The organism is Cernens ardua, assembly GCF_051251085.1.
In the GTDB taxonomy this organism is placed as follows: Bacteria; Pseudomonadota; Gammaproteobacteria; order Pseudomonadales; family Halomonadaceae; genus Cernens; species Cernens ardua.
The window spans coordinates 173,015-230,685 of sequence record NZ_JBPCZH010000002.1; the positions used below are offsets into that span (position 1 = coordinate 173,015).

Here is a 57,671-nt window from a genome sequence, read left to right on the forward strand (position 1 = left end):
AGGGCAGCTTTATGTTTTATCGTAGTGAGGAGTAAAGACGTTATCTGATCGCGTAAAATCAAAAGGTTAACTGCATTAGCCAAATACCGCTTGAATGGAGGAGGGATTGTGAAAATTGTTATTTACTATTGTACACAGTGTCGTTGGCTACTTCGTGCAGGCTGGTATGCACAAGAGTTGTTGCAAACGTTTGGTGAAAGCCTTGACGAGGTCGCACTGGCACCCTCACATGGAGGACGTTTTGAGATTACCCTGGAGGGAGACGTCTTGTGGGAACGCGTCCGCGATGGGGGATTTCCCGAGATAAAAGTACTTAAGCGCAAAGTGCGTGACCGTATCGATCCGGAACGTAGTCTAGGGCACGTGGATCGTTGACACGTCGTTAAATTTGGTCCGAGCTGTTCCACCGACGTGGGTAAACGTGGATGGAACACCTCTTTTCCTGCCTAAGGCGGTGCTATTTATCTGCCTAAGGCGGTGCTATGGCGATAGTGAAGGCTTTAACGGCTGTTTCCCCTCTATTCATGCGGTGTTAGCTTTCAACGTTTGCCCCTTGCATGGAAGTCGTTGTGCCCTAGAATCTGTGAGGGAAGTGTTGATTTCTGCGTTCTGCGGCAATGCGCTTGTGTTTTTTACGCCATTGCCAGAATTTGACTCCTGTGGGGATCAGTACGCTGATAATGGCACAAATAATAACGACTATATAGAACGCATGTTTATCCGAAGCACCAGGGATGCCCCCCACATTGATACCGAGTAGGCCGGTTAAAAAGCTCAATGGCAGGAAGATAACGGAAATGAACGACATCAAGTACATGCGGCTGTTTAACAGGTCACTATGTGCGTTGATAATCTGATCCTGAAGCATCGTAATTCGATCCTGTAATGCTTTAAGATCTTCGGAACAGCGGTTCATGTGGTTGACTACTTCGCGTAACGATAAACGGTAGGTTTCCGTTAGACCGATGGATGGGTCGATCAGGCGCGTCAGGCTGGTAAGCTGGGGATCAACAAAACGGTTCAGGGTAATCATCGGGCGCCTAAGCTGTGCCAGTGATGATATGGTGACGTTTTCACCGTCAATGAACTGTTCTTCATAGGTGCTCAGGGATTGATCAATTCTCAGCAGGAATTCACCCAACTGATCCACCATGCGATCCGAGAGCTCTGCCACGATACCGGTGAGGTCTGTTGGGCCTGAGGATGAAGGAAAGGTCTCGCGGATTTCCTGTACCACTTTCAATGGGCGACGACGCAAGGTGATCAAGCGATTTCCGCTCATCCAAATGCGTACTGAAACGAGATCATCGGGAGCACTGCCTTCGGTTAGATTAATCCCCTGCAATGTTGCCATGATACCATCAGGGAATTTGGCTACCCGTGGGCGAACGGCAGATTCCATCAATGCATCCGAGACATTGCTCTCCAATCCGGCCAGCTTCTCCAGAAAGTAGGGGGTATCTTCAAATCTGAAATCGAGGTGCATCCACAAAGGGGATGGATCATTGGGCCAGCTTTTTATTAATTCGTCCTGACCGATTTCCTCGCCGTGCCCGTGACCATCAAGTCGAATGGCGCAGACAAACGCGGATTGTGTCTCGTTAAGTGTCATGAAAGCCCTCCCTACGGGCTATTTCGTCGATGTAACATGTTCGATTCAGCCAATGAGCAGCGTAGAATGGAGTAGTTAACACAGACTGACTCGCATTCTGAACTCCACAACGTCGCCAAGGCTAAGTGTACGCTGTTAGCCGATAATCGAATGTGTCAGAATACGCCACATTTCCAACCTTTCTGTGAATTTAAAGTGAAAAATGAATTTTCTACCGCAAAAAACAGCGTGCAAGTCCCTCAATTGAATTCGCGTGAAGTGCTTGCGACTCTCGTGCGTATCCTTCTCTATGTTGCGCTGTTTGCAGGTTATTGTCGTGGAATACTATGGGATGCTGCACGGTTGGTTCCAGACAATCTGAAATTTTCCGAGCGCTCCTTTACCGAAGTGGGGCAGAGCCTGCTATTGTGCCTTGCCATCGTTCTTTTGCTGTTCGCGCGCAAGCGTTACCGTGTCTTTTCTGTTGGAATGATGGGGCTGGCGATGTTTTTGCTGGTGTCTCTTGTCAGAGAAAATGACTATTGGCTGGATGCTATCGCACATGGCTTCTGGGCGTATCCTGCAATCGTTATCATTGCCTTGACAGCACGCTATCTTTGGATCATGCGCAAACGGTTCATTGATGAACTTTGTCTGTTCATGAGTACTCGCTCCTTTGGACTATTCATTGGAGGATTCCTGACGGTTTATGTCTATTCACGTCTGATAGGTCGTCAAGTCGTATGGGAAACCGCCTTGTCGGATCACTATGTCAGAATCGCCAAAAACATGGGCGAAGAGGGTACGGAATCTCTGGGTTATCTATTGATAATCTGTGCAGTAATCGAACTGGTTGTTCTTGCCCGAGCGTTGAGCCGTCGTATCTCCAGCCAACCTGGTATGAAGCCGTTGTCATCTGTTATATAACGTTTGTTGTATAGCATTCGTTTCCCGTGTGTAAAGCGCATAAAGGCACGTCGGCGACACGAGAGAATGTGAAACCGACATTCGTCGTGTAATGGACTTCAGCCTAAGGTATGATGTCGCCCATTGGGCTATGCCGCATGGTTCAAACGAGACAAGAGTGAACACGTCGTTCAGTCTCGTTCTGACAGAAAATGTGTGATTGAAGCGGTGCGTACCCAAGCGCTTCTTTCAACTGATGCACTGTTTTTTTAATGTTACTCCGAGGAGTCCTGCATGTTTACTCGAGACATGTCCCTGTCTGGTTACGATGATGCGCTGCTGAATGCAATGAAAGACGAAGTTCAGCGTCAGGAAGATCACATTGAGCTGATAGCCTCAGAAAACTATACCAGCCCCCGTGTGATGGAAGCGCAGGGCTCTCAGCTAACCAACAAATATGCAGAAGGCTACCCCGGCAAACGTTACTATGGCGGTTGTGAGTTCGTTGATGTTGTTGAAAATCTGGCCATTGAACGTGCTTGCGAGTTGTTTGGTGCTGACTATGCGAATGTTCAGCCTCACTCGGGTTCTCAAGCGAATGCCGCGGTTTATCAGGCATTGGTTAAACCCGGTGACACGATTATCGGGATGAGTCTGGATGCTGGTGGTCACCTGACGCACGGCGCCAAGCCCAGTTTTTCAGGCAAAAACTACAACTCCGTGCAGTATGGGCTGAATGAAGCTGGTCTGATTGATTATGACGAGATCGCACAGCTGGCCAAAGAACATCAGCCCCGCATGATTATTGCCGGCTTTTCTGCCTATTCCCAGATTGTGGACTGGGCACGTTTGCGTGAAATTGCGGACTCCGTGGGTGCATGGTTCTTTGTCGACATGGCACATGTGGCCGGATTGGTAGCTGCGGGGGAATATCCCAGCCCAATCAAACATGCACACGTGGTAACAACGACTACGCACAAAACCTTGCGAGGCCCTCGCGGTGGCTTGATTCTTTCAGCCGCAGGTGATGCCGATCTATACAAGAAACTGAACTCGGCCGTTTTCCCCGGGCAGCAGGGTGGCCCGCTGATGCACGTGGTCGCCGCTAAAGCGGTATGCTTCAAAGAGGCTCTGGAGCCTTCCTTCAAGGATTATCAGCGTCAGGTTGTCGTGAATGCCAAAGCCATGGCAGAAGTCTTTATTTCCCGTGGGTATGATGTCGTTTCCGGCGGGACTGAAGATCACCTGTTCCTGTTGTCCCTGGTCAAACAGGGCATTACTGGCAAGGATGCTGATGCTGCGTTGGGTCGTGCGCACATTACGGTAAACAAGAATGCCGTGCCGAATGATCCTCAAAGCCCCTTTGTGACCTCAGGGTTACGTATTGGTACACCTGCCGTGACTACGCGTGGCTTCAAGGCGGCGGAGTGCAAGGATCTCGCCAACTGGATCTGTGACCTGCTGGATGCATTGGCGGCTGGCGACAGCAGTGCCGAAGAGCAGAAGGTACAGGCCAAGGTAGCTGAGGTGTGTGGCAGGTTGCCGGTGTATAAATAAGTCAGGCAAATATTTCATGCACTTTTTCAGGAAAGTGCATTGGGTCTATATCCACTGTTTTCTGTGATAGGAAACGGTGGATATTTGCGTCAGGGGGTATGAGCCTCAAGATTGACGAATATCCGTTATTACCCATTTTGGTGATATGTTCCTGCTCGTTTTTGTAAGAAGATGTTACCCAAATGTTGCATTCTGGATAACTGTGTTGTCTCAGCGCTTACCAATACCTCAAAAGTTCAGTAAGATATCCTATTATCTTGGTGATCATTATCATTCATGTAGTCTTTGCAGGCCTTTGATAAAAACAGCATTTTCCGAAGTGATTATCACAAAGGCGTTTTATATAAGGATTGTTTCATGGCGGCTGATTCCGTTATCGTTCCTGTAGTTATGGCTGGTGGCAGTGGGTCTCGCCTGTGGCCTCTTTCCCGCAGCCTCAGACCCAAGCAGTTTCTTGAGCTGCTGGGTGAAGGTAGCTTGCTCCAGCAGACGATTCAGCGTCTTGAAGGCCTTAACGTTCTTGACCCGGTCATTATCTGTAATGAAGAGCACCGCTTTCTTGCTGCTGAACAGGTACGGCAGGCCCATATCAAGGGGGCGTCGCTTATTCTTGAACCAGTAGGGCGCAATACCGCGCCAGCCATTGCGTTGGGTGCGCTACAAGCGATCAGGAATGAAGGTAAAAAGGATGTTCTGATCCTTGTGCTTGCAGCGGATCATGCGATCAAGCAGAAAGAAGCCTTTCACGAAGCTGTTCAAAAAGCGCAACCGTTGGCCAGTGCTGGGCAGTTGGTCACCTTTGGGATCGTCCCCAGTCGCCCTGAAACCGGGTATGGTTACATCCAGCGGGGCGCACCCACCGGTGAAGGCTTCAAGGTGGAACGTTTTGTCGAAAAACCTGATGCCGAAACAGCCCAGGAGTATCTTGATAGCGGTGAATACCTCTGGAACAGTGGCATGTTCCTGATGCGTGCAGATGCCTATCTGGATGCATTGGCGCAGCATGCACCCGATATCCTTTCCGCCAGCGAAAAAGCAATGGAAGGTTCTTCCCACGATCTGGACTTCATCCGAGTCGATAAAGAAGCCTTTGCCTCCAGCCCGAGTGATTCCATTGACTACGCCATCATGGAAAAAGCATCCAATGTCGATGTTGTCGCCATGCAGGCGGGGTGGAGTGATATTGGTTCGTGGTCATCACTGTGGGACATCAGTCCGAAAGATGAAAACCATAATGTCCTCAATGGTGATGTCATCAGTCAGAATACGCATAATACATTGGCTTATTCTACCCATCGATTGGTTGCCACCGTGGGTGTGGATGATCTGGTGATCGTGGAAACAAAAGATGCAGTCATGGTGGCGCATAAGGATCGTGACCAGGAAGTCAAACAACTGGTAGAGCATCTGTCCAGGACAGGCCGTGCTGAAAAAGATAATCATCGCGAAGTTTATCGCCCCTGGGGCAAGTACGATTCTATTGACATGTCTGCTCGTTATCAGGTGAAACGCATTACGGTTGCACCGGGACAGAAGTTGTCGGTACAGATGCACCATCATCGTTCCGAGCATTGGGTTGTTGTTTCCGGTACGGCCCTCGTGGGTATTGACGGTGAAGAACGTTTGGTAGCGGAAAATCAGTCGGTTTATATTCCTCTTGGCTCTACTCACTTCATGGCAAATCCGGGTAAAATTCCGCTCGAGTTGATTGAAGTACAGTCTGGTGCGTATCTGGGTGAGGATGATATTGTCCGTTTCGAAGATATCTACGGTCGCGGGTAACATGCCGTGATCTTCCCTTTGGCAATAAAGCTTGATTCGTACCTCTAACGGGTCGACAAACAGCAAAGTCCAACGATAGCCAAAGGGTGCATCGATGAGTCATTTACTGCTGGCTGTTCAGGGGCTGACGCCTTTTGCCCGCTTCAATTTCTTGTGAATCGGCAATACGTAAAGTGTCGGCATCCATTCAATATATGATTATCAAAGCCTGTTTTCTCAACGTTCCTGATGGCATTTTCTCGCCACCAGGGGCTGGAAGCAGGCTTCCGTGCATTCAACCGTTATCCAAGGGTAAGTTTTAAACCATGCCACAGCTCAAGTGTTTCAAGGCATACGATATTCGGGGCGAACTGGGCCCTGAACTGAACGAAAATATCGCCTATCGTATTGGTCGTGCTTATGGAGAGTTTCTGAAACCTCGCACGATAGTCGTCGGTGGGGATGTTCGGGAAACCAGTGAATCGCTTAAGAAGGCATTGGCGAACGGTCTGTTGGATGCGGGAAGTGATGTATTGGATCTTGGTTTGACCGGTACAGAAGAAATTTACTTCGCCACCTCATACTTGGATGTTGATGGCGGGATAGAAGTGACCGCCAGCCATAATCCCATGAATTACAACGGTATGAAGCTGGTCACGAAAGGGTCGCGTCCTATCAGTGGTGATACCGGGTTGCGTGATATTCAACGTCTTGCCGAGGATTCAACGTTCGCCGAAGTGAGCGCAGATCAACGCGGGCAGTATCGCAAAACGTCCGTACTGAAAGAATACGTCGATCATCTGATGGGCTATATCTCTCTTGATAATATTGATCGCCCGTTGAAACTGGTGGTGAATTCAGGCAATGGTGCTGCAGGGCCTGTGATTGACGAAATCGAGAAGCGCTTTGCTGCTGCCAATGCGCCTGTAACTTTCATCAAGGTACACAATCAGCCTGATGGTTCCTTCCCGCATGGTATTCCCAACCCTTTGCTGCCTGAGTGTCGTCAGGACACGGCGGATGCGGTTATCAAACATAAAGCCGATATGGGGATCGCTTTTGATGGCGATTTTGACCGGTGCTTCCTTTTTGATAATGATGGGCAGTTTATTGAAGGATATTACATCGTAGGGCTTTTGGCAGAAGCTTTCCTGAAGAAGGACCCCGGTGCCAAAATTATTCATGATCCACGCCTGACCTGGAATACCGTGGATGTGGTCAAAACTGCCGGGGGGGAGCCCATTCTCTCCAAAACCGGTCATGCCTTCATCAAAGAGCGAATGCGGAAAGAAGATGCTGTTTACGGTGGAGAAATGAGCGCGCATCACTACTTCCGTGACTTTGCCTATTGCGATAGTGGCATGATCCCGTGGTTACTGGTAACAGAATTATTGTGTCTGAACAATCAGTCGCTTAAAGCGATGGTTGAGGATCGTCAGGCTGCATTTCCTGCTTCGGGAGAAATCAACAGCACTCTCAACGATGCTTCCGCGGCTATTGCGCGTGTGCGTGCGGCTTATGAGCAGGATGCCATCAATGTGGATACGGTGGATGGTATCAGCATTGAGTACCCTGAATGGCGTTTCAATCTGAGAAGTTCAAATACGGAGCCGGTCGTACGCCTGAATGTTGAATCAAGAGGCGATACAGCGCTGATGCAGGAAAAAACTCGAGAACTCCTCGCCTTGTTGCGAGAGGAGTCGTTGTAATGAATGGTATGTTGTCATCGGTCTATCGTTACCGTGGATTTATCATTGATAGTGTCAAACGTGATTTTCAATCACGCTATCAGACAAGTTTTCTAGGAGCCATTTGGCTGGTATTACAGCCCCTGGCCATGATTCTGGTCTATACCGTTGTTTTTTCTGAGTTGATGCGAAACCGCTTGGCCGGTATGGAAGGCCCCTTTGCATATAGTATTTATCTTTGTGCCGGGGTTTTGACCTGGGGGCTTTTCACTGAGATGCTTTCCAATCTGGTTAACATCTTTCTGGCAAACGCCAATGTACTTAAAAAACTGGCATTCCCTCGCATTTGTCTGCCTATTATTGTGACGGCCTCGGCCATTATCAATTTCCTGATCATTTTCGCGTTATATTTGATCTTTTTGATCTTTACCCATAATTTCCCCGGCTGGGTCTTCCTCACGATCATCCCGGTACTGGCTATTCAGATTGTGTTTACGCTCGGATTAGGCATTATTTTGGGTGTGTTGAATGTCTTCGTGCGGGATATCGGGCAATTCGTTACGATTCTTCTGCAATTCTGGTTTTGGTTTACCCCCATCGTTTATGTGGTGAAGACGTTACCTGCCAGTGTCGCTCCCTTACTGAACTATAACCCGATGGCGGTGATCGTTCACAGCTATCAGGTCATCATGCTCTATCATCAGTCTCCTGACTGGAAAGCACTCGGTATTATCGCCATTATTTCACTTGTTCTGGTGGCATTCGGTTGGCATCTGTTCAAGAAACATTCTGCTGATATTGTGGACGAGATTTAGTAATGATTATTGAAGTCAAAAATGTAGGAAAGGCTTACAAGCATTACTCGTCCAAATGGAAACGCCTGCTTGAAAAACTAAGCCTTAATAAAAATGCTGATTATCACTCCAAGCATTGGGTGCTTCGCCACATCAATTTTAGTGTTGAACCAGGCGAGTCCATCGGTATTGTTGGGGTTAACGGCGCGGGTAAAAGTACGTTGCTCAAGCTACTGACGGGGACTACCCAACCTACCGAGGGTAGTATCCACATTCATGGGCGTGTTGCTGCCATTCTTGAGTTGGGAATGGGCTTCGATCCTGAATTTTCAGGACGACAGAACGTCTTGATGTCAGGTTTGATGATGGGGTTCAGTCGTGAAGAGATGGAACGACTCATGCCCAAAATCGAGGAATTTGCAGACATCGGTCATTACATTGATGAGCCGGTACGTGTTTACTCCAGTGGTATGCAAATGCGTTTGGCATTTGCAGTCGCTACATCATCACGGCCTGATATTTTGATCGTGGATGAAGCGCTGTCAGTTGGGGACTCCCGTTTTCAGGCAAAATGTTATGCACGTATTGCCGAGTACAAGGAGCAGGGTACTACATTGCTGTTGGTGTCTCACAGTGCCGGTGACGTGGTACGCCAGTGTGACAGGGCAATATTTCTCAAGGATGGTGCCATCGAAATGGATGGTCCGGCCAGAGATGTGACCAACCTCTATATGGACGAGCTGTTTGGCAAGTCCGGTACCGTTAATCGGGATACAGAAGAGGATGATTCTGAATCCGAGTCATCTTCTGCGCAGACGGCAACAGGCATGTCGATCGCCTCCAGCAAGGATGTCTATGACACACGCCCCGGTTATCGCCCTGAAGAGTACCGCTGGGGGCAGGGTGGAGCACGCATTGTCGATTACCGGATTGAGTGTGGTGGGGAAGAGTTTCCTTCAACCATCGAAGCCAATGAAGTCGTCAACTTTGAGGTCAAGGTCAAGTTTGATTATGATTTTGACAGCGTAGTGCCGGGAATCTTGATCAAGGCGCTTGATGGCCTCTTCCTTTATGGTACAAACTCCTTTTTAGCGTCGGACGGCAAGGAGCATATTGCTGTCTCACGAGACGACGTCAAAGTATTCCGTTTCAGCTTTCCGTTGGATCTGAACAGTGGCGATTATCTTCTCTCCTTTGGAATTTCAGCCGGGAACCCGCATGCGGAGCTGACTCCTTTAGATAGACGCTATGATTCCGTTATCTTGCACGTTAATAAGCCCATGGGCTTCTGGGGGATTGTAGATCTTAAATCTACATTCACCACCAGTCATTGATAATCAATAAAGTGAATGAATGACTACTCTTCTTGAACAGAAAGTCGCCGACTTGCCAGAAGTTTACCAAACCATCTATGGCCATCCTGAATGGGATACGAATGCTTCACGTGACTGCAATGAACGTCTAGGACTGATCGAGCATCAGTACAGTGTGTTGTCTCACCAACTGGGTCGCCCTTTACGGGTTTTGGATCTGGGGTGCGCACAAGGCTTTTTCAGTCTTAGCCTTGCGGCACAGGGAGCACATGTCACCGGTATTGATTTTCTGCCGCAAAATATTGCCGTTTGTCAGGCATTGGCAGATGAAAATCCGGGGTTTTCCATTCAATTCAGAGAAGGGAAAATCGAAGAAGTCATAACGGTGTTGGAAGAAGGTGAATTCGACCTGGCGATTGGGTTGAGTGTTTTCCACCATATCGTTCACATGCATGGGCTTGCCAAAACGCGTGAATGGATTGATCGCCTGGCGACTGTTACCAGTGCGTTAATTCTCGAGCTGGCCGTCAAGGAAGAGCCTTTATATTGGTCAGTCTCGTTACCTGAAGACCCCAGTGAGCTCATTGCAAGTTGCGCGTTTTATCGTGTGCTGGAGCAGTTTCCGACGCATTTGTCGGAAATTTCGCGCCCTCTTTACATTGTCAGTAACCACCTTTTGTTGCTTGAAAACTTCACGGGCGAATTCAAGTCATGGGCTTCTCAGCCCTATCGTGGGGCGGGTAATGCCCATCATGGGTCACGCCGTTATTACTGGGGGGAGCATTTTTTCGCCAAGGTATTTAACGAGGCACTCGTCACCGGTCAACAGCTTAAAGGTGATCGTGAACGTAACACGCGTGAGCTTCAGCAAGAGTATGATTTTCTTTCAGCGCCGCCGGAGCATTTTGACGTTCCCGAGCTGATTGCTTATGGCACGGACGATGTTCTCCAATGGCTTATTGTTGAATCATTTAGTGGTGAACTATTAAGTGATTTGATAGCCCGTCATGTCTCTATTAACAGAGAAATTATTCTGGGCAATCTGTTGAAACAGCTTGTTCTGTTGGAAAAAAATGGCCTTTACCATGATGATGTTCGGCCATGGAATGTCATGGTGTTCAAGGATGAAGCCTGTCGTCTGATTGACCTGGGTTCGATTTCTCCTCAGCGGATTGACTGTGACTGGCCTAAAAATCTAATACTTTCATTCATGGTATTCGTGAATGAACTTTATGGCATTCAAAGTTACTTTAATGGGTTACGTCGCTCGGCTCCCATCAATCCATTTAACTTGCCTGCAGCAATCCGTAATTGGCTCTATGCGGTTTGGAAAACACCCGTCGAGGAGTGGAGCTATCAACTTTTAGAGACACTCTACGAGCAACGTGATGCCTTGCCTGATGCTTCCCATGGGATGACGGCGGTCGAGCAGTGGTTGAGCGCGCAGGAAGAAATTATTCTACAGAGCCAATCCATACTGCTGGATGTCACCCATCAGCAAGCGCACTTGCTGCACCGTTCTTTGGATCATGAGGAACAGCAATCTTCATTGATGGAACAGCAGATAGCGACAACACGGAAACATGATCGTTTGGAGCGGCGTTTTACCCATCTGATGGAAGAAGTGGCGCTATTGCAATCACGACACAATGAGCATCTTGATCTATCACGTAGTCTGACCGAACGTGTCGATAAGCTGACCCAAGATGAAGAGATAGTCATCCCCAAAACACCGGATGAAGAACGTGCAGAACTTCAGCAGGCGTTACATGGACGCACTCAGGAATTGGATGAGGCACATGCTGAAATTCAACGTCTGGTTGATGAAAATCATCACTTCAGAAGCGAGCTCGACATTCTGCATAATAGTCGCTCCTGGAAGATAACCCGAGGATGTCGATATGTGGGTAATCAGTTAAGGAAACTGAAGCATGAAGGTATTGTTAAGCGTGTTAAAGCCTTGATCAAAAAAATCCTGCGACGAATTATTGAGTTCTTGCGTTACCACCCGCGTATCAAGGAGTGGTTCAAAAGCATGCTGCAACGCATTGGGTTATTCGCTTTGGCTGAGAAAGTGTATTGGAAACTTTACAAATCTCAGCAAAACGAGCCTGTGAGCATGGCTGAACATCAGATCAATACATTACAAATACAACTTGATCATCCTGATTACTTGCCGAACGAAGTACGTGATATTTTCAATTATTTAAAAAACAAGGGATGAGGATCTGAAGTGCACATTCTTATTGATCTTCAGGGATGCCAATCGGATAGCCGTATTCGTGGAGTGGGGCGCAGTACGCTCGAAATGAGCCACGCGATTATCCGGCTGGCGCAGAGCAAAGGGTACAGAGTTAGCGTATTACTCAATGGCATGTATCCGGTAAATAATATCAATGAGGTGAGAAGCCTCTTCAGCGATGTGCTGGTTCAGGAAGACATGTATGTTTTTTCTGCTTTGGCACCTACCGCTTATTGTGTTGAAGAAAATCATGATCGCGATAAAGCGGCAGAAGCGCAGAGGGCGATTGCCATTGCCAATATTCGACCCGATATCGTTTTTATTACCAACCTGTTTGAAGGATATGTAGACGATTACACAGTGTCGATTCCAGATGTTGAAATGCCATGGAAGACCGTCTGTGTTTGTCACGATCTTATCCCTTTGCTCAATAAGCAGCGCTATTTGAGTGAGCCGCTTTTCAATGATTTCTACATGCGCAAACTGGAAGAGTTTGAGCGTGCAGATGCGGTTGTCGCAACCTCGATTTCCACTGTGGGTGAAGTGCTGGCCAACACCCACCTGCCTGAAGAGCGCGTAGTGGACATTTCATCCGCTGCAGGCCATGAATTCAAGAAGATCAACTATTCTGACGCCTACATCAAGGCATTCAGAAAGCGCCATAAGCTACCCAAAAAATATGTGCTTTCTCTTGCGATGATTGAGCCTCGCAAGAATGTAGAAGCATTGATTGAAGCCTATAGCAAGCTGCCCAAAGCAGTGCAAAAAAGCTATCCCCTGGTTTTTGCTTACCGTATATATCCGGAGGATGTTGAGCGTTTGCAGGGTCTGGCTAAACAACATGGGTTGTCGCCTGATCGTTTGATCTTTACAGGATACCTTCCTGATGACGACCTGATCGCGCTTTACAATCTATGTTCGTTGTTTGTATTTCCTTCTCTTCATGAAGGATTTGGTTTGCCCGTTCTTGAGGCTATGCAGTGTGGTGCGCCTACGATTACATCCAACGTGACCAGTTTGCCTTACGTGATTGGTTGGGATGAAGCGACCTTCGACCCTTACGATGTCAATGATATCGCGCGTGTTTTGAAAAAAAGCTTAATGGATCAGGACTTTCATGCTCGGCTGAAAGCACATGCCTTTGAACAGGCCAAAAATTTCTCCTGGGAAAAGACAGCGAGCACAGCCATGTCCGTGTTCGAAAAGGTGAATGCTGAACGTGTCCAATCGCCCATGGATATTGATCAATATATCAATGAGCAAATAAATACCATTCGGAATATTTCTTCGTTTGATGATGCACCGATGCTCGAAATGGCATGGTCGTTGGCACGTAATACTTTCCGTAAACAAAATCGGAAACTGTTGGTGGATGTGTCCATCCTTAAGGAACACGACGCAAAGACCGGTATACAGCGTGTATCTCGCAATATTTTGCGTGAGTTGCTGAAAATTGATGTTCCCGGGTATCAGATCGCTGCGGTGTATTATCGCTCGGGCGAATGTTACCGCTATGCCAATGACTTCATGAATACCAATTTCGGTACCCACTTTGGTGATGACGAACCTGTTCTCTTCACCAAAGATGATGTCATGGTGGTAACGGATCTGACAGCACACTTCTTTCCCGAGTTGAATAATGAACTCGACCGTATCAGAAGCATAGGGACCAAAGCCTGCTTCGTGATTCATGACATCATGCCCATGAGGCACCCGGAATGGTCTTCCGAGGGAATCAACCGCGTATTTCCCATCTGGTTAACGTCATTGGCGGAACATGCGGATCGTCTGATTTGTGTTTCAGGCAGCGTTGCCGAAGAGGTACGTGTTTGGCTTGAGGAGAATTCCGAAACGCTGAAACCAAATCCGGGGTTGGAAGTGTTCAATTTTCATTTGGGGGCCGATATTCCCCGGGAAAAAGACGCCGATGAATTGTCTGATCAACAGAAACAATGGGTTCGTAAAGTGACGGAAATCCCCTGTTTTCTGATGGTAGGTACAATTGAACCTCGCAAAGGGCATGAGCAGGTATTGAATGCCTTCGAATTGCTTTGGCAGAAAGGTGTTCAGGCCAATTTATTTATTGTGGGTAAACCTGGCTGGATGGTAGATAGCCTGTGTCGCCGTATTCGACATCATCCACAAATAAACAAACACCTTTTCTGGCCAAAAGATGTTAGCGATGAGCTTTTGACTGAGCTGTATGATGCGTGCTCGGCCTTGATCTTTGCTTCCTATGGTGAAGGATTTGGTTTGCCATTGATTGAAGCGGCTCAGCGTAATTTGCCTGTGATTGTGCGCGATATACCTGTTTTCAGGGAAATTGGTCAACATGGCGCTTTCTTCTTCTCCGGATTAGAAGCGAATGATATCGCGATGGCGATCACGCAGTGGATTGATCTTTACCAGCGCAATGAACACCCGAAACCCGAAGATGTACATTGGTTGACCTGGCGACAAAGTGCAGAGCTGTTGCTTGAGCAACTGCCACTGATTCCGGCTGAGAGAAATGGCCGTATTAGTGAACACGTGATCGAAAATGTAGTTGAGCAGCAGTCATGATACCCAGCTTACGGTCATGAGCTTTTACGATTGAAGTGTTATGTGAAGTGTTATGACCAAGGGTGTTGACTCCCTTGGGCATATTCATGCCTACAACTGGCTATCCATGGCGGGTGCGCTTTGAGGAATACTAGCAGCCAATATCCTCTACTGATGTGCACTGCCTATGACAAGAGGTCAGCTTGCCAATCAAGAGAGATACATCCAATGGCCGAATGCCATGAAGTCTGATACCTCAACGCATGTGCCGCCGATTGCTCATACTGACTTGGGAACAAAGAATACCTATGGCTACGATGCCCGTTGGGTGGGGGAGCATGGTATCGGCCGGTTTGCACGCGAGATTCAGTTGCGTTGTTCCGGACTCGCGCCATTGTCATTAAAGGGCTCTCCCAGTAGCCCCTTGGACCCCATCAAAAGTGCCGCCTGGTTGTTGATGCATCCGCATCGTCGTTTATTTTCCCCAGGTTATAATGCTCCCCTGTTTGGGGCTTCCCGTAGTATTTTTGTACTTCATGATCTCAATCATATTGAGCGCCCTGAAAGCCGTAGTTTCCTCAAATCTCTCTACTACAATAGTGTGATCAAGCGGGGGTGCCGGCGCGCAATGCGGGTATTAACCGTATCCGAATATTCGCGTCAAAGAATACTGGCATGGAGCGGTGTTCCCCCTGAACGTATCGTGAATGTCGGCAACGGGGTGTCTGAAGTATTTACATCCCATGAAGAAAAGAATGAAAAAGGGATAGTAAAGGCGCTGTTTGAGTCTGCATTGTTTCAAAGACCCTCGTCGCGAAGCTCATTGTCGCCAACAGACCCTCCTGAAAGACAAGGTGATCAAGATCATGGAGTCCGGCCGCCAAAAGGGCAGTGCAAAGACTTGGCGCCCATGGATATTGATGGTTTTGTCAGTCTTCTGAATGAAGATAGCGAGCTTTTTACCTATTTTTTGTGCGTAAGTAACCGGCGCCCACATAAAAATGAAAAAGGTTTACTCACTGCCTTCGCAAAGGCGGACCTGCCACCCACTGTTAAATTGGTATTCACCGGTCATTTAACACCTGAACTTGATATGGCACTGAATGAACTGGGACTTCAGGGGCGTGTCCTTTTTGCCGGGAAGGTCAATGATGTGATGTTGGCGATGCTTTATCGACAAGCTCGCGCATTGTTATTTCCATCATTCTACGAAGGATTTGGCCTGCCTGTGGTGGAGTCCATGGCCTGCGGAACCCCTGTCATGACTTCAACGACAACCTCGTTGCCCGAAATAGCAGGTGGAGCTGCCATGTTGGTGGACCCAAAAGATATCAACGCCATTGCCCACGCCATCATCCGGCTCAACAATGACGATAATCTATGTCGAACCTTGAGTCGCAAAGGTCTTGAACGTGCGAAAGATTTTAGTTGGGCAGCTGTTGCCACACGAGTTGAGTCAGCCCTGTTACAATGCCTGAACTAATTTAGTGGCATACCCTTTTGCGTATTCTCGTTAATGAATGCGTTTTAAAATAGACAAGAAAAACATGTGTCAGGAGATACAGGTGAGAGTGGCATTGGTAACTGACTGGCTGGTTTCTTACGCCGGTTCTGAACGCGTTGAAGAAGCGATACTGAGGCTTTATCCGAATGCAGATGTCTTTACCTGTGTTTATGATCCTTCCAGGTTTGAAAAAACTCTTTTCGCCAATGTATCGGTGACCGAGTCTTTCATCTCGCGGCTTCCCGGTGCACGCAAGCATTATCAGAAGTATCTGCCTTTGATGCCCCTGGCAGTAGAGCAGTTTGATTTGTCTGGGTACGATGTCGTTATTTCAAGCTCCCATGCGGTAGCCAAAGGTGTGATTACAGGGCCTGATCAGTGCCATATCTGTTATTGCCATACACCCATGCGCTATGCTTGGGATTTTCAGCATCAGTATCTCGAAGGTGCCGGGCTCACACAGGGTATCAAGGGATTACTGGCCCGCTATTTACTGCATCGCTTGAGAAATTGGGACGTGATTAGTGCCAACCGGGTGGATCATTTTATCGCCAACTCGCGTTATATCGCGCGTCGTATTGAAAAAGTGTATCGCCGGTCAGCGAAGGTTATTTATCCCAATGTCGATACGGATGCCTTTCCGCTGGGTCAACAGAAAGAAGAATTTTATTTGGTGGTCTCCCGACTAGTGCCCTACAAGAAGGTGCCCTTGATTGTTGAGGCTTTCTCCCGCATGCCTGACAAAAAGCTAGTTGTTATTGGAAGTGGAGACCAGCAGCAGGTTGATCAACTAACACACCAGTTGCCTGAGAATGTTGATTACCTCGGTTTTCAACCTGATGAAACTGTCAGGGAATATATGCAACGAGCCAAGGCTTTTGTTTTCGCCGGTGAAGAGGATTTCGGGATAGTTCTGGTGGAAGCACAGGCCGCTGGTACCCCCGTTATAGCCTATGATCATGGTGGGGCGAGCGAAACAGTATTGGATGGGGTTACCGGTATTCTTTATAACGAACAAAGCGCGCAGGCCCTTGTGGCTGCAGTGGAACGCTTTGACGCCAATGGCGTTGAGGCCTCAGCCCAACAAATACGTGAGCACGCAGGGACGTTTTCAGAAGCTGTCTTTGCAACACGAATGCAACAATGCATAACCGCTTGGTATAAAGCTACCATGCTTGAATGTAGTTCCCCCTCTGAAGAGACGCACCATGGCTAATCGTTCAGACCACACTTTGCGTTTTGGTAGGGACTGGGTCGTGGGCTTTTGTCTGCGATGTGCTGACCTATTGTCTTTGATTGTTGCAGGCCTGGCTGCGTATTGGTGGTTGTTTGGACAAAGCCATTTCATTTTGCATGAACGTTATCAATGGGCAATGCTGGTGGGTGGGCTGATTCAGCTTTGGCTTTTTCCATTGGTATCCGTTTATCAATCATGGCGTGGACGTTGGTTGGTCCTGATGATTTTCAGGTTGGTGTTGGCCTACGCCCTGTGGCTGCTGATAGCCGTCGTCGTCATGTTCAGTTTTCACCTTTTTGATTTTTCACGATTGTGGTTAGTGAGCTGGACGTTTTTGTCTGTTTCATTTTCATTGATCTTTCGCGGTATAGCGTATGCCGTAGCATTTCGTATACGTAGTCGTGGTAAAAATTTACGAAGTGTGTTGTTGATCGGTGATGCGGACTCATGTCGCAGTGCCTACAAATCATTGAAACTTGACCGTAGTCGCAGTTTCGAAGTGACACGCGTTCTAGTCGTCAATTATGAGTTTAAGGAACACTTGCACAAGTTCAGTGGTGTCGTTGACAGCTATGATCCGAACTTGAATGTAGCTGTGTCTGAAGACGAAGTATGGGTCTGCATGCCGTTGTCAAAAGGGGAAGAAGCGCACCGTATTATTAACTCCCTGGACACCGTTACCGCCAATATCCGGTTGATGCCGACCATGTCCGATTTGCGTTTGATCAATCATAGTGCCTCTACAATAGCGGGCCTTTATTTGATTAACGTCAGCTGTTCACCCATGACGGGCATCAGTCGGCTCAAAAAACGTATACTGGATGTCACGTTGTCCTGTCTTATTCTTGTGCTGATTTCGCCCCTGTTTTTTCTGGTCATGTTGTGTATCAGACTGGGCTCCGGTTCCCCTGTGTTCTATCGGCAGGAACGCGTGAGCTGGAATGGACATGCATTCCAAATGATGAAATTTCGCAGTATGGCTGTGGATAACGAAAAACAGGGTGTGGAATGGGGCGGTGCCAAAGGCAAATCCGTGACCCGTTTTGGCTCGCTCATTCGACGCACAAGCATCGATGAATTGCCACAGTTTCTCAACGTGCTCAAGGGGGACATGTCCATTGTAGGGCCCCGCCCAGAGCGTACAGTCTTTGTGGAACAATTTCAGTCTGAAATCCCCGGCTATATGCAAAAGCATTTGGTGAAAGCAGGTATTACGGGGTGGGCGCAAGTCAACGGCTGGCGAGGGGATACCAGTCTCGAAAAACGCATTGAAAATGATCTTTGGTATATTGAAAACTGGTCTGTATGGCTGGATATCAAAATCATAATGCTCACGGCGATTAAAGTGCTCTTCGATAAAAGTGCTTATTAATTGATCTGTTCAACACTTACGTCGGCTTATCTTCAAGAAATCATCAGGATGAAAGTATCAAATGGAAAACCTGCTTCTAGAGGTTTTTCTCTTTTGATTCAAAATACTGATATTGTCATCCTGATGCCCTCTATTATTAGTCAATGTGGTATGGTTGCATGTAATCCAGTACTGCAACGTTGAGATATCAATTTTCCCTGTACTTTCCGCTCCGTTGGTTTCCTGCCCTGTTCACAACAGTTTTTCGGTATGTTGACACTGCATGGCCTGGAACGAGTTGGATGTGAACAACGTCAGCACGGAATATCACACCAACAGTAATCATTGGATATACCCTCATGACTGCCTACCCTTCCCATCACTCATCGTCTACATCGGATGCAAACAAACCTTTGCTCAGGCAACTCTCTGAAATTGTGGGCGAGAAATATACGCTAACGAGCGACAGCTCGATGAGTCGTTTTTGCAAGGGAATTCGTTTTGGTCAGGGACGTGCTTTGGCTGTCGTCCAGCCTGGTTCACTTGTTGAACAATGGCGTGTCTTGAAGGCGTGTATCAAGTCAGATGTGATCGTACTGATGCAGGCTGCCAATACCGGGGTGACCGGCGGGTCTACACCGGACGGCGATGACTATGACCGCGACATCGTGATTATTAGTACATTGCGTATGGATCTGGTGCATGTCATCCATGATGGCAAGCAGGTGGTCTGCCTACCCGGTGCCACTCTTTTCCATTTGGAGAAAGTGTTGGCGCCGCTGGGGCGTGAGCCTCATTCCGTTATCGGTTCTTCCTGTATTGGTGCTTCCGTGATTGGTGGCGTAGCCAATAACTCAGGTGGTGCTTTAGTGAGGCGTGGCCCAGCCTATACCGAGTTTTCGGTGTATGCGCAGTGTACAGAAGAGGGTGAGGTAACGCTGGTCAACCACCTTGGTATTGAGTTGGGACGTGATCCGGAGGACATATTAACGCGGTTGGAAAAAGGTGATTTCACTGAAAGTGATATCTCTGATGACGGCGCCGCTTCAGATCATCATTATCAGCAGCATGTCCGAGAAGTCGATGCTGATACACCCGCGCGCTTCAATGCAGATCCTGCTCGTCTGTATGAATCTTCGGGTAATGCGGGCAAATTGTGTCTCTTTGCTGTTCGTATGGACACCTTCGAGCAAGAGTCCTCCACGGTTTTTTATGTCGGCTCCAATAAGACCAAAGAACTCTCTGTACTACGTCGTGCACTGCTGGAACCAACGCGTGAGCTCCCCATCGCCTGTGAATATATGCATCGAAGCTGGTTTGATATCGCGGCTGATTATGGCAAGGATACTTTCCTGCTGATTGAAAAGTTCGGTACCGATAAAATACCGCAAATATTCGCCTTGAAAGGCAAAATTGATGCTTTTTTTGCGCGAATAAATGTTCATGGCGTATCAGATCGTATCGCGCAATGGACATCCCGTTTGTTTCCCGATCACTTGCCCAAACGGATGAGAGAGTATCGTGATCGATATGAACATCATCTGATGCTGAAAGTGCCCAACCATCAAGTGGCGACCACGCGAGAAGTATTGGCCCACATTTTTGAGGGTGGGGAAGGTGACTTTTTCCAATGTACTGAAGAAGAAGGAAACAAAGCCTTTCTTCACCGTTTCGCGGCGGGTGGATCGACGGTACGTTATCGCCTGATGAATCAGAAAGAGGTGGGAGAAATTGTGGCCCTGGATGTAGCCTTACGCAGGAATGATGAGGACTGGTTTGAGCAGTTGCCGGACGAGTTGAACGATCGGTTGGTAAAAAAACTGTATTGCGGGCACTTCCTCTGTCATGTCATGCATCAGGACTATGTCTTGAAGAAAGGGGAGAGCAGCCTCGATTTCGAACATGCGATGTGGAAAATACTCGATCAACGAGGCGCCGAATATCCGGCAGAGCATAATGTGGGTCATCTCTATAAGGCAAAGCCCTCTCTTAAGTCTCACTACATGGCACTCGATCCCTGTAATTGTTTTAATCCCGGTATTGGTCAGACGTCAAAACTCAAGTATTGGGGGCATGAAAAAGGCAGCCTTGAAAACCGGCAAAATTCCAATTAATACCCATTACCCAATAAATGCAGATTCACACAAGAAAACAAGAGCAAAACATGCAGGCCAGTCCTCACACCAAAAAGACGATATCTTCGCCAAATGATTTGAAACTCCATTGGTCGGTGAGGCTACTGGATTCACTGATTATCCTTTCATTGGTCATCGGTTATTTCATGATGTCCTTCGACCGTAATAGTGCCCAACATCTACTTTATGGGGCTACATTTGCAGGATTGTTAGCAGCCGTTCTACGAATATGCCTTGTAACCTGGACAAAGTTCACCTACGGAAACACGAACAATGAATTATCCACTCCGGGGGGATATAAAGCTCCCTTGCAAAGTGGGGTACTCTTCGGCTTATCCACGCTATTATTGGTGGTTGCAGGTGTCTGGTGGGAAGTTGAGTATGGGGCATCTGGTCAACTGGCCTGGATGAATGAAATGGCCTGGAAAGTCTCCGGATTCTGGCTGTGTGCTACCGTACTGATTTTTTATTTTAGCGCCTTCAATGTCGAGATTTTCCGTTACGTAAAGGCTTTGCTACCCATCCTTTGCCTGATAGGGGCAATGGCACTTCTGGTGTCGGGGGGCAAGCAATATTTACATGGTATTCATCGTATTGAGCTAAAACTTGGGTATCCGGTTCCGGCTGGATTCATACTTGCCTGCCTGTTGCTGGTGGCACAGGTGGTATCGGCTTCCATAGTATGTCGTTGGCAACGGATGGCATATCTGGTTGTCATTGCACTGATGACTGCGGTGCTTGTCACATTGACAGGCACGCGTGATGCATTGCTGGTGCTTCTTTTGATTGTAATTGGCCTTCTTTGGGAGTATCGACACGGGCTTCCTCAAAGATTCCGCCAACCCTGGGTATACAGTCTTGTTGTATTGCTCGTCGCAATTGCGCTAGGGGCGGCTTTTGTAGCGCGTTTCGATCAGTTATGGGGTGACCTGGACAGTTTTTTCCACGGAGTGCCTTCGGGATCGATGGGCGGGCGTTTTGTGATTTGGGAAGCCGGTCTTCACTCATTTCTTGAAAACCCCTGGGGGTATACGGGGAATGCACGGTTTATGGTCGTTCAGGGGTTTCTACAACATATTTTGGTCGGTCATGAATTTCTGGTGCCGCATATCATGTGGGCGGCCCAGCATCATATGCATAGTGAATTGATAGAAGCGATGTCCCTGATGGGAGTGGTGGGGTTACTCGCCGTGGTTCTGTTTTACATTACCTTTTTCATGGCATCACGAAGAACCCTCATGCATCCAATGGGGCGATGGCTATGGGGGGGCGTTATCGTCTTCGGACTGGCTGAACCGATATTGAATTCAGACAAAACCGGCCTCTGTTTAGCATTTATCATCCCATTGTGTTTGGCATGTTCACATGACACTTCCTCTCGTTAGCATCATCATCCCTGCATTTGGTCGTGTTTCTTATCTGAAGGACGCGATATATAGTGCATTGGCACAAGATTATTCCGCTATTGAAGTGGTTGTTATCGATGACAATGGTCAGGGAACATCGGATCAACTGGCGACGGCCGCTCTTTTGGCTGAACCCGCATTTTGCGATGTCGTCTATCTGATCAATGACAATAATCTGGGAGTCGCGGCATCACGTAATAAAGCCGGCCATACCGCGAAGGGTCAGTACCTGACTTTCCTGGATGACGATGATGTGTTGATGCCTGAAAAAGTTTCATGCCAGATGCAATTCATTCGTGACGCACCTATTTCCTTAACCGCCTATGAGGAGACGGATGAAGCTCTGCAGAGTATCAAGCGGCAACATCAGCCAGAGATTTGTTCGATCAGTGAATTTTTAACTCACAAGGTATTTTCACAGGCCACGACTCTGCTGATTGAAAAAGCACTTTTTGAGCAAGTAGGCGGCTTTCCAGAAGATTTGTCCTATCGCGAAGATACCTTGTTAGTCATGAGCGCTCTGGCTCAGGTGGGGCAGTTGCATATCGTTGATAAGCCTTTATTCAAGCATCGCATTCATACCCAGGCGCGCTTGTCTCGTCGCCATCGTTCGTTGGAAGAGATGGCCCATATTCATCAACGCTGGTGTGAAGTTCAAGACCAGCTGCTAGCACAAACGGATGATAAAACTGCCCACCGTGTTCGTTTCGAACGGGAGTATGGGTTCTTCAAGGACAGCCGTCGCAATGGGGCCCGCTTCAGTGCCCGATATATCCTTCGTCTTCTGGAGCTGTGCCTACAGGCTGGACAGTTCTCGAAAGTTTTTTCCATTCTTGTAAAGGCCGCCTTTTAATCATTATCACCTCTACTCGATACGCATTTATTGAATAGAGGTGAGTCAGGAGACGTTCACTTCAAGGAAAGCTCATGTCTGAAGCGCCGGTGTGGGATATGATTTGGACAAGGCGGGGTTGCCAAGCCCGATTTGGCAAATCTAATGGCGCTCTGCCAGAGGAATACACCTAATCGCTGCTTCCAATTGTGATTGGGAAAGGTTGTCGACAGGCCCATCAGTGACGATGATCGCATGAGGCTCCCCGGTGGGAATCCAATGTCCTTTGTATTCGCGGTAAATACCGATTGTCGGGCGATCAAAGGCTGAGGCTATATGTAAGATGGCCGTGTCAGGTGTAATGACAAAGGCCGCATGCTTGATCAACGCCGCGCTATGATGAATGGAGCGGGGGAGGTCAGGCAATATGACATGGGGTGAACGCTTGGCCAGCATAGAGGCCTTTTCTTCTCCGGCCGGGCTACATACCACGATCATGGGGAGATGGTAGTGCTGCCAAAGCAGCCGAATGATCATCTCTGCTGTATCCAGTCCTATTTGACGACTGGGTTGGCTTCCATCCAGATTGATCACACCATACGCCGCGTTGCCCTCGAGTTGATGATTGCTTAGCCATTGAACCACCTCATCATCAATAGTATCAGGCAACGGAATTTCAAATCGTGCCGGAACATCGGCAATCCCAGCGTCTTTCATCAAAGTAGACCAGCAAAAGGGTAGTGACACATCCTCCTCATAGAGTTGGCTGGCATGTGCACACACCGGGGCATAACAACGCAAGGAGGAGTTGCTGATTTGCAGGTTGTTTCTTGCATGTAATGTAGAGATAAAGAGGGCGGTTGGATGACCTTTTTTTATAGAGGCGTCGACGCAGAGATCAATGCGGCCATGGGCAACGGTAATAGCTTTTGCTACTTTACGGATAGCCTTCAGATTTCGCTCTTTAAGAGGGGGTATTGTATAAAGCGTGATATTGGATTGTTTACCGTTATTGGCTGCCTCTTTGGACTGCTCAATCATCGGATCGAAAATCATCGCATTCTGATGGGAAGCCACAATGATAATGTGTTCAACCCCATAGGCTTGTAGCGCGCGCACGACAGGGAACGCTGCAAGCGTGTCACCAATCAGGCGAGGAATAAAAATAACGGCAGTGCGTGTTGGTTCGACCGGATAAGGCGCAGGTGTGTAATCATAGCGTTTGGCTTGCAGCCACTTGGTGAGTCCTCGCTCCCAGTCTTTAACAAGTGACATAAATATCTTTACCAGAAATCATTGGTCTTGGGTGACGGGGTGTTGCTGATAGAATGCCAGATACCATTCAACAAAACGTGCCACGCCTTCCTTGATCGATGTAGATGGTTGATAACCAGTGGCTTCCCTGAGTGCAGAGGTATCGGCGTAGGTGTTGGGAATATCCCCTGGCTGCATGGGAAGCAGTTCCTGTTGGGCCTCTTTTCCCAGTGCTTCCTCTAACGCTTTAATGTAGTCGGTTAGCTTTTCGGGGTGACCATTGCCTATATTGAACAATTGAAAAGGGGCATCACTGGTATCAGGGGTGGGGTTTGCGGGGTCCCAATGCGGCGCAGGCGCTGCAATATGTTCGGCCGCTTTCAAGATACCTTCAACGATATCATCGATATAGGTAAAATCGCGGGATTGCTTGCCATACCCATAGACGGGGATCGGCTCATCATCCAGAATCTTTTTGGTAAATTTAAACAGGGCCATATCTGGACGCCCCCATGGGCCATACACGGTAAAAAAGCGCAGACCCGTCATGGGGATTTTATAAAGATGAGCGTAGCTATGGGCCATGACCTCATTGGCCCGTTTGGTTGCTGCATACAGCTGTTGCGGATGTCCGACTTCCTGATCTTCTGTGAAGGGCATCTGGGTATTACTGCCATAGATGCTACTACTGCTCGCATAAATCAGATGATCAACCCCTGACTGGCGGCATCCTTCCAGAATGTTGCCAAATCCAACCAGATTACTGTCAATGTACGCTTGTGGATTTGATAGGGAATAACGTACCCCTGCCTGTGCGGCCAGATGGATCACGCGATCGAAGTCATGGCTTGAGAAACAGGTTTTCATGGCAGCTCTGTCGGCAATATCCATTCTTAGAAATGTATATGTGCCTTTAGCGGAGGCGGCGATTTTTTCCAGCTCCGCCAGCCGGGCTTCCTTAAGCGAAGGGTCATAGTATTCATTGACGTTGTCTACGCCGATAACGTCCTCACCTTGTGAAAGAAGCCGCTGTGCTACATGGAAACCGATGAAACCGGCATTTCCGGTCACAAGATATTTCATGAATAGGATGTTCCTTAAATAAAGTCCTTCGCAGCCAGGGGGCCCCATGGATATGGCTGCCTAGTCTAGCGAATTATGAAAAAAAAATCCTGTCGCAACCCTTTTTTACAGGCTAAATTCCTGCCTGATTACGTTGCCATCCCCCTCATCCACACAGGGGAAATGTCAGTTTGACCAAGCGATTTGTCTTGTGACGGATGAAATTCGAGGAGGTGGACTGTTACTCCCACTAGATTGACACTTTAGACAACAGCCCGTGAAAATAGCGTCAAATATCGTTATGTGTAGAAAGGCCCGAGTTCTTTTCATCCGGGCTTATACTTGGACTATCATTTGTTGAGCCTGAGGGCAGCGGCTCTTCCATCTCTCATTGATGCGTCGTTCATTACCATCCATTATCGAGAGTGGCATGAATAATCATCTATATTGCTGCAGCCCCTTTTTGTAGCGAAAACGTCAGGAAATGGCATGGCCTTTCATCATATTGTTGCTGCAGGACAATCTGCCTTCATCCCATCCTCCCTCTATCGTATGAAGGCGGATGCAGCCTTGCCCAAAGTACTTCATTTTGTTGATGATCCCTCCACGCGTGAGTTTACCCATGTGGGAAGTAGTTTGTTTCTACGTTCTGAAGATCAGCAGTTATTGGGTAAGTGGGTAGCTGATAAATATGATCGTCATCAGCACTTGGGGAAGTGGTTGGGGCGCGATATTCTATCCAAGCGTTTGATCGGGCACTATGATGCCCGCCGTGAGTACGAAAGTGCACAAGTTCTGAAGTCCTGTGGCCAGCGGGTTATTACGTGCCATGGCTATGGTGTTGCCTGTAATCCTTTGAATGAATACGGATCGCTTTATCTGATGGAATACCGGCCTGATGCCGTTTCCGGTAAAGTGTTTTTTTCTTCCCTGAATGAAGTGGCGCGGTGGCAATTTTTTGGAAGAATGATGGCATTGGCGATTGACTTGGCCGATCAGGGGTATTTTCACACTGATTTCCACTATGGGAATATTTTGGTAGAGCCCTCGGACACTCTGGTCTGGATCGACACTCATGTGAAGCCACTTTCTCACGTCCCTCATCACAAGGCACGTCAGCTGTTCAATATGATCAGCCCCACTAAGTTGGGAGGGGGGGCCTTCGCAGAAGAGGCGCGTCAACGTTTGGCGCATCACTTTCCTGAAGTCAAGTCATTGATGCAGCAAAAAAAGACGTTTTCATGAGCGTTATGAACACTCCCCACATCGTTATAGTTCCCTTAATGAAAGGATGTTTGTGGAAGGTGTAATGATATCTGTGAAAAGTAAAATGACGTCTGTAGAAGGCTTCAGGCACGGTGTAATTGAAACGGGACAACAGATTTCACCGTGAGTGGAAGTGGAGGTTGAGTGTAGGTAGAGGTAATGCCTGAACATACTCTGGTGACCAGCATTTTGCTGTCCCTTGTCACTGTGGTTTTTATCATCATTCGTTATACTGCTGCGATTATTCATAGACGATAAGGTTCGATATACGACATGTGCGCCAAACGTTTCGCTTTCATCATGAAGGACCTCTATGGCGGAGGTGCTGAAAAATCGTTGCTTTACACGGCGGACGAGCTTAGAAAGCGCGGCAATGAGGTGCGTTTTTATATCATGCGTGATTTCATCGAGCAGCCGATTCCACCCGGTTTGGACGTGATCAATCTCGCTATCCACAACCGTTTTACTCGTGCATTCAATTCTGTCTGGGTTGAGAAATGGCAAGCTCGGCAAATCGAGAAAGGAATGCGCGATTTTGCACCGGATACGGTGTTTTCCTGTTCTGCAGATAAAATCACTCGGCATATCCGTCATCCCAACGTCTATTTTCTGATTCGAAGTGACATCACCTCGACTCCCATGTCAGATGAGCGTCGTATCAAGCGTTATGAGAAAGCACGCCTTTTCTATAATCAACGACAAGTGCTTGCAGTTTCCAATGGCGTGTTGGCTAACCTTCTCGATTTCGTCAAGCTAAAGCCATCTTTTTCCAAGGCCATTTACACCCCTTATGATCCCACCCCTTTCCGAGAAATGGCCGCCGAGCCAACAGTCTTGCCAGCTCCTGAATATATTCTGAGTTTGGGTTCACTGGAAAAACGTAAACGTCACGATCGCCTGTTAAAAGCCTATGCGGCTAGTGGGGTGAAAACGCCTTTGGTGATTTTGGGGAAAGGGAAGCCTGAGGATGTTGACCGAGTCCAACAGCTAATACGGGAAAATGGGGTGGAAGATCGAGTGATTATGCAGGATTTCCGCAAAAATCCCTATCCTTTGATTGAAAAGGCACGCTTTCTGGTCTGTACTTCCGATGCTGAAGGGCTACCTCGAGCATTGGTAGAATCCTTGCTTTTGAAAACCCCCATTGTAAGTGTGGATTGCCCGTCCGGGCCGAAAGAGATTCTAACTCATGAGCTGGCGAATTTTCTGGTGGCGCGTGAGGATGAAGCCGGGTTGGCAAACGCCATAAAGCGAATGGATGCCGCTCCTGTAAAAATCGATGATCGCTACATTGAGCCCTATTTGCCCAGTGTCGTCCTGCCTCAGTACGAGGCCTTGTAAACGTAGAGTATCCTCATGGAGGAGCTTGTCATGCCTCATCGCCAGTTTTCACTGATTGTATTTACTGATCTGGATGGCTCGTTACTGGATCATCATACCTACCAGTGGGACGCGGCTCAGCAGGGGCTGGATGCATTGCGTACAGCCGGCATACCCATCATTATCATGACAAGTAAAACGGCCATGGAAATTGCCTCTTTGGCCAGTCAGCTTGGGCTGGCAGACTACCCCTACAGTGCTGAAAATGGGGCAGTTATTCATTTGCCCTCCCAGGGAAACACGGCTGCCCCTGATGCTCATTCATCCAATGTCATTACGCTCAGTAGTCGTGCAGACAAGCTTCATGCAACGCTTGAGGCATTAAGGTCGAAAGGGTTTGCGTTTGAAGGCTTTAGTGATGTGCCCGCTCAAACTGTCGCTGAATGGACAGGGCTTTCTATCGAGAAAGCCACGCAGGCTCAGCACCGTGTCGCTAGTGAACCTCTACGCTGGCTGGGTGATGAAGATGCTCTACAGCGTTTTCGTCAGGCATTGGATGATAATGGATTCGCGCTTCAACGCGGCGGGCGCTTCTATCATGTAATGCCGCATGGTACGAACAAAGGTGAGGCTTTGCAGTGGTTGATGAATTATTACCGAGCACAGCAAGCCCCCCATCAAGGTGGAGCTTCCTTGAAGGCATTGGCTTTGGGGGATGGTGAAAATGATCTTCCCATGTTGATGGCGGCTGACAAGGGAGTTCTGATCCGCAGTCCTATTGGCTTAATTTCCCAGGCAGATTCCTTGCCTGACTCCATTTATAAAACATGCAGATTTGGCCCTGAAGGGTGGATGGAAGGTGTACGTCACTGGTATTCCAACCTGATACCCTGAGCTGTCACACTTGCTGAGTATTGTTAGGGCAAGGCGTTATATGTTGCACCAGGCCATACTTTTATCTTTTCCCTTTTATCTATCCTTTTAAAAAGAAAGTTCCCATAACCATCAAGCAGGCATCCTTATATCACCTTCAAGTGATAACCAAGTTCTGAATCGTTTTTATTTCTCAAGTGAATTGCTGGCATGAATGTGCCAAGAAATATGCCATGGGGTTTTATATTCAAATTTGGGCTATATTCAATACGTTACGTTTTGACGCATTCAATGGCAGAACGGCCGTTAGTGCATAAAGCAGATGGTTTTTGCCATTAGGAGTGGTTGGAAGCGGTTGCCCTCTAATATGTCGGTGCTCACCTGTGTTAGGCATTATCAGATCGGCCAATGATGGCCGTTATTGATGGATAGCACATACGTTATCAATCGCAGGTGTGTGACTGGTGACGGGCAGTGATTGACAGACGAATTGGATCATCAGTGAGGAGAAGCAAGCCCTTTGTATCCATTCTCTGAACATGAAGCGCCGTATTCCTTTCAGCCAGGAGGAGAGACGCATGGGTGATTTTCATCAGAATGGGGTCATTACAACACTGCATAACCTCGTACAACGGCCGGTGGAGTCGTTGGAAGAGGAACTCAAGCGTTTTTCACGCCGACGCCCCATGGGGTTGATTCTGCCATCATTATTTTCTGAACTGGAGAGGCCTGCTCTTAAAACAATTCTCGATGAGCTATCTCAAGCAACTTATCTGACTGAAATTATTATCGGGTTGGATCGGGCAGACAGAGACCAGTTTTTGTTTGCGCGCGACTATTTCTCGCGTCTTCCTCAGCGCCATCGCATCTTGTGGAACGATGGTCCACGATTGCGAGAACTGGATGAGGAGCTGACGTCCGAAGGATTATCTCCACTGGAACCTGGCAAAGGCCGAAATGTCTGGTTTTGTTCAGGTTACGCATTGGCTTCTCGGCGCACGGAAGTCATCGCTCTTCATGATGCCGATATCACTACCTATCGGCGCAGTATGCTGGCACGCCTGCTTTATCCCATTGCCCATCCACAAATCAATTATGAATTCAGCAAAGGTTATTACGCCCGTGTGGCCGGGGGGAAATTGAATGGTCGGGTAGGGCGCCTCCTGGTGACACCGTTGCTGCAGGCCATGCAGACTGTCTATGGTTCGTCTGAATATCTCCGTTACCTCTCCAGTTACCGTTATCCTTTGTCGGGTGAATTTGCTATGCGTACCGAAGTCTTGGGTAATATTCGTATACCCGGGGATTGGGGATTGGAAATAGGTGTGTTGTCGGAACTTCACCGCAATTACAGCACAAAACGGCTCTGTCAGGTTGATATCGCCGATTATTACGATCATAAGCATCAGCCATTATCCGAAGGAGATAGTACACGCGGGTTATCACGCATGTCATTGGATATTGCCAAAGCACTCTTTCGCAAACTTTCAACATTAGGAGTACGCATTTCCAGTGATTCCCTGCGTACATTACAGGCGACCTATTATCGTACGGCGCTCGATATGATCGAAAACTATTATCACGATGCTCTTGTCAATGGCATGAAACTTGACCGACATGCGGAAGAGCGTACGGTTGAGTTGTTTACCAAAGTGATTGCGGATGCCAGCACCGATTATTTGAAAGCGGCAGAGGATGATCAGCCTTTCATTCCGAGCTGGAATCGTATTCAGTCGGCGTTTCCTGACCTTCTCAAGCGCATGTATGAAGCCGTCGAGCTGGATAATAAAGGCGATGTGTGAAGGCGATCGGATGCGGTGACGACGAGAGATGATGGGATGAACGTCATTTCCCGCATTGAAACTTGAATGAAACTGTTTCTCTGGCAATTACGTATCAAATAGCTTGACCTCTTCCTGTGCTTTACGCACAATGCCGACTACATTGGAGGGGAGTATTTCACGGGGTTTCCAATAGGCTGAAATTTCAACAGCCAGACTCACTGGTCGCATCAAATGTAATAGTGAGTGATCCCCGCAATAATTTCGTCATCACGAGCCAACGCTCCGGAATTATTGGCACCAAACTTAACCTATTGTTTGGTGAGAAAGAGACCTCCGGTAACCGACCACGGCTAATGCCGTGTTTACACTATGGTTAGCCGGAGCACTCTATGTCTATTCCACTCTGGGTTTGGGCCCTCTCCCTGCTCGCATTGTTGTTTCTCTTTGCTTTCGACTTCTTCTCCCATGTACGCAAGGCGCATGTTCCCTCATTAAGGGAATCCCTTCTGTGGTCGTGCTTTTACATCATATTGGCATTACTGTTTGGTATAGGCCTGTTCCATACCCTGGGGCATCAGGTAGGCATGTCTTTTCTTGCCGGGTTTGTCACTGAAAAAAGCCTATCGATGGACAACCTCTTTGTGTTTGCAATTTTAATGGCACGCTTCAATGTACCTGAAGAAGCTCAGCAAAAAGCCTTGCTTATCGGTATATTGCTAGCGCTTGTTATCCGTGGCGGCTTGATTATGGTAGGTGGTGATCTTGTTTCCCGCTTTAGCTGGATATTTTACCTTTTCGGCCTTTTCCTGCTTTATAGTGCGGTGAAGTTGATCGTCGAAGAGTGTTCGGATGACAAGGAAGATGAGTATCAACCCAATGCGTTGATTCGTTATGTACAACGTCGTTTGTCTATCAGTCCTGACTTTGATGGCAATCGTTTTGTGACACGTGTAGAGGGCAAACGGTGGTTTACCCCACTGGTTGTTGTGGTAGTCGCCCTTGGATTGACAGATGTCATGTTCGCATTTGATTCGATTCCTGCCATATATGGGCTTACTCAGATTCCCTATATCGTTTTGATGGCCAATGCCTTCGCACTGTTAGGGCTCGTGCAACTTTATTTCCTGTTGGGTGGATTGCTACAAAAACTTGTATATCTGGGGCTTGGATTAGCGGCAATTCTTGCTTTTATTGGCGTGAAGTTAATAATGGAATCACTTCATCACAACCAACTTTTCTTCATTCATCATGGAATGCCGTTGTCTACGGTACCCGAGATATCCAATGCCTTTTCGCTTGGGGTCATTATGGGAATATTGCTGGTGACTACAGTGGCGAGCTTGATCAGAAATCACTTCATTCGCCATTAATTCACTTGAGTGGTATATGGGTGAGGTGGCATGCCAGGGGCGTAGTATGGTAATGGGGCTTGTAGGTAGTCGAATAAGAGGTGTTGGCAGGCGATTACTGGTGAAAGTTTAACAATTACATCTGATAGACACGGTTTGATATCGATTGGGTATGGATAAAAAACATCAGCCTTTTTTGAGCTCCGTATTGGCAGCATAAAAGAGGCTGATGTTTTCGTGAGATGTTGACTGCAATCATTGGATAACAGTCACATTAACAGGTTTTGCCCGCGATTAAACCTTGGCGACCTTACGGAAACCAACGATAACCAGCTGCGCAATGACACTACCGATTACAGCCGTTCCCAAGCCAGTCATGCTGAACTGAAGTTCAGGCAAAATGCCGAATACCGAGCAGATGAAGCTGACAACAACGGCACCCAGTGCACCGCCACCCATTGCGCCGAGGAATCCAACACTGATTCTTTCGGGAATGACGATATTAATGATTGCACCAACAATGGCGCCTGTGATGATCCAGGAGAGAAGATCCATGGAAAATGTCCTTTGTGTGTAACAGGTGAACCCATGCTTACAAGGATATTATATTCAATATCCGCCTGTAACTTCAGTTTAACCTAATAAAGCTTCCGCGTCCGGGGTGTGCGACAATATTGCACAATAGGGGAGTTTATGAAGTCATGTTAGAATAGTCGTTTTTAATGGGTCTGTTCAAGACAGTCCATTGTTCACCTGTCATTTATACCCTTTTGTCCTGTCAATTGACGCTAACAAGGATAGGTCCCATGCATTGTCCCTTTTGTGGCACTCAGGAAACCAAGGTCAGTGATTCCCGGCTGGTCGCGGAAGGTGATCAGGTGCGTCGGCGTCGGCAATGCCTTAGTTGTGGGGAGCGTTTTACCACCTATGAAACTGCTGAACTGGTGATGCCTCGTGTGGTCAAGGGAGATGGTACGCGTGAAAGCTTTGATCAGGCTAAATTGCGCGCGGGGATGATGCGTTCTCTTGAAAAACGCCCAGTGCCTTCCGAGCGAATCGAAGCCTCGATGGAACATATCCGTCAACGCATTCGTGCGCGTGGTGAACGCGAGATAGGCGCGCGAGACATCGGCGAAGAGGTAATGCGTGAGCTCAAGCGACTGGATCAGGTGGCCTATATTCGCTTTGCATCCGTTTATCGCAAGTTTGAGGATGTTGCTGAGTTCAGGGCCGAGATTGATCGTCTCACTCAAGAACCCGTCTCGCCTTCGCTTACTTCAAATACGCCGGCGGTGGAACGAGACCCGCTGCCTGTTGGGGATGTAACGACTCATGATGAGTAATCCGGATGATCAACAGAGCTGCATGTCGGATAACGCAAGCTCTGCCACTTCCAATATTCACCCTCCACGTTTGGTGAACCATAACGACGAATTCTTTATGGCCCGAGCTATACGGCTGGCATGGAAAGGGCGTTATACCACTATGCCCAATCCGCGCGTAGGCTGTGTATTGGTCAGGGATGGGCAAATAATCGGGGAAGGGTGGCATGAACGGGCAGGTGAGCCCCATGCGGAAATTAATGCGCTGAAGTCGGCGGGGCAGGCCGAAGGGGCTACCGCTTATGTCACCCTGGAACCATGTTCACACCATGGGCGTACAGGCCCCTGTGCTGATGCCTTGGTGGCCGCTGGTATTACCCGTCTGGTCGTGGCCATGCAGGACCCGAACCCTGAAGTCTCTGGCCGAGGTATAGCGCGCTGTAAAGCGGCTGGAATGGATGTCACGGTGGGCGTGTGTGAGCAAGCCGCCAAAGACCTTAATCCGGGCTTTATTTCCCGGATGAAATATGGCCTGCCTTTTGTTCGGATCAAACTGGCATCGAGCCTTGATGGTCGTACGGCTATGGCAAGTGGTGAGTCCCAATGGATCACCGGTGCGGCTGCGCGTGAAGATGTCCAGCGCATCCGTGCGCGTTCGAGCGCTATAGTGAGTGGGATCGGCAGTATTCTTCTTGACGATAGCCGCTTGACGGTGCGTCTGAAACAACAGGAGGGGAATGATCATGACTCATGTCATCATCCTCTCATGAATCGTCAACCCCTTAGGATCATTGTCGATTCACAGCTTCGTTTACCCGTGAATGCCAAGGTAATACAGCAACCAGGTCGAACACTTGTGGTAACGTGCTGTCAGGATGCACAGCGAATAAAGGCTCTTCAGTCAGCCGGTGCGGAAATTCTTTATCAACAGGGTGTTGGGCAGTTTCGGCAGCTGCAGGTGACTTCAGCGGATCATGCGGCTTCATGGAGTGAAACAGGCCTCGCTAATGCCAAACCTCTGATTCACCAGCCGACCCCATCTGATGAGGCCGTTCCGGAGAGTACTCATGAACGCATTGATTTAAAAGGGTTGTTGAAATATTTGGCCCGGGAAGAGCAATGTAATGAGCTACTTGTTGAAACTGGTGCGACCCTGGCGGGTGCGTTTATCGAGGAAGAGCTAGCAGACGAATGCGTGATCTATATGGCGCCTACCTTGCTGGGAAGCTCGGGCAGGCCGCTTTTGGGAATCGATATCAATCGAATGGCTGATCAGAAGCGAGTAGACATTACGTCAATGCGCGCTGTTGGTGACGATTGGCGCATGACGATCAAGCTGAATCGTTTCGAATAAATCTTCAGTGATGAAAATCCGAATACATATCCGTACAAATAACAGGGTATGATATCGGTTGGAAAAACAAAGTGATCAGAAGTCACTGTTGTCAGTTATAATTTTCAGATCAAGGTGTTTGGGCACGCTGTTTTGAACACAATGTGTCGGATACAACACGATTGGAAGCATGTAAAGTGTGTGCGGAGTGTGCTGGATGAGTCAGTCAAGTAGTGAAACAAACAAGGGTGAACCTTTGAGTAATGATCATGCGGAGCAACCGGCGCATAAATCATCCGCCGGCAAGAATAGTCGCTCCAAAAAAGGAAATAGTGCACAGGTTGCCCGCCATGCCGCACGTGAATTGGCCGTACAGGCGCTTTACCAGTGGCAGCTTCAGCACCGTGAAAAATCCCTGACCACTATCGAAGTGGAATTCCGTAGCCAGCAAGCCGATGATGATATGCTTAAATCGGAGAACTGGGTTGAAGTGATGGGGATCGCTGATCTCGCACTGTTCCATAAATTGCTGCAGGGCGTGGGTAAATCCTGGCAGGCCATCGATGAAAAACTGGTGCCCTTGCTTGATCGCTCTTTGGGTGAGCTGGATGCTATCGAATTGGCTATCTTGCGTTTGGGTACGTATGAGCTCATGGAGCGTCAGGAAGTCCCTTATCGTGTGGTGATCAACGAATGTATCGAGCTGGCACGTGAATTCGGAGCAACTGACGGTCACAAATACGTCAATGGTATTCTCGACAAGCTGGCGACATCACTTCGCCCAATCGAAGTACAGGCGCGCAGGCGCTAACGGCACTTGCCATGACGGGTGAGTTCGATCTGATCAAACGGCATTTATTGAGTGCGGGCAACCGGTCACCCGGCCGTCGTGACGGTTACCCCAGCGGTACGGTTCCCGGTAGTGGTGTATTAATCCATGCAGGCGACGATGCCGCCTTGTTGGAGCCATCGCCTGAAAAGGGAATATCGGTCAGTGTAGATACTTCACTTGTTGGAGTGCATTTTCCAGCGGATGCGCCCGCCCACGCGATTGGTTATCGGGCACTGGCGGTGAGCCTCTCTGATTTGGCGGCAATGGGCGCCCGCCCGCGTTGGTGCCTGATGGCCCTGACGCTGGATCGCACCGATCATATCTGGCTGGAACAATTCAGTGAAGGCTTTCACTCTTTGGCCCGTCAGAATGGGATGACGCTGGTGGGGGGGGATGTCACGCGCGGGGCGCTGGCGATTTCCGTTACGGTCATGGGGGAAAATGACCCGACCGCTACGTTGCGGAGAGACACTGCCAAGGCTGGGGATCTCATTGCCGTCACTGGAGCGTTGGGCAATGCCGCAGGCGGATTGGCGCAATGGCAAGCCGGTCAACGCAACATTGGTGATAATCCCCTCATTCAAGCTTACCTCTATCCCCAACCTCGTGTAGCCGCAGGTCAGGCATTAATAGGCATGGCTTCTGCTGCCATGGATATTTCTGACGGATTACTGGCTGATCTGACTCACTTGTGTCATGCATCCGGGCTCAGTGCTGTCCTGGATACGGAAAGCTTGCCCATCTCTACAGAGCTTATCAACGGCGTCGGTGAATCTGCTTCATACGAACTTGCCCTTAATGGGGGGGATGATTATGAGCTCCTCTTCACCCTTCCAGAGCAGTTAAAGGATTATGTAGAGCAGGTATTGGCAAACTGCGGTGCCTCGCTTAATGTCATCGGTCGTATGAAAGCGGCGCCGGTAAGCTCAACGCACATGCACGATGCGATTGCCCCGGTGATCCATACCCCTCAGGGAGAACCACTTGTTGCCAAGGGATGGGATCATTTTGATAAGAGTGAGCAACTGACATGAACCGAACGCCAAAAAGTGTTTGGCACTCACCTGTCCACTTTACCGCTTTTGGTTTTGGCAGCGGGGCCGCCCCGTTTGCTCCCGGTACATTTGGGACATTAGCCGCTATCCCCTTGTATTGGTGTCTTTCCTGGTTATCACTCCCTATTTATAGCGTTATTCTGCTGATCACTTTTTTTGTGGGTATTTGGTTATGTGGCAGAACCTCTTGCGACATCGGCGTGCATGATCACTCAGGAATTGTCTGGGATGAATTCGTTGGCTATTGGATTACCTTGTGGGGTGTTCCCTTTTCGTGGAAAGCTGTCGTACTGGGATTTGTATTTTTCAGAATTTTCGATGTATTGAAACCGTGGCCCATCCGCACCATTGATCGCCGTGTGACTGGTGGATTTGGTATCATGCTGGATGATGTCATGGCGGGTGTTTTTGCCCTGTGCCTGACGCATCTGGTGTTGTGGATGTTTTGGTCCTGAAGTTTGTATCAGAAGTACACTTCACCGCATTAAAGCAGGCAGTGGTGGAATTAGCGTCCTGACATGATGGATCGAGTGAATAATTTTCACCGTGCACTGCACAAGAGTCGTCATTATGGCTGGTATTGGGTTCTGCAAAGCGTCGATGGAGTAAACGATGATATCCAGGGTTAGAAAGAAGGGAGCAATCGCCGCCTGTTTGGCTATCGTTGTCGTCGTTTTGATGAGCTATTTAGCTGCGCTGATCTATAGTCGTGATGTGTTTGCACGCTATCTGGATCGTGAGCTTCATACCCTCAATCAAACCACCGATATTCATTGGTATCGGACTGCCGTCAGTAAAGGCCTATTCAGCTCTTCACTGCAAGTCGTTGGTGAGTTTCCCGCTCAGTCGAATTTTCCGCTCCATAAGGTGACGCTGCCTCTCGTTGTGCACCACGGTGTCTTCCACACCACCGTGTATGGGCGCGTTGAACCACAATGGCGCTCTTCCCGGTCAGGCTCATCCTGCGACTTTGCCACCCTGTTTGCCCATTATCCTGCACCCACGTTTCATGCGTCCATCAACCAGCTGACACGCACGGTGCATGGTGAGGTACAGGCTGCTGATCTTCACCGTACATTGGCCGGCAACTCGATTACGCTGGATGCTACAGGTATTCACCTCCCTTTTTCTGTTAAAGGGGATCGTGTCATCTATGATATTCACTGGCACTCCCTGCAATGGGGTGATGGCCAACGTATTTATCGCGCTGGGGCCGGGCATGATTATGTGGATAGGACCTTGGCTTCTTTGCTTACTACCGCTAAACATGGTCATAGCGATCAGGCATACAAGGTGGATGCCTCTGACTTTTATCAGGAAAAGGCCGAAATAGGGGAAATTACCCTGACCGGGTTCCTGCCGCTGCCGCTTTTGTCCCATACAATTTCTCTGCAGGATCTTTCTTTCCAAGGAAATGCATCTCGGAAAAACGGGCAATTGACTTATCATGTTCTGGCATCCATTCGTCTTGCAGAAAGGGGCCGTTCAGAAACCAATGTTGAAAAAAAGGCAGGCAAAACGTTGGGGAGCTTGAAGCTGGATGAAACTCTGGACCACATTGATATGTCAGCATTGGCCCGGCTTCTTTCCAGTGTGAATGCGTATTCACGTGAGCCGCTCAATGGCCCGTCATCCGTTTCGCAACAACCCGACGAGGTGCACGACTCAGGGCCATTAGCGCCTGAAGTACCCTCCACGAACCAGGCACTGGCTCAGTTCCTGCAGCGTACATGGCCCGACATTCAGGCAATCTTGGCTGGATCGCCTCGTTTACGGATCAACCAGCTCACATTGACAACGCCGTTCCTTGATCAGCCGGTGACACTAAGCGGTTTGATCAACATCGATGGGCGTTCCGGTGTTCCGACTTCCTATGAAGCGGCTCATTCCGATGCCGGCCTTGCATGGTGGCGCCAGCACCTGCACGGTGATCTGGATGTGCTCCATGTTCCTGCCTCACTATCAGCACTCAGTGGTTCTGAAGATAACAGTGATGATATCAATCTGGTTATCAGTCATGGTGAGCTGAAAGTGAATGGCCAGCGGTTCTTCTCTCTCTTCTAAGCCCGCCAGAGCATGAAAGATGATTTTATTGGGTGTGCTGACAAGGTCGTCTTCATGTTCTGAAGCACGTGCTCTGATAAAGTCCACTCATCTGATATTGAGTGCACGCACTTGATAATGAGGCCTGTTGCCCTCATAGCTCCCTTAATAACCTATGCGTGTGATAAAGCACGCTCTTGTCTATTAAGGAAGTTGTGATGCCGCAAAGTGATAAAAACAATGCCCAACCCGGTCAGGGAAGTGCATATGCGCAGGCAGGTAATCAACAAATTGTGCGGGCTCAGGATGTCATGCCCAAACGTATCTATTTACTCCCCATTCATAACCGTCCTTTTTTCCCCGCGCAGGTTCAGCCCTTGATGGTGAGCCGGGAGCGCTGGGAAGCTACGATGAAAGAGGTTGCCGAAGGGGAGCATCATACTCTTGGGTTGATGTATGTCGGTGAAATCACCCATGAAGCACCTGAAGTGGAAGATTTTCCAACCATAGGCACAGCCGTCAAAGTGCACCGTGCAGAATCCGATGGGGATCAGATGCAGTTCGTGTCACAAGGGCTGAAACGCTTTCGGGTGGTGCGCTGGCTGTCGCGGAAGCCACCCTACCTGGCTGAAGTGGAATATCCTTCGGAACCCGTCGATGAAACGGATGATGAAACGCGCGCTTATGCCATGGCAATCATTAATGGCATTAAACAGTTGTTGCCGATCAATCCACTTTATGGCGAAGAGCTCAAGCAGTATCTGAATCGCTTTAGTCCGAATGAACCGGGCCCATTGACTGATTTTGCGGCTTCTATCACCTCTGCGGATAGTGAAGAGTTGCAATCGGTACTGGAAACGTTGCCGGTGCTGGAGCGGATGAAGCGTGTTCTACCGCTGCTGCGCAAGGAGATCGACGTAGCCAAACTGCAAAGCGAAATATCCGAGCAGGTAAACGCTCAGATGCAGGAACGTCAGCGTGAATTCTTCCTGCGTGAACAGCTCAAAGTGATCCAAAAAGAGCTGGGCATCTCTAAAGATGATCGCGAGAACGATATCGATACTTTCCGAGAACGGCTGGATGGCAAGGATGTGCCCGTTCGTGTGGAAGAACGTATCAATGATGAGTTCGGCAAACTCTCTGTGCTGGAAACCGGCTCACCCGAGTATGGTACTACGCGTAACTACCTTGACTGGCTCACCGCCATGCCGTGGGGAATTACGTCGGAAGACAAGCTGGACTTAAGTAACGCGCGCAAGGTACTGGATCGGGATCATGATGGTCTTGATGGCGTGAAAAGCAGGATTGTCGAGTTTTTGGCAGAAGGGGCGTTCAAAGGCTCCGTCGGTGGCTCTATTCTTCTGCTGGTGGGGCCTCCCGGTGTAGGTAAAACCTCGATTGGACGCTCGATTGCTGAAGCCCTGGGACGTGAGTTCTACCGTTTTTCTCTGGGCGGCATGCGCGATGAAGCCGAGATAAAAGGGCACCGCCGTACCTACGTGGGCGCCATGCCCGGGAAGCTCATTCAGGCATTGAAAGAGGTCGAAGTCGAAAACCCGGTGATTATGCTGGATGAAATCGACAAGCTTAGCCAGTCATATCAGGGGGACCCAGCCTCAGCATTACTGGAAGTGCTTGATCCTGAACAAAACGTTGATTTCCTCGATAACTATCTGGACGTCCGTGTGGACCTTTCCAAGGTACTGTTTGTCTGTACCGCCAATCAGCTGGATACGATCCCTGGCCCCTTGCTGGACCGCATGGAAACGATTCGTCTGGCAGGCTACATTACCGAAGAAAAGATGGAAATTGCCAAACACTACTTATGGCCAAAATTGCTTAAACGGGACAACATCCCGAAGAAACGTATCAATCTTACAGATACTGCCTTGAGAGCCATGATCGAAGGCTATGCGCGTGAATCAGGCGTGCGTCAGCTGGAGAAACAACTGCACCGGATCGTTCGAAAGGCAGCGGTTAAATTGCTTGAGGGGGAGGAAACGGTCAAGGTTTCGATCAAGAACCTCAAGGAGTATCTGGGCTCGCCGGTATTTCGTCAGGAGAAAGTACTCAAAGGTATTGGCGTTGTGACGGGGCTGGCATGGACATCCATGGGTGGCGCTACATTGCCCATTGAAGCCACAAAAGTGCATGCGCTGAATCATGGGCTGAAATTAACCGGTCAGCTGGGGGATGTCATGCAGGAGTCTGCCAACATCGCCTATAGCTACGTGCTTTCCCATCTGAAATCCTTTGGGGTTAAACCGGATAGTTGGGATAAAACGTTTATTCATCTTCACGTACCGGAGGGAGCTACTCCCAAGGATGGCCCCTCCGCAGGCGTAACCATGACAACAGCGCTATTGTCATTGGCGAAGCAGCAAGCCATTCGTCCGGGGATTGCAATGACAGGCGAACTGACACTAACAGGGCAAGTACTTCCGGTGGGAGGTATTCGTGAAAAGGTCATTGCGGCCCGTCGCAGTGATATTCATGAGCTTGTACTTCCGAAAGCCAATCAGGAAGATTATGAAGAGCTACCGGATTACATCAAGGCGGGGATGAAAGTGCATTTTGCGGCGCAGTATCGTGACGTTGCCAAAGTGGTCTTTCGCTAGCCAACACTTTGTTCACCACAATGCATGACAAAAAGAAAACACAGCCACTTTCCATGGCTGTGTTTTTTTCTGCGCTTTTCATCTGTTTAAACTGACGTATCTATCAGGACACGCAGACTATATAAATAGGCAGTTATTTCTGCCTGAACATTGCACGTTATGATCAGTCACGATCGAATGCAAACCCCGCCCATGCCTGACGCGTTGGCATGATTTCAAGACGATTGAAGTTCACATGATCCGGCAATGTAGCCACATAAAAGATATTGTCAGCAATATCACCTGCTGTCAGCGGTGTGGTGCCTGCGTAGACTTTATCGGAAGCTTCCTTGTCCCCCTTGGTACGTACCAGGGTGAATTCGGTTTCAGCGATACCCGGAGCAATATCCGTGACACGTACACCGGTCCCCAGCAGGTCACAACGCAGGTTATAACTGAATTGTTTAACGAAGGATTTGGACGCACCATACACATGGCTGCCGGGGTAGGGCCACTGGCCGGCCACTGAGCCGAGATTGATGATAGAGGCACCTGCGCCCGTCTTGATCAAGATCGGCAGTAAAGCATGCGTCACGTTCAAGAGGCCTTTGATATTGGTATCGACCATGGTGTGCCAATCTTCAAGCGACGTCTCCTGAGATGGGGCAGGAGAGAGCGCTAGCCCAGCGTTATTGACCAGTGTCTTGACGGCCTTGAATTCAGCCGGCAGGCTTTCGACGACCTCTTTTACTGCTTGCGCATCGGTCACATCCAGCTTGGCGATGTGAACCGGTACCTTCGCTTCAAGCTCTTTTTTCAATTCGTCCAGGCGTTCCTGACGACGTCCAGTCAAAATAACGGACCAACCTTCATCAGCAAAACGACGAGCGGTCTCACGACCAAATCCTGAGGTGGCACCGGTAATGAATACAATCTGACTCATTTTTGACTCCAGGGTTGAAGGGAAGTGGAAAGCAATACAGGCCATTGCCTGAGATATTTTTATAAACCTGTACTGCTTTTATAACGCTGAAATGTTTTTATAAATAAGACTTTAACGGCTTGTGAACGGAGTGCAAGTAAAAGTCGTCTCACACTGTCCCAAATTCGATGTCATATTGTCCTGTCACCTTTTCACAATTTTCCATACCCTAGACCAATCACTTGAAACGATAATTCAACAAAAATGGTTTTCAGGTAAAGGCGATCGTCAGGCATGTAATTGAGCGTGGCTTATGTCCTGCTATCACATGTTTTCGTAGATTCAGCTTGTCTCTTGATCAAACCAACCTATCAGGAGTTGTTATGGCTTCCCTTCACTCGAATAATACAGATTCAACTATCACCAACGCAGACGTAAAACAATTGGATCGTCAGGGCGTATTTCACTCATGGTCTACTCAGGGAACATTGGACCCATTGGTGATTAAAAGCGGGAGTGGGTGCCACCTGTGGGATTATGACGGGACGGAATATCTGGATTTTTCCAGCCAGTTGGTCAATACCAATATCGGTTATCAACACCCCCGGGTGATCGCTGCCATCAAGGCGCAGGCTGACGAACTGGTAACCATTGCACCAGCCCACGCCAACTATGCCCGAGGAGAAGCCGCCAAACGCATTCTTTCCCATGCGCCGAGTCATTTTTCAAAGGTATTCTTTACCAATGCCGGGGCGGATGCCAATGAAAACGCGATTCGTATGGCGCGTGCCTATACCGGGCGTGACAAAGTACTGTCAGCCTATCGTTCCTACCATGGCAGCACTGGGTCCGCGATTGTCGCAACGGGAGATCCGCGTCGTGTCCCCAACGAATTTGCGCGAGGGCATGTGCACTTCTTCAATCCGTACTTGTATCGCACGGAGTTCTGGTCGAAAAACGAAGAGGAAGAGTGCACGCGTGCTTTGCACCACCTGCGCCGCGTTATCGAATGCGAAGGCCCTGCGTCCATTGCGGCCATTTTGTTGGAGAGCATTCCCGGTACGGCGGGCATTCTGATTCCCCCTAAAGAGTATTTGAAGGGAGTACGCGCGCTGGCAGATGAATTTGGTCTTGTCCTGATTCTGGATGAAGTGATGGCAGGTTTCGGAAGAACCGGTAGCTGGCTGGCACTTGACCTTTTTGACGTGGTGCCGGATTTGATTACCTTCGCAAAAGGTGTGAATTCAGGTTATGTGCCTGCCGGCGGAGTGATGGTCTCCGACAGGTTGAATCGTTACTTTGATGATCACTTCTTCTATGGTGGATTGACCTATTCAGGGCACCCACTGGCGATGGCCGCTATTGTAGCGACATTAGATACCATGAAAGAGGAAGGCATTGTCGAAAATGCCGCGCGTATCGGGCGAGAGGTTTTAACACCGGGGCTAAGCTCACTGGCAGATAAACATGCGGTTGTAGGTGAAACCCGTGGAGTGGGTGTCTTCCATGCGCTGGAGCTGGTCAGTGATCCTGAAACACGTCAGCCATTGGACGATACCCGCATGGCGGCTTTCAAGAAAGGGCTGATCCAGCGTGGATTACTGCCTTTCGTCGCCGGTAATCGCCTTCATGTGGTGCCGCCTTGCATTATCACGCAGGAAGAAGCTCAAAAGGGGCTGAGCATTATAGATGAAGCGCTGTCAGATATTCATCTGTAAACTGCTTCTGAGCCAATAACTCGCGGGTAATTCACAATGTATGCAGGGCTTCGGCGAGTCGTCGAATGCCCTCATCAATGCGGGATTCCTGTATGGCACCAAACCCCAGTCGCATGAATTGTCTGGCGAAGTAGTCTTTATCATCAGTGAAAAAGTGGTAAGCCCCCGGCTCAATTAATACGCCTTTGTGCGCTGCCCGCCAACGAAGCTGTTCAGTGTCGCAACCGTTAGGAGCTTTAAGCCAAAAGGCATTTGCATATTCGCTGCTGATACGCTGGCAGTCGGGTAAATAGTGCTGGCGCGCCTGTTCCAGCAGTGACCATCGTTGACAGTTGTCCTGTTGATGATGACGCAAGCAGCGGTCGAAATGTCCCTGTGCAATGAATTGCGCCAATTGCCGTTGTAATGAGGTAGGAGGGTGTCGGTACATCAGCCGGCGTAATGCTCTCAATTCATCAATCAACTCTGCATCTGCCACGATATAGCCTAACCGGAGGCCGGGCGAGAGAGTCTTCGAAAAACTGCTCAGGTAGATGACGCGGCTCCCCTCCGGATGGCTTCTCAGAGCGGGTAGGGACGCCTGAGCAATTTTCAATTCCGCATCGTAGTCATCTTCAATAATAATCTGGTCATGGCACACCGCCTGATCCAATAGGGCCTGCCGTCTCTCGGGACTCATGCTTATACCGCAGGGGACCTGCTGGCTGGGTGTCACATAGAGATAGTGGCTGTTTTTGCTGGTTTCAGACAATGTGATGCCCTGTTCATCCACCGTACAAAAATCCAGTTGTGCACCCTGACGACTGAATATATTGAAGGCATCCCGATATCCCGGGTTTTCTATCGACACTTGTGTTTTGTGTGTAAACAACAATTGGGCGATCAGGAACAGGGCATTTTGAGCCCCCAATGTGATTAGAATCTCCTCGCTCTCTGCCATGATGCCGCGTCTGGGCAAAATACGAGTGCGCAATTGTTCTATCAGCGCTGCATCATCCTGATCATAACTATCGTTCAGCCACCGTTTGTCCTGTCGTTCATCCAGCAGGCGTCTCGCAGAGACTCGCCATTCAGCCAAAGGAAAGCGCTCCACTTCATGTTGTCCGTAAATGAAGGGGAAAGGGTAAGCGTTCCACCGGCTGGGGCGAGGCACGCTCGTATAGATACTTGGCTGATGAGAAAAGCGCTGTTGCCAATCAACAGTGTCACACCGTTCGGAGGTATCTCCGCTGGATTGGGAGGTGGGCCCTCTTGTATCCCGCCATACTCTTGCAGGTTCTTGAATGGGAGCTTCATTGCGTGTGGATGATACTTTTATCACCTCTTTTTCAGGCTGGCTTTTCCGGTTCCTGTACGCTGTAGCTGAGCAGTTGTCAGAACTGGCATGAGGGGAATTGCCATGCCGTTCAATATTCAGGGTATGCGCTGCTGTTTCTCCTGATGCATCTTCTCCTGAGACATCGAGAGAAGAAGTGTCCTGTGAGTGATGAGGTCTGGAGGGGGTAAGGTTTGAAGTATTTACAGGATGAGACGCGAGCCTTGTTTCAGGAGAAGCCTGCCATACAGCACGAGTCTGCGCCAGCAATGAAGGAGTGGAATAATCGGTGATGGCATCGTCAGATTCAGCGCGACTCACGTTTGCGCGATCTTGTGACGAAGCAAGGCCGCTCAGTGGGCCTCCTGCAAAGCTTTCCGTATATGCTGCATTCAGGTAATACCCGCTACACGGACGGCTGATCAGATAACCGTCTTCTACCAGTCCTTCATACACGATTGCTACCGTATTGCGCGATACCCCCAGTTGCGCTGCCAATTGTCGGCAGGATGGAAGGGCGGCCTCCGGAGGCAAGGTACCACTGTGAATCGCCTCAAGTAATAACTCACGCGTCTTTTCCTGCAGGGAACCGTGTTGTGAGGGCCTTAGCCTGAAATAACGTTTTGACATGGCGCAACCCGATCACTGGAATGAAAACTACACGCTTCTTATGTACATGAAATTGTCTTGATCAGAAAGGTTTTTTCTATCTTTTGATAGTGCCAAATTTTGATGGTGCTTGGGCATAATATTTTATACATACTAATTTTTTGAGTTTTTGTTGCTGCTATAAAATGGTGTGTGACTTTGTTCTATTATCTTTTATGATTTTATGGCAATATTGAAGGTCAAGTTCCCAAATGAAGTGAGGGGCGCCTCCTGATATTTCCCCCACGTCACTCTTTACTGATCACATTTTGCCACTACTTTCAGGCAATGCATCGGATATACAGGTTCAAGTGTTTTCCCACAACAATGGCCGGAAAGAGACAAGAGAACGTACAAGCGCAGTGAACGGAGCACACAACCGCTTTGGCAGGTAATAGACATTCAAATCGTTAAAACAGGCAGTGTCGGCCATAAATCGGGCCGTGATGAGGAGCTTTTGATGAGTCACTATCGTTCAAGAACATCGACCGCCGGTCGTAATATGGCAGGTGCCCGTGCCTTATGGCGGGCGACAGGCATGCAGGATGGAGACTTTGAAAAGCCGATTATTGCGGTGGCCAACTCCTTTACACAGTTCGTCCCCGGCCATGTTCACCTTAAAGACATGGGGCAGCTCGTAGCGAGGGAAATCGAAAAGGCCGGAGGTGTTGCCAAGGAGTTCAATACCATTGCCGTAGATGACGGCATCGCGATGGGGCATGATGGCATGCTCTATTCACTGCCTTCACGCGATATTATCGCTGATTCCGTCGAATACATGGTGAACGCCCACTGTGCCGATGCCTTGGTGTGTATTTCGAACTGCGACAAAATCACTCCCGGAATGTTAATGGCGGCCATGCGCCTGAATGTGCCGGTTATCTTTGTGTCGGGCGGTCCCATGGAAGCTGGCAAGGTAAAACTCATTGATCATGGGTTGGATCTGGTGGATGCCATGGTCATGGCCGCTGATGACAGTGTGGATGATGCTACGCTGAATGAAGTCGAAAACAGTGCCTGCCCCACGTGCGGTAGCTGTTCAGGTATGTTTACGGCCAACTCGATGAACTGTCTGACCGAAGCCATGGGGCTGGCTCTGCCGGGGAACGGTTCCATGCTGGCGACTCATGCGGACCGTCGCCGCCTTTTCGAAGAAGCAGGGCACCGTATTGTGGATCTGGCACGCCGTTATTATGAAGAGGGAGATGAGTCCGTACTGCCGCGTTCGATCGCCAATTACGATGCATTCAAAAACGCGATGACGCTGGATATCGCCATGGGGGGGTCGACCAACACCATTCTGCATTTGCTGGCCATGGCGCAGGAAGGCGAAGTGAACTTCACACTGGCGGATATCGATAAACTCTCCCGTGAAGTACCCCAGTTGTGCAAGCTGGCGCCCAATACGCAGAAATACCACATGGAAGATTGCCACCGTGCCGGCGGTATCATGGGGATTCTGGGTGAGCTGGATCGCGCAGGTGTGCTGAATACCACTTTGCCAACTGTGCACAGCAAGACACTAGGCGAAGCCCTTGATACCTGGGATATCATGCGCAACCCTTCACCGGAAGTCATGGAATTCTATAAGGCGGGCCCTGGTGGGGTGCGTACCCAACAGGCGTTTTCTCAGGATAGCCGTTGGCCTAATCTCGATGGCGACCGTGCCCATGGCTGTATTCGCGATATGGAGCACGCGTTCTCGCACGAAGGTGGCTTGGCGGTGCTCTTTGGTAATCTTGCCGAAAATGGCTGTGTGGTGAAGACTGCGGGCGTAGATGATTCCATTCTGGTGTTTGAAGGTCCGGCCCACGTGGTTGAATCACAGGATCAGGCTGTTGAGCATGTGCTCAGTGGCAAGGTCAAAGAGGGTGAGGTTGTCGTTATTCGCTACGAGGGGCCCAAGGGTGGTCCCGGTATGCAAGAGATGCTGTATCCCACCTCATACCTGAAGTCCAAAGGGTTGGGTAAAAAGTGTGCCTTGTTGACTGATGGCCGTTTCTCCGGCGGTACGTCTGGTCTTTCAATCGGCCACGTTTCCCCCGAAGCAGCCTCGGGAGGTGCCATCGCTCTGGTTGAATCCGGTGACATGATTCGGATCGATATTCCTTCGCGCCGCATCGATGTATTGCTGGAGCCTTCCGAATTGGCCGCACGCCGTGAACAAATGGAAGCACGAGGCGACAAGGCATGGAAACCTTCCATTGAGCGCACTCGTAAAATCAGTGGTGCCCTGAAAGCCTATGCCATGCTGGCAACCTCAGCGGATCGTGGTGCAGTACGTGACTATGATGCGTTGGAGTCCCGCTAAGCAAATGGTGCTTTTTCGTTCTTTTCGCTGATTGATTTACGTAGCCTGCCCTTTTTCATGGGCAGGCTTTTTTATGATCCGATGGAGGTTTTTAAGGCAGGAGAGGGGCCATATTTATTTTTACCTTGAGAGCCAGGAATCAGCGCCAGTACAACAAAAAATGAGGCTGAGTAATGAATGCCATGAGATGAACCGCCTATCAGGATCGTGAGAAGAACATAAGCGCCATCGAGTAGTGGAATACCCAATACCCACCAACCATTCATATTCAAGTCGTGAAGCCTTCGGATAGTAGAGAAGAGATAGATAAGAAAACCCAGGAAGGTCCAACATGACCAGAAGATGCATATGGCAAGTTCTGTATGTGTTAGTGGAGGAGTGGTAGGTGTGATGTTGATCGGTAACAGGTGCAGAGTATTGAAAATGCGAACAAGCACTGAACCGATGATGGCATAGATAATACCTATTATTGCATAGGGTAAGCGTGCCATTCGTCCTTTGATGGAAAATAGGCGACGTAGAAGTGGTAAGTCATCCCGAGTCGATAATTGCATTCTCATTCCTTTTATAATTGTTCTGAATTGACAGACGCTTTTGAATAATATGCAGAGACCTTGCTTTCTATCACCTCACTAGAGTGAACCTTGTAGCATCCAAACATGATGCGAAGACCATGTCAGTTTATGTAATCTGCTATCTATATACACTGCAAGCGTTATGAATGTGTTGGATATCCTGCTTGCCAGCCCTCCATCTTATCGTTATAGCGGGGTTACTGACTTTCACTCTTGAGCTGACGTTCCATTTTTGATCGGAAACGTTGCGGAAGGTTGTACACGTTATTACCAGGGATACGATTTCCGTTGCTCCTCGGCTGAACTCCCCTTTTTCATCTCATCCAGAAATTTACGTGCCAGATAGAGGCCTGCAATACTGCGAGCCTCATGGAAATCATCGCGAGCCAACAGTTCATCCAGTTTGCTCCAGGGGTAGCGGATGACTTCCAATGGCTCGGGTTCATCGCCAGGTAATGAGTCTGGATACAGATCCTGTGCCAGCATGACCGTAATGCGATGGGACATATAGTTGGGTGCCAGGCTAATCTCTTTCAATGCTTCGATTTGATGTGCCCCCATGCCGCACTCTTCTTTAAGCTCGCGATTGGCTGCAGAAACAAGATTCTCCCCCGGATCGACGGAACCTTTGGGTAGCCCTAGCAGGTACTGTTCGAATCCAGCGGCATATTCTCTGACCAACAGGAAATGTTCGTCGTCCGGCACGGCAACGATCATTACGGCTGCATGGTGGTTACTGTTTGCAAGCCGTTCAAACGTACGATGCTCCCCATTGGAAAATTCAAGGTCCAGCGATTCTATATGGAAGAGGCGTGAGTCAGCTACATGGCGGCATTCCAGAATTTTGGGAGGATGATTCGGCATCTGATATTCCGTGAGAACAGGGTGCGTTGGTAAGGTAAGGGCACTCGCTATCTTCCTGGCCAATCCGTAATTCCAACCATTCAGTGAGATAGATCAGTCGTTGTTAGCCTGGCGACGTTGATGACACCATAGCACGAGTTTCCTGGCGGCGGGAGTTCAACCTTGGCGGCATGATCATGGTTTCCAGATATGTGATCTACTGAAGCCCTTGCTGATTGGCATCATCATCCCCATATAGGAAGTATTCACCCAGAGATGTTGAGGCACATCCTGCCTTGCAATAAAGCCGATGCGCTATGTCCCTTCGCTTATTGATCGGTTTTCGCGAAGGGCCTTTGTTGGGAGCAAACATGGAACAGGTTCGACTCGATAAATGGTTGTGGGCTGCACGTTTCTTCAAGACACGCGCGCTTGCAAAGAAGGCCATTGAAGGGGGAAAGGTTCATTACAATGGTGAACGTACCCGTACCAGCAAACAGGTACAGGTGGGGGCAATCCTGCAGGTCCCACAGGGCTGGGATGTCATGGATATCGAAGTCATTGCCTTGAGTGATCAGCGTCGTAATGCCGATCATGCACGTACCCTTTACAGCGAAACCGAGGAGAGCAAGGCGCGTCGGGCCCATGAATCCGAATTGCGCAAAATGGCTCAGCAAAGCATGCGTGCGCCGCAACATCGTCCGGATAAAAAGTCACGCCGTGAAATTCAACGTTTTCAGCGGCAAGGGTTTGATGACTAAAGCGTAGTATTCGTGCGGTTATTGTTCACAGCAGTGAATGGTGGAAAATCCTTTTAAAGTGAGCCAAACGCCATTTGTCCTCTAATACAGGCGCAGCATACTGCATAGAGGATGTTTTTCATGCCATGAAATAACCGTGATATCTCGCTCACTTTGCGTTATCACCCTCTCTATGGAATTTATGTTATGACAGATACAGTATTTGACGGCCTTCAGCGTTTTACCTTCGATGACACGCGTGTAAGAGGAGAACTCGCTCAGTTGGACGACACATATCAGCAGGTACTCTCACGCCATGAGTATCCGGCACCGGTTGCCCGCCTGTTGGGTGAGTTACTGGCGGCGAGTGCGTTGTTGACTGAAACCATCAAACTGAATGGGATTCTAAGCCTCGAAGTGCGTGGTGAAGGCCCGGTAACGCTTTTGATGGCTGAATCCAACCCCGGTTCACAGGGTGTAGCCCAACGTTTGCGTGCGATTGCACGTTATGATGAAGAGAAAGTGACAGCGCTTCAGTCAGCAAGCAATGAAGATCCCACCTTCAACAGCCTGTTCGGCAATGGGCAATTGGTGATCACGCTTGATCCCGAGGAAGGGCAGCGCTATCAGGGTATTGTGGCATTGGACAAGCCGACTTTGGGGCAGTGTCTGGAAGATTACTTCGAGCGTTCCGAGCAATTGCCCACCCGTTTATGGTTGGCCTCCAATGGGCAACGCTCAGCGGGGCTTCTGGTTCAAAAACTCCCAGAAGACAAAACCCTGAGCGATCAGGATGCGTGGAATCGGATTGTGATGCTATCGGACACCATCAAGCCTGAAGAGCTGCTGGCGCTTACACCGAAGGATATTCTTTTCCGCCTCTTTCATGAAGAGAAAACACGTGTGTATGAGCCTTCTGCCTTGGCATTTGGGTGCACCTGTTCGCGTGAGCGTTTTGCTCAGGCACTTCATCGCCTTGGCGCCAATGAACTTCGTGGCATCATTAAGGATGAAGGCGAAATCGATACGCAGTGCCATTTCTGTAATACTCGCTACGTCTTTAATGCTGCAGATGTCGAGAGCCTGATTGAAAACCCGGACGAGCCCTCCCCGATGTTACACTAATGCCTGCGTGAGCCGTCCATGCAAGTGATAAGTGCCTGAACACGCATGGGTGTGTGTACATGCCCGGGTGTCTGTACAACTGCATCAGAGGCGGCCGCAAGTTGGCCTTTTTAAATAAACATGCTCTAATTCAGTACGTTATATCGACTGTGGCGCCTCGAAAGCCGTTTGCAGGGGCGTCACATGGAAAAGCTGAGCCATGCATGCAGTACTTGCGTTGTAATAAGCGCATGTGGCTTAGTGTGCCCGTTTGAGGCGTGATGCAGGTTAACCACTTGCTGTTAACACGCCCTTGGATAAAACATCTTCAGACATATTTGGTAGCCATGGATAAGCAGCAAAGTGCCGATCACGCTCAGGTCATTTTTCCGCGTTTGGCAGAAGAACTCAGTATTCGTCTCTCGCAGGTCAAGGCCACGGTTGAGCTTCTTGACGAAGGGGCCAGCGTGCCTTTCATCGCCCGTTACCGCAAGGAGGTCACGGGGGCATTGGATGATTCGCAACTGCGTGAACTTGAGGAACGTCTGCGTTACCTGCGGGAGCTCGAACAGCGCCGTGAAGCGGTGATCGATGAAATCCGTCAGCAGGGAAAACTGGATACCGCTCTGGAAAACCAACTGCGGCAGGCTGATACCAAACAGCGTTTGGAAGATCTTTATCTACCATTTCGCAAAAAGCGCCGTACCAAGGCGCAAATCGCACGTGAAGCCGGTCTTGAGCCATTGGCGGATGCTTTGCTGGCTAACCCCTCCCTTGATGCGGAAGCAGAGGCTATGCCTTATGTGGCCGCATCTCAGTCCATGGTGGCCGAAAACGGCGATAGTCTTGCCCTGTCTGATACCAAGGCTGCATTGGATGGTGCCAGGCAGATTTTGATGGAGCGCTTTGCTGAAGACGCTGAGTTGCTGAATATACTGCGTGAACGCCTGTGGCAGGAAGGGGAAGTTACCGCGCAGGTGGTCCCCGGTAAGGAGCAGGAGGGCGCCAAGTTCTCCGATTACTTTGATTACAGTGAGCCGGTAGCCAAAGTCCCTTCCCACCGCGCACTTGCCATGTTCCGTGGTCGCAACGAAGGAATTCTAAGTATTTCCATTCGTTTGCCGGGGGAAGAAGAAGCCTTGCGTCATCCTGCCGAAGGTATTATTGCCAAGCGTGTTGGCATCATACTGCCCGCGGCGACCAAAGGCCGTACTGCGGGTGATAAATCCGCACAATCCTGGTTGGCTGAGGTTGTCCGTTGGACGTGGCGAGTCAAACTTTATACAAGTCTGGAAACCGAGCTTTTCACACGCTTGCGTGAACATGCCGAGCAGTCTGCCATCGATGTTTTCGCCGATAACCTAAAGGATTTATTGCTGTCCGCCCCTGCAGGTGAGCGGGCTACACTTGGGCTTGATCCGGGGCTACGTACCGGTGTCAAGGTCGCCGTTGTGGATGGCACCGGTAAATTGCTGGATACTGCCACCATTTATCCGCACCCGCCGCATAACCGCTGGGCAGATGCACTGGCAGTACTCAAGGCACTCTGTCTGAAACACAATGTACAGTTGATTGCGATCGGTAATGGAACAGCCAGCCGCGAAACGGATAGGCTCGCGCAGGAATTGGTCAAGGGCGTACCCAGTGTGAACGGGCGTTCGTTAACCAAAGTGGTTGTCAGTGAAGCAGGGGCTTCTGTCTACTCCGCTTCTGAATATGCGGCAAAGGAATTTCCTCAGCTGGATGTCACTTTACGTGGAGCGGTTTCCATTGCGCGTCGTTTGCAGGACCCACTGGCCGAGCTCGTCAAGATCGACCCCAAATCCATTGGTGTTGGGCAATATCAGCACGATGTTTCTCAATTGAAGCTGGCCCGCACGCTGGATGCAGTGGTTGAGGACTGTGTTAATGCCGTAGGTGTTGACCTGAATACCGCTTCATCAGCACTACTGGCCCGTGTGTCCGGGTTGAATACCCTGTTGGCGGAAAGTATTGTGACCACCCGTGATCAGCAGGGCGCTTTCAAGGATCGTCGCAATTTGCTGGATGTCAGCCGCCTGGGACCCAAAACCTTCGAGCAGTGTGCTGGTTTCCTGCGTATCAATGGAGGTGATAACCCTCTGGATGCCTCGGCAGTTCACCCTGAAGCCTATCCGGTGGTCGCGCGTATTGCTGAATCAACGCACCATGCAGAGGGTACGTTGATTGGTGATAGTGCTTTTTTGAAGACGCTGAATCCTGCCGATTACGTTGATGAGCGATTTGGTTTGCCGACGGTCACCGATATCCTGAAAGAACTTGATAAACCTGGCAGAGACCCCCGTCCCGAATTCGTAGTGGCGACGTTCAAGGATGGCGTAGAGAAAATCACCGATCTGAATCCGGACATGATCCTGGAAGGTGTGATTACCAACGTGACGCATTTCGGTGCTTTCGTCGATATTGGTGTGCATCAGGACGGATTGGTGCATATCTCTGCGCTCTCCAATACTTTCGTCAAGGATCCCCGTGATGTGGTCAAGGCGGGCGATATCGTCAAGGTGAAAGTGATGGAAGTCGATGTTGAACGCAAACGTATCGGGCTAAGTATGCGGTTGGAAGACAACGCCAGTGAACAGGCGACTTCTGCCCCTGCACAGACTGGTAGTAAGCGGGGAGCCGGAAAAGGGCTCTCTGGCAAAAAACATAAATCCGATCAGGGTGGTCGTGAGGCCCCGATGGGGGCATTAGGTGCCGCCTTGTTGAAGGCGGGCGCCAAAAAGTAATTGGATTCATGGGGGTGGGCTTGTGAGCCGCCCCCATTTTGTTGGATAGTGTACCCCATTAATTGAATCTGAATGGCGCCACTTTCTGTACTTCTCCTGTTACAATGGCATATAGAGGTAGCAGAGGTGGTTTGACTATAGTGAACGCTGATCCAGCCACTGGGTGTCGTGCTTTCCACGCTGCCGAAAGTGGCCTGCATTCGTCTGAATGAGCGCGAAGCTGGCAATCTGGATGCGCCAGCCTTGATGGAATGAAGGTATATGCCCTTGTCTGAATCAATTGACAGTATCATTGCTTTTCTGCAACCGGCAATGCGGCGCGGTAGTATTGGTCGAATTCGTCGTGGTGTTGAAAAGGAAGGTTTGAGGGTAGAACCTGATGGACATGTTAGCCAACAGCCCCATCCACTCGAATTGGGTTCCAAACTCACACATCCCTATATCACCACGGACTATTCGGAAGCATTGCTCGAATATGTAACACCCGTCTTTTGCAAGCCCTCGAAAGCGCTTGAATTTCTGGTCGATCTGCACCGATTCACTTATCAGTATATTGGCAAGGAACTGGTGTGGCCGGCGAGTATGCCAGCGCTTCTTGAAGGTAATGAAAGCATTCCCATTGCGGATTTCGGCACCTCTAACAAAGGGCGAATGAAACACGTATATCGTCGTGGATTGGATGTACGTTATGGTCGTATCATGCAGTCCATTGCGGGTATTCACTATAATGTTTCACTGCCTGATGAACTGTGGCAGGTCCTGGCAGCGCATGAAACGGGGCAGGCTGAAGCCACATCGCTTGATGCTTCCACTATGGCGGACATGCGTTCCCGAGGCTATTTCCGCATTATTCGTAACTTTCGCCGTCACTCCTGGATCCTCAAATATCTGTTTGGTGCATCACCCGCCATTGATCGCAGCTTTCTGGATGGGCGAGACGATACCGGATTCGATAAAGTCGGCCAGCGTACATTGATTTCCCGTTATGCATCTTCTTTGAGAATGAGCGATCTCGGTTATCAAAACAAGGTACAGAATCAGCTTTCTGTCAGTTACGACAGCCTGCAAGATTACATAAAAACCTTGCGCTATGCGGTCAGTACGGCCTGGAGCGATTACGAACGGTTTTCCTCTGGCGGGGAGATTGGAGAAAACGGCAAGGATGGATGGCAGCAGCTGAATGCCAATATTTTGCAGATTGAAAACGAATTCTATAGCGATATTCGTCCCAAACGCGTAGTTCGCCACCATCAAACCCCCACCCAGGCCCTTGAGGCCGAAGGCGTTGAGTATATCGAGGTACGCTGCCTTGATATCAACCCGCTTTTACCGGTAGGTATTGATGAAACGGCCATGCGTTTCATTGATACGTTTCTGATGTTTTGTTTGCTTTCCACCGATGCGGTGATTACAGAGGAAGAAGAGCAAGCGCTGACTACTAATCAGGCACGTATTGTGCGTCGGGGGCGTGATCCAGAGCTGACCCTGATCGATGAAGGTGAAGAGCTGCCTTTGGGGGTAGTGGGGCATCGCATCATCAGTAGCATGCGGAAAGTCGCTGAATTACTGGATAGCAATGAAGAAGCTTCACCGCATATTGATGCACTTGATGCTCTCGCACCGCGTCTTGATAACCCTGAGCTGACACCGGCAGGTCGAATCTACAAAGTGCTGACAGAAAATAATGAAGATTTTGTCGAGTGGACGCTTGAGCAAGCGCGTTCGCAAGCTTCTTCATTTCGTGCCCGTCCCATCGACAAGGCTAGAAATGCTCTGTTCGAGCAGCTCAGTGAAACCTCGCGTATCCAGCAAGGTGATCTTGAACGGGATGATCCCCTTTCATTTGATGAGTTTGTGGCTCTCTATTTTGAAAAGGCACATCGTGTCGCCCAGGCTTCTGAAGAAAATTGATACCACGGGATTACGTCATCTCGAATGCCCGATAATTCACTCAAATTGTTCGTGGTAGTGGCATGATCCATTTGCACTTGAAAGCGTGCTGTGGAGGATCGGGAACAGACGAGTCAGCAATCTGATGTGTGGTGACGGATTATATTTACAGGACAGGATTTGAAAAAACCATGATAGACAAGCTGAACCGAATTGTTGCGCGTGGCTGGTGTTTGCTGGGCGTATTACTTTGTATTTTCATGATGGGCTTTGCCTTGTTGCTCCAGCATGTATGGGGGCTACAGCCTTGTCCATTATGTATTTTTCAGCGTATTGCCGTGATTGCCACTTTTATCGTGCTGATTCCCGGTGTGTTTCAGAATCCCAAACGCTGGGGCGGGATCGTTTATGGTGTGCTTGGGATCATTACGTCCCTTGCAGGTGTTGCACTGGCTGCACGTCACGTTTACATTCAACACTTGCCACCGGATGCCATTCCCTCGTGTAGCCCCGGGATTGATTACCTGATGCAGGTATTGCCTTGGCAGACGGTGGTTGCACAGGTTCTGGAAGGTTCTGGAGAGTGTGCTCAGATTCACGGTATCTTCCTGGGTATTACTTTGCCCGGTTGGACCGGTATCGGTTTCTTTGTACTTTTCCTGATCAGCTTGTTCCTGTTCATCAGTTCTATTCATCGTACTCGCCGCAAGAAAAGTAGTCGTCTCCTATAGTCGAGACACTGTTGCAGGCTTCACGAGAACGCTGGCTTCCTTCGGGGCTGGCGTTTTTTTATACCTCAGAGGCAACAACATACATGATGTGAGTGCTGAAATTTACGATGCAAGAAAAATGCTTATAGGGGAAAGAGGAAAAGAGGAAAAGTACTCATGGTGGGGCGCATACGGCCGGTTGAAGAAATGACTGATGATGAGAAAGAGTATTTCAAGAAGAACAAATACAGAGGAAACAAATACAGAGGTGAGTGCCCCGTGCACGGAAATATAAATCACAGGGCAATTCATTATCAGACAATTTACGGTATGCGCCGTATTTCAGCGCAATGATAGTATCTGCCAGCCTCTTTTTTCAGCTTCAGCACGTAGTTGATCATCAGGGTCTACGGCGACGGGATGATCCACCTTTTCCAATAAAGGAAGGTCATTGCGGGAGTCGCTATAGAAGCAGGCGTCCTTCAGGGTGATTTCAGGGTGCTCTTTTAACCAGGCATCAAGTCGTACTACTTTTCCTTCCCTGAAGCTGGGAATACCCTCAACGCGGCCTGTGTATTTGCCGTCCTGGTCTTCTTCCATCTCGATTGCAATAAGATCATCGACCCCGAGACGCTCGGCGATAGGGCCAGTCACAAACCGATTGGTCGCTGTAATGATCAATAGATAGTCACCTGCCTGACGATGTTGCTCCAGCAATGCTTCTGCTTTAGGCAATATCATGGGTTCGATCACGGCGCGCATGAAATCGTGGTGCCATTTATCCAACTGTTGACGTGACACATTTGCCAGTGGTTGAAGAGAAAACTCAAGATACTGATTGATATCCAGCGTGCCATTTTCATAGGCATGCAGATATTCATCATTGGCCTTTTTATAAGCAACTGGATCGACAGCGCCTATCCTGATCAGATAGTCACCCCAGGCGTGATCGCTATCTCCACGTATCAATGTATTATCCAGATCGAAAATGGCCAAACGCACAGTGCTGCTCCTGATGATGGGGGATGATTCACTTTATCTTCACTGAAGATTAGCGACTTCATCCACAATTGATGTGTAGTGTTGTTGTGTAGAATTCAAGTGTAATGTGAAAGTGAATTTACACGGAATTCGTAACTACTCCCATGCTTTTCAAAGCTAAATGTGGGAAGTGGTTGAAGG

The 57,671-nt window shown here is 49.1% G+C and carries 43 protein-coding genes; 34 read left to right on the forward strand and 9 right to left on the reverse strand.

Annotation, left to right across the window (positions count from 1 at the left end):
* Positions 1-108 precede the first annotated feature (108 nt).
* Positions 109-375, forward strand: coding sequence for an Rdx family protein (locus tag LMG33818_RS05285; protein ID WP_442322324.1), 267 nt, complete (start codon positions 109-111; stop codon positions 373-375).
* 199 nt (positions 376-574) lie between these two features.
* Here the strand turns inward: LMG33818_RS05285 and LMG33818_RS05290 are convergent, their stop codons facing one another.
* Positions 575-1,612, reverse strand: a complete 1,038-nt coding sequence (locus tag LMG33818_RS05290; RefSeq protein ID WP_442322325.1) for a CorA family divalent cation transporter — start codon at positions 1,610-1,612, stop codon at positions 575-577.
* Between the two features lie 195 nt (positions 1,613-1,807).
* Here LMG33818_RS05290 and LMG33818_RS05295 point away from each other — a divergent pair, with 195 nt between their 5' ends.
* The 14 genes from LMG33818_RS05295 (at position 1,808) to LMG33818_RS05360 (ending at position 22,879) form a co-directional block, all read left to right on the forward strand.
* A complete protein-coding gene (locus LMG33818_RS05295) occupies positions 1,808-2,518 on the forward strand; it encodes a hypothetical protein (RefSeq protein WP_442322326.1) in 711 nt (236 codons plus the stop codon).
* Positions 2,519-2,791: 273 nt separating this feature from the next.
* The gene (glyA, locus tag LMG33818_RS05300; protein ID WP_442322327.1) at positions 2,792-4,054 is read left to right on the forward strand and encodes a serine hydroxymethyltransferase; all 1,263 of its coding nucleotides are present in this window, start codon (positions 2,792-2,794) and stop codon (positions 4,052-4,054) included.
* Between the two features lie 357 nt (positions 4,055-4,411).
* A complete protein-coding gene (locus LMG33818_RS05305) occupies positions 4,412-5,836 on the forward strand; it encodes a mannose-1-phosphate guanylyltransferase/mannose-6-phosphate isomerase (protein WP_442322328.1) in 1,425 nt (474 codons plus the stop codon).
* 305 nt (positions 5,837-6,141) lie between these two features.
* On the forward strand, positions 6,142-7,524 hold the full coding sequence (cpsG, locus tag LMG33818_RS05310; RefSeq protein WP_442322329.1) for a phosphomannomutase CpsG: 1,383 nt from the start codon (positions 6,142-6,144) through the stop codon (positions 7,522-7,524).
* Positions 7,524-8,318, forward strand: coding sequence for an ABC transporter permease (locus LMG33818_RS05315; protein ID WP_442322330.1), 795 nt, complete (start codon positions 7,524-7,526; stop codon positions 8,316-8,318). The genes cpsG and LMG33818_RS05315 overlap by 1 nt, the downstream gene beginning before the upstream one ends.
* A 2-nt stretch (positions 8,319-8,320) precedes the next feature.
* The gene (locus LMG33818_RS05320; RefSeq protein ID WP_442322331.1) at positions 8,321-9,631 is read left to right on the forward strand and encodes an ABC transporter ATP-binding protein; all 1,311 of its coding nucleotides are present in this window, start codon (positions 8,321-8,323) and stop codon (positions 9,629-9,631) included.
* A 19-nt stretch (positions 9,632-9,650) separates the two neighbouring features.
* Positions 9,651-11,834, forward strand: coding sequence for a class I SAM-dependent methyltransferase (locus LMG33818_RS05325; RefSeq protein WP_442322332.1), 2,184 nt, complete (start codon positions 9,651-9,653; stop codon positions 11,832-11,834).
* A 9-nt stretch (positions 11,835-11,843) separates the two neighbouring features.
* Positions 11,844-14,414, forward strand: a complete 2,571-nt coding sequence (locus tag LMG33818_RS05330; protein ID WP_442322333.1) for a glycosyltransferase family 4 protein — start codon at positions 11,844-11,846, stop codon at positions 14,412-14,414.
* Between the two features lie 166 nt (positions 14,415-14,580).
* On the forward strand, positions 14,581-15,876 hold the full coding sequence (locus LMG33818_RS05335) for a glycosyltransferase family 4 protein (protein ID WP_442322334.1): 1,296 nt from the start codon (positions 14,581-14,583) through the stop codon (positions 15,874-15,876).
* An 88-nt stretch (positions 15,877-15,964) separates the two neighbouring features.
* Positions 15,965-17,113 carry a glycosyltransferase family 4 protein gene (locus LMG33818_RS05340; protein ID WP_442322335.1) on the forward strand — a complete coding sequence of 383 codons (1,149 nt, stop codon included), beginning with the start codon at positions 15,965-15,967 and terminating at the stop codon, positions 17,111-17,113.
* Positions 17,106-18,506 (forward strand): undecaprenyl-phosphate glucose phosphotransferase, encoded by a 1,401-nt coding sequence (locus LMG33818_RS05345; protein WP_442322336.1) that lies wholly within the window; start codon positions 17,106-17,108, stop codon positions 18,504-18,506. Before LMG33818_RS05340 ends, LMG33818_RS05345 begins: the two co-directional genes overlap by 8 nt.
* A 338-nt stretch (positions 18,507-18,844) precedes the next feature.
* On the forward strand, positions 18,845-20,599 hold the full coding sequence (dld, locus tag LMG33818_RS05350) for a D-lactate dehydrogenase (RefSeq protein WP_442322337.1): 1,755 nt from the start codon (positions 18,845-18,847) through the stop codon (positions 20,597-20,599).
* A gap of 50 nt (positions 20,600-20,649) precedes the next feature.
* Positions 20,650-22,005: an O-antigen ligase family protein gene (locus tag LMG33818_RS05355; RefSeq protein WP_442322338.1), complete on the forward strand. Its 1,356-nt coding sequence runs from the start codon at positions 20,650-20,652 to the stop codon at positions 22,003-22,005.
* A complete protein-coding gene (locus tag LMG33818_RS05360) occupies positions 21,986-22,879 on the forward strand; it encodes a glycosyltransferase family 2 protein (protein WP_442322339.1) in 894 nt (297 codons plus the stop codon). Before LMG33818_RS05355 ends, LMG33818_RS05360 begins: the two co-directional genes overlap by 20 nt.
* A gap of 141 nt (positions 22,880-23,020) precedes the next feature.
* On the opposite strand, the gene LMG33818_RS05365 is transcribed toward LMG33818_RS05360, so the two are convergent.
* Both LMG33818_RS05365 and LMG33818_RS05370 read right to left on the reverse strand, forming a co-directional pair.
* Positions 23,021-24,133 (reverse strand): glycosyltransferase family 9 protein, encoded by a 1,113-nt coding sequence (locus LMG33818_RS05365; protein WP_442322340.1) that lies wholly within the window; start codon positions 24,131-24,133, stop codon positions 23,021-23,023.
* A gap of 18 nt (positions 24,134-24,151) precedes the next feature.
* On the reverse strand, positions 24,152-25,195 hold the full coding sequence (locus tag LMG33818_RS05370) for an NAD-dependent epimerase (protein ID WP_442322341.1): 1,044 nt from the start codon (positions 25,193-25,195) through the stop codon (positions 24,152-24,154).
* Positions 25,196-25,663: 468 nt separating this feature from the next.
* On the opposite strand from LMG33818_RS05370, the gene LMG33818_RS05375 reads away from it, so the two are divergent.
* The 5 genes from LMG33818_RS05375 to LMG33818_RS05395 all read left to right on the forward strand — a co-directional run bounded on the left by LMG33818_RS05375 (position 25,664) and on the right by LMG33818_RS05395 (position 31,787).
* Complete coding sequence (locus LMG33818_RS05375; protein WP_442322342.1) at positions 25,664-26,419, forward strand: protein kinase family protein; 756 nt, start codon at positions 25,664-25,666, stop codon at positions 26,417-26,419.
* Between the two features lie 294 nt (positions 26,420-26,713).
* Positions 26,714-27,781, forward strand: a complete 1,068-nt coding sequence (locus LMG33818_RS05380; protein ID WP_442322343.1) for a glycosyltransferase — start codon at positions 26,714-26,716, stop codon at positions 27,779-27,781.
* A 30-nt stretch (positions 27,782-27,811) separates the two neighbouring features.
* Positions 27,812-28,654 carry an HAD-IIB family hydrolase gene (locus tag LMG33818_RS05385; protein ID WP_442322344.1) on the forward strand — a complete coding sequence of 281 codons (843 nt, stop codon included), beginning with the start codon at positions 27,812-27,814 and terminating at the stop codon, positions 28,652-28,654.
* A 557-nt stretch (positions 28,655-29,211) separates the two neighbouring features.
* Positions 29,212-30,435 carry a glycosyltransferase family protein gene (locus LMG33818_RS05390; protein WP_442322345.1) on the forward strand — a complete coding sequence of 408 codons (1,224 nt, stop codon included), beginning with the start codon at positions 29,212-29,214 and terminating at the stop codon, positions 30,433-30,435.
* A 371-nt stretch (positions 30,436-30,806) separates the two neighbouring features.
* Positions 30,807-31,787, forward strand: coding sequence for a TerC/Alx family metal homeostasis membrane protein (locus tag LMG33818_RS05395; protein ID WP_442322346.1), 981 nt, complete (start codon positions 30,807-30,809; stop codon positions 31,785-31,787).
* Between the two features lie 273 nt (positions 31,788-32,060).
* On the opposite strand, the gene LMG33818_RS05400 is transcribed toward LMG33818_RS05395, so the two are convergent.
* Positions 32,061-32,321: a hypothetical protein gene (locus tag LMG33818_RS05400; protein ID WP_442322347.1), complete on the reverse strand. Its 261-nt coding sequence runs from the start codon at positions 32,319-32,321 to the stop codon at positions 32,061-32,063.
* A 251-nt stretch (positions 32,322-32,572) separates the two neighbouring features.
* On the opposite strand from LMG33818_RS05400, the gene nrdR reads away from it, so the two are divergent.
* From nrdR to lon, 7 genes are all read left to right on the forward strand, one after another.
* Positions 32,573-33,109: a transcriptional regulator NrdR gene (gene nrdR, locus LMG33818_RS05405; protein ID WP_442322348.1), complete on the forward strand. Its 537-nt coding sequence runs from the start codon at positions 32,573-32,575 to the stop codon at positions 33,107-33,109.
* On the forward strand, positions 33,099-34,442 hold the full coding sequence (ribD, locus tag LMG33818_RS05410) for a bifunctional diaminohydroxyphosphoribosylaminopyrimidine deaminase/5-amino-6-(5-phosphoribosylamino)uracil reductase RibD (RefSeq protein ID WP_442322349.1): 1,344 nt from the start codon (positions 33,099-33,101) through the stop codon (positions 34,440-34,442). The genes nrdR and ribD overlap by 11 nt, the downstream gene beginning before the upstream one ends.
* Positions 34,443-34,638: 196 nt before the next feature.
* A complete protein-coding gene (nusB, locus tag LMG33818_RS05415) occupies positions 34,639-35,232 on the forward strand; it encodes a transcription antitermination factor NusB (RefSeq protein WP_442322350.1) in 594 nt (197 codons plus the stop codon).
* 11 nt (positions 35,233-35,243) lie between these two features.
* On the forward strand, positions 35,244-36,287 hold the full coding sequence (gene thiL, locus LMG33818_RS05420) for a thiamine-phosphate kinase (RefSeq protein WP_442322351.1): 1,044 nt from the start codon (positions 35,244-35,246) through the stop codon (positions 36,285-36,287).
* Complete coding sequence (locus LMG33818_RS05425) at positions 36,284-36,763, forward strand: phosphatidylglycerophosphatase A family protein (protein WP_442322352.1); 480 nt, start codon at positions 36,284-36,286, stop codon at positions 36,761-36,763. Before thiL ends, LMG33818_RS05425 begins: the two co-directional genes overlap by 4 nt.
* A gap of 157 nt (positions 36,764-36,920) precedes the next feature.
* The gene (locus LMG33818_RS05430) at positions 36,921-38,372 is read left to right on the forward strand and encodes a DUF945 family protein (protein ID WP_442322353.1); all 1,452 of its coding nucleotides are present in this window, start codon (positions 36,921-36,923) and stop codon (positions 38,370-38,372) included.
* Positions 38,373-38,569: 197 nt separating this feature from the next.
* On the forward strand, positions 38,570-40,969 hold the full coding sequence (lon, locus tag LMG33818_RS05435; RefSeq protein WP_442322354.1) for an endopeptidase La: 2,400 nt from the start codon (positions 38,570-38,572) through the stop codon (positions 40,967-40,969).
* A 163-nt stretch (positions 40,970-41,132) separates the two neighbouring features.
* On the opposite strand, the gene LMG33818_RS05440 is transcribed toward lon, so the two are convergent.
* A complete protein-coding gene (locus LMG33818_RS05440) occupies positions 41,133-41,891 on the reverse strand; it encodes an SDR family oxidoreductase (protein ID WP_442322355.1) in 759 nt (252 codons plus the stop codon).
* A gap of 362 nt (positions 41,892-42,253) precedes the next feature.
* On the opposite strand from LMG33818_RS05440, the gene LMG33818_RS05445 reads away from it, so the two are divergent.
* Complete coding sequence (locus tag LMG33818_RS05445; RefSeq protein ID WP_442322356.1) at positions 42,254-43,588, forward strand: aspartate aminotransferase family protein; 1,335 nt, start codon at positions 42,254-42,256, stop codon at positions 43,586-43,588.
* 31 nt (positions 43,589-43,619) lie between these two features.
* Here the strand turns inward: LMG33818_RS05445 and LMG33818_RS05450 are convergent, their stop codons facing one another.
* Positions 43,620-45,533, reverse strand: a complete 1,914-nt coding sequence (locus LMG33818_RS05450) for an aminotransferase-like domain-containing protein (protein ID WP_442322357.1) — start codon at positions 45,531-45,533, stop codon at positions 43,620-43,622.
* A gap of 478 nt (positions 45,534-46,011) precedes the next feature.
* On the opposite strand from LMG33818_RS05450, the gene ilvD reads away from it, so the two are divergent.
* A complete protein-coding gene (gene ilvD / locus LMG33818_RS05455; protein ID WP_442322358.1) occupies positions 46,012-47,862 on the forward strand; it encodes a dihydroxy-acid dehydratase in 1,851 nt (616 codons plus the stop codon).
* Positions 47,863-47,933: 71 nt separating this feature from the next.
* On the opposite strand, the gene LMG33818_RS05460 is transcribed toward ilvD, so the two are convergent.
* Both LMG33818_RS05460 and nudE read right to left on the reverse strand, forming a co-directional pair.
* On the reverse strand, positions 47,934-48,416 hold the full coding sequence (locus LMG33818_RS05460) for a DUF805 domain-containing protein (protein ID WP_442322359.1): 483 nt from the start codon (positions 48,414-48,416) through the stop codon (positions 47,934-47,936).
* A gap of 288 nt (positions 48,417-48,704) precedes the next feature.
* Positions 48,705-49,301 carry an ADP compounds hydrolase NudE gene (gene nudE, locus LMG33818_RS05465; protein WP_442322360.1) on the reverse strand — a complete coding sequence of 199 codons (597 nt, stop codon included), beginning with the start codon at positions 49,299-49,301 and terminating at the stop codon, positions 48,705-48,707.
* A 350-nt stretch (positions 49,302-49,651) separates the two neighbouring features.
* On the opposite strand from nudE, the gene LMG33818_RS05470 reads away from it, so the two are divergent.
* The 5 genes from LMG33818_RS05470 to LMG33818_RS05490 all read left to right on the forward strand — a co-directional run bounded on the left by LMG33818_RS05470 (position 49,652) and on the right by LMG33818_RS05490 (position 56,510).
* Entirely contained in the window at positions 49,652-50,041 is a 390-nt protein-coding gene (locus LMG33818_RS05470; protein ID WP_442322598.1) for an RNA-binding S4 domain-containing protein, read from the forward strand.
* 186 nt (positions 50,042-50,227) lie between these two features.
* The gene (gene hslO, locus LMG33818_RS05475; protein WP_442322361.1) at positions 50,228-51,145 is read left to right on the forward strand and encodes an Hsp33 family molecular chaperone HslO; all 918 of its coding nucleotides are present in this window, start codon (positions 50,228-50,230) and stop codon (positions 51,143-51,145) included.
* A 326-nt stretch (positions 51,146-51,471) separates the two neighbouring features.
* Complete coding sequence (locus tag LMG33818_RS05480) at positions 51,472-53,889, forward strand: Tex family protein (protein ID WP_442322599.1); 2,418 nt, start codon at positions 51,472-51,474, stop codon at positions 53,887-53,889.
* 261 nt (positions 53,890-54,150) lie between these two features.
* Entirely contained in the window at positions 54,151-55,800 is a 1,650-nt protein-coding gene (gene gshA / locus LMG33818_RS05485; RefSeq protein ID WP_442322362.1) for a glutamate--cysteine ligase, read from the forward strand.
* Positions 55,801-55,970: 170 nt separating this feature from the next.
* Complete coding sequence (locus tag LMG33818_RS05490) at positions 55,971-56,510, forward strand: disulfide bond formation protein B (RefSeq protein ID WP_442322363.1); 540 nt, start codon at positions 55,971-55,973, stop codon at positions 56,508-56,510.
* 321 nt (positions 56,511-56,831) lie between these two features.
* On the opposite strand, the gene LMG33818_RS05495 is transcribed toward LMG33818_RS05490, so the two are convergent.
* Entirely contained in the window at positions 56,832-57,491 is a 660-nt protein-coding gene (locus LMG33818_RS05495; protein WP_442322364.1) for a histidinol-phosphatase, read from the reverse strand.
* Between the last annotated feature and the right edge of the window lie 180 nt (positions 57,492-57,671).

Coding starts and splice junctions, on each gene's coding strand:
- ilvD (WP_442322358.1), top strand. CDS start 46,012: ATGAGTCACTATCGTTCAAGAACATCGACCGCCGGTCGTAATATGGCA.
- LMG33818_RS05320 (WP_442322331.1), top strand. CDS start 8,321: ATGATTATTGAAGTCAAAAATGTAGGAAAGGCTTACAAGCATTACTCG.
- LMG33818_RS05470 (WP_442322598.1), top strand. CDS start 49,652: ATGGAACAGGTTCGACTCGATAAATGGTTGTGGGCTGCACGTTTCTTC.
- LMG33818_RS05425 (WP_442322352.1), top strand. CDS start 36,284: ATGAACCGAACGCCAAAAAGTGTTTGGCACTCACCTGTCCACTTTACC.
- hslO (WP_442322361.1), top strand. CDS start 50,228: ATGACAGATACAGTATTTGACGGCCTTCAGCGTTTTACCTTCGATGAC.
- LMG33818_RS05450 (WP_442322357.1), bottom strand. CDS start 45,533: ATGTCAAAACGTTATTTCAGGCTAAGGCCCTCACAACACGGTTCCCTG.
- LMG33818_RS05460 (WP_442322359.1), bottom strand. CDS start 48,416: ATGCAATTATCGACTCGGGATGACTTACCACTTCTACGTCGCCTATTT.
- LMG33818_RS05315 (WP_442322330.1), top strand. CDS start 7,524: ATGAATGGTATGTTGTCATCGGTCTATCGTTACCGTGGATTTATCATT.
- LMG33818_RS05385 (WP_442322344.1), top strand. CDS start 27,812: ATGCCTCATCGCCAGTTTTCACTGATTGTATTTACTGATCTGGATGGC.
- LMG33818_RS05325 (WP_442322332.1), top strand. CDS start 9,651: ATGACTACTCTTCTTGAACAGAAAGTCGCCGACTTGCCAGAAGTTTAC.
- LMG33818_RS05290 (WP_442322325.1), bottom strand. CDS start 1,612: ATGACACTTAACGAGACACAATCCGCGTTTGTCTGCGCCATTCGACTT.
- LMG33818_RS05365 (WP_442322340.1), bottom strand. CDS start 24,133: ATGTCACTTGTTAAAGACTGGGAGCGAGGACTCACCAAGTGGCTGCAA.
- LMG33818_RS05355 (WP_442322338.1), top strand. CDS start 20,650: ATGCAGGCCAGTCCTCACACCAAAAAGACGATATCTTCGCCAAATGAT.
- LMG33818_RS05360 (WP_442322339.1), top strand. CDS start 21,986: ATGACACTTCCTCTCGTTAGCATCATCATCCCTGCATTTGGTCGTGTT.
- cpsG (WP_442322329.1), top strand. CDS start 6,142: ATGCCACAGCTCAAGTGTTTCAAGGCATACGATATTCGGGGCGAACTG.
- LMG33818_RS05305 (WP_442322328.1), top strand. CDS start 4,412: ATGGCGGCTGATTCCGTTATCGTTCCTGTAGTTATGGCTGGTGGCAGT.
- nrdR (WP_442322348.1), top strand. CDS start 32,573: ATGCATTGTCCCTTTTGTGGCACTCAGGAAACCAAGGTCAGTGATTCC.
- ribD (WP_442322349.1), top strand. CDS start 33,099: ATGATGAGTAATCCGGATGATCAACAGAGCTGCATGTCGGATAACGCA.
- LMG33818_RS05375 (WP_442322342.1), top strand. CDS start 25,664: ATGGCCTTTCATCATATTGTTGCTGCAGGACAATCTGCCTTCATCCCA.
- nudE (WP_442322360.1), bottom strand. CDS start 49,301: ATGCCGAATCATCCTCCCAAAATTCTGGAATGCCGCCATGTAGCTGAC.
- LMG33818_RS05380 (WP_442322343.1), top strand. CDS start 26,714: ATGTGCGCCAAACGTTTCGCTTTCATCATGAAGGACCTCTATGGCGGA.
- LMG33818_RS05395 (WP_442322346.1), top strand. CDS start 30,807: ATGTCTATTCCACTCTGGGTTTGGGCCCTCTCCCTGCTCGCATTGTTG.
- LMG33818_RS05400 (WP_442322347.1), bottom strand. CDS start 32,321: ATGGATCTTCTCTCCTGGATCATCACAGGCGCCATTGTTGGTGCAATC.
- LMG33818_RS05370 (WP_442322341.1), bottom strand. CDS start 25,195: ATGAAATATCTTGTGACCGGAAATGCCGGTTTCATCGGTTTCCATGTA.
- gshA (WP_442322362.1), top strand. CDS start 54,151: ATGCCCTTGTCTGAATCAATTGACAGTATCATTGCTTTTCTGCAACCG.
- LMG33818_RS05390 (WP_442322345.1), top strand. CDS start 29,212: ATGGGTGATTTTCATCAGAATGGGGTCATTACAACACTGCATAACCTC.
- glyA (WP_442322327.1), top strand. CDS start 2,792: ATGTTTACTCGAGACATGTCCCTGTCTGGTTACGATGATGCGCTGCTG.
- LMG33818_RS05430 (WP_442322353.1), top strand. CDS start 36,921: ATGATATCCAGGGTTAGAAAGAAGGGAGCAATCGCCGCCTGTTTGGCT.
- LMG33818_RS05490 (WP_442322363.1), top strand. CDS start 55,971: ATGATAGACAAGCTGAACCGAATTGTTGCGCGTGGCTGGTGTTTGCTG.
- LMG33818_RS05480 (WP_442322599.1), top strand. CDS start 51,472: ATGGATAAGCAGCAAAGTGCCGATCACGCTCAGGTCATTTTTCCGCGT.
- nusB (WP_442322350.1), top strand. CDS start 34,639: ATGAGTCAGTCAAGTAGTGAAACAAACAAGGGTGAACCTTTGAGTAAT.
- LMG33818_RS05335 (WP_442322334.1), top strand. CDS start 14,581: ATGACAAGAGGTCAGCTTGCCAATCAAGAGAGATACATCCAATGGCCG.
- LMG33818_RS05345 (WP_442322336.1), top strand. CDS start 17,106: ATGGCTAATCGTTCAGACCACACTTTGCGTTTTGGTAGGGACTGGGTC.
- lon (WP_442322354.1), top strand. CDS start 38,570: ATGCCGCAAAGTGATAAAAACAATGCCCAACCCGGTCAGGGAAGTGCA.
- LMG33818_RS05440 (WP_442322355.1), bottom strand. CDS start 41,891: ATGAGTCAGATTGTATTCATTACCGGTGCCACCTCAGGATTTGGTCGT.
- dld (WP_442322337.1), top strand. CDS start 18,845: ATGACTGCCTACCCTTCCCATCACTCATCGTCTACATCGGATGCAAAC.
- thiL (WP_442322351.1), top strand. CDS start 35,244: ATGACGGGTGAGTTCGATCTGATCAAACGGCATTTATTGAGTGCGGGC.
- LMG33818_RS05445 (WP_442322356.1), top strand. CDS start 42,254: ATGGCTTCCCTTCACTCGAATAATACAGATTCAACTATCACCAACGCA.